The sequence below is a fragment of the Fictibacillus terranigra genome (genome assembly GCF_030412265.1).
Lineage (GTDB): Bacteria > Bacillota > Bacilli > Bacillales > Fictibacillaceae > Fictibacillus_C > Fictibacillus_C terrinigri.
Map to the genome: position 1 here is coordinate 1 of NZ_JAUHLN010000007.1, position 57671 is coordinate 57671.

At 40.2% G+C, this 57671-nt stretch carries 46 protein-coding genes, 2 tRNA genes and 2 pseudogenes (1 of these 50 running past the window's edge); 34 read left to right on the forward strand and 16 right to left on the reverse strand.

Translation table 11 applies throughout. From position 1 onward, the window contains the following. Positions 1 to 336: 336 nt before the first annotated feature. Positions 337 to 474, reverse strand: coding sequence for a hypothetical protein (locus QYF49_RS23085; RefSeq protein WP_290401946.1), 138 nt, complete (start codon positions 472 to 474; stop codon positions 337 to 339). Positions 475 to 599: 125 nt separating this feature from the next. On the opposite strand from QYF49_RS23085, the gene QYF49_RS25920 reads away from it, so the two are divergent. From QYF49_RS25920 to tsaD, 10 genes are all read left to right on the forward strand, one after another. Next, complete coding sequence (locus QYF49_RS25920) at positions 600 to 857, forward strand: PLP-dependent transferase (RefSeq protein WP_354005869.1); 258 nt, start codon at positions 600 to 602, stop codon at positions 855 to 857. Beyond that, positions 841 to 1566 carry a PLP-dependent transferase gene (locus QYF49_RS23090; protein WP_354005870.1) on the forward strand — a complete coding sequence of 242 codons (726 nt, stop codon included), beginning with the start codon at positions 841 to 843 and terminating at the stop codon, positions 1564 to 1566. The genes QYF49_RS25920 and QYF49_RS23090 overlap by 17 nt, the downstream gene beginning before the upstream one ends. Positions 1567 to 1667: 101 nt before the next feature. Then, positions 1668 to 3050 (forward strand): amino acid permease, encoded by a 1383-nt coding sequence (locus QYF49_RS23095; RefSeq protein WP_290401947.1) that lies wholly within the window; start codon positions 1668 to 1670, stop codon positions 3048 to 3050. Between the two features lie 130 nt (positions 3051 to 3180). Continuing rightward, positions 3181 to 3257, forward strand: a tRNA-Met gene (locus QYF49_RS23100). Between the two features lie 31 nt (positions 3258 to 3288). Next, positions 3289 to 3364 (forward strand) — tRNA-Asp (locus tag QYF49_RS23105). Between the two features lie 177 nt (positions 3365 to 3541). After that, positions 3542 to 4525 carry a thiamine-phosphate kinase gene (thiL, locus tag QYF49_RS23110; RefSeq protein ID WP_290401948.1) on the forward strand — a complete coding sequence of 328 codons (984 nt, stop codon included), beginning with the start codon at positions 3542 to 3544 and terminating at the stop codon, positions 4523 to 4525. 9 nt (positions 4526 to 4534) lie between these two features. Next, positions 4535 to 4990, forward strand: a complete 456-nt coding sequence (gene tsaE, locus QYF49_RS23115) for a tRNA (adenosine(37)-N6)-threonylcarbamoyltransferase complex ATPase subunit type 1 TsaE (protein WP_290401949.1) — start codon at positions 4535 to 4537, stop codon at positions 4988 to 4990. Beyond that, positions 4987 to 5679 (forward strand): tRNA (adenosine(37)-N6)-threonylcarbamoyltransferase complex dimerization subunit type 1 TsaB, encoded by a 693-nt coding sequence (gene tsaB, locus QYF49_RS23120; protein ID WP_290401950.1) that lies wholly within the window; start codon positions 4987 to 4989, stop codon positions 5677 to 5679. Before tsaE ends, tsaB begins: the two co-directional genes overlap by 4 nt. Before the next feature lie 10 nt (positions 5680 to 5689). Further along, on the forward strand, positions 5690 to 6139 hold the full coding sequence (gene rimI, locus QYF49_RS23125; RefSeq protein WP_290401951.1) for a ribosomal protein S18-alanine N-acetyltransferase: 450 nt from the start codon (positions 5690 to 5692) through the stop codon (positions 6137 to 6139). Continuing rightward, on the forward strand, positions 6139 to 7155 hold the full coding sequence (gene tsaD, locus QYF49_RS23130; RefSeq protein ID WP_290401952.1) for a tRNA (adenosine(37)-N6)-threonylcarbamoyltransferase complex transferase subunit TsaD: 1017 nt from the start codon (positions 6139 to 6141) through the stop codon (positions 7153 to 7155). The genes rimI and tsaD overlap by 1 nt, the downstream gene beginning before the upstream one ends. Positions 7156 to 7455: 300 nt before the next feature. On the opposite strand, the gene QYF49_RS23135 is transcribed toward tsaD, so the two are convergent. After that, positions 7456 to 9393 (reverse strand): ABC transporter ATP-binding protein, encoded by a 1938-nt coding sequence (locus QYF49_RS23135; protein WP_290401953.1) that lies wholly within the window; start codon positions 9391 to 9393, stop codon positions 7456 to 7458. 231 nt (positions 9394 to 9624) lie between these two features. Between QYF49_RS23135 and moaC the strand changes: the two genes are divergently transcribed. The 5 genes from moaC to solA are packed head-to-tail and all read left to right on the forward strand — an operon-like array spanning position 9625 to position 12970. After that, positions 9625 to 10113, forward strand: coding sequence for a cyclic pyranopterin monophosphate synthase MoaC (gene moaC, locus QYF49_RS23140; protein WP_290401954.1), 489 nt, complete (start codon positions 9625 to 9627; stop codon positions 10111 to 10113). A gap of 49 nt (positions 10114 to 10162) precedes the next feature. Next, complete coding sequence (locus QYF49_RS23145; protein WP_290401955.1) at positions 10163 to 10810, forward strand: redox-sensing transcriptional repressor Rex; 648 nt, start codon at positions 10163 to 10165, stop codon at positions 10808 to 10810. A 30-nt stretch (positions 10811 to 10840) separates the two neighbouring features. Continuing rightward, positions 10841 to 11023 carry a twin-arginine translocase TatA/TatE family subunit gene (locus QYF49_RS23150; protein ID WP_290401956.1) on the forward strand — a complete coding sequence of 61 codons (183 nt, stop codon included), beginning with the start codon at positions 10841 to 10843 and terminating at the stop codon, positions 11021 to 11023. Between the two features lie 17 nt (positions 11024 to 11040). Next, a complete protein-coding gene (tatC, locus tag QYF49_RS23155) occupies positions 11041 to 11811 on the forward strand; it encodes a twin-arginine translocase subunit TatC (RefSeq protein ID WP_290401957.1) in 771 nt (256 codons plus the stop codon). Positions 11812 to 11845: 34 nt separating this feature from the next. Then, a complete protein-coding gene (solA, locus tag QYF49_RS23160) occupies positions 11846 to 12970 on the forward strand; it encodes an N-methyl-L-tryptophan oxidase (RefSeq protein WP_290401958.1) in 1125 nt (374 codons plus the stop codon). 47 nt (positions 12971 to 13017) lie between these two features. Here the strand turns inward: solA and QYF49_RS23165 are convergent, their stop codons facing one another. Next, a complete protein-coding gene (locus tag QYF49_RS23165; RefSeq protein WP_290401959.1) occupies positions 13018 to 13218 on the reverse strand; it encodes a YdiK family protein in 201 nt (66 codons plus the stop codon). After that, positions 13218 to 13931, reverse strand: coding sequence for a CPBP family intramembrane glutamic endopeptidase (locus tag QYF49_RS23170; protein ID WP_290401960.1), 714 nt, complete (start codon positions 13929 to 13931; stop codon positions 13218 to 13220). Before QYF49_RS23170 ends, QYF49_RS23165 begins: the two co-directional genes overlap by 1 nt. Positions 13932 to 14179: 248 nt before the next feature. Between QYF49_RS23170 and groES the strand changes: the two genes are divergently transcribed. Further along, positions 14180 to 14464, forward strand: coding sequence for a co-chaperone GroES (gene groES / locus QYF49_RS23175; RefSeq protein ID WP_053356067.1), 285 nt, complete (start codon positions 14180 to 14182; stop codon positions 14462 to 14464). A gap of 137 nt (positions 14465 to 14601) precedes the next feature. Next, positions 14602 to 16242 (forward strand): chaperonin GroEL, encoded by a 1641-nt coding sequence (groL, locus tag QYF49_RS23180; RefSeq protein WP_290401961.1) that lies wholly within the window; start codon positions 14602 to 14604, stop codon positions 16240 to 16242. 231 nt (positions 16243 to 16473) lie between these two features. Here the strand turns inward: groL and QYF49_RS23185 are convergent, their stop codons facing one another. Further along, positions 16474 to 16716, reverse strand: a complete 243-nt coding sequence (locus QYF49_RS23185; RefSeq protein ID WP_290401962.1) for a tyrosine-type recombinase/integrase — start codon at positions 16714 to 16716, stop codon at positions 16474 to 16476. Next, positions 16674 to 16967 (reverse strand): annotated as a pseudogene (locus QYF49_RS23190) (site-specific integrase); the annotation flags it as partial. The pseudogene QYF49_RS23190 and the gene QYF49_RS23185, both read right to left, overlap by 43 nt. Positions 16968 to 17349: 382 nt before the next feature. Between QYF49_RS23190 and QYF49_RS23195 the strand changes: the two are divergent. From QYF49_RS23195 to QYF49_RS23210, 4 genes and pseudogenes are all read left to right on the forward strand, one after another. Beyond that, positions 17350 to 17761, forward strand: a pseudogene (locus QYF49_RS23195) (DEAD/DEAH box helicase family protein); the annotation flags it as partial. Between the two features lie 177 nt (positions 17762 to 17938). After that, positions 17939 to 19396: a hypothetical protein gene (locus tag QYF49_RS23200; protein WP_290401963.1), complete on the forward strand. Its 1458-nt coding sequence runs from the start codon at positions 17939 to 17941 to the stop codon at positions 19394 to 19396. Between the two features lie 5 nt (positions 19397 to 19401). After that, complete coding sequence (locus QYF49_RS23205; RefSeq protein ID WP_290401964.1) at positions 19402 to 20013, forward strand: ABC-three component system middle component 1; 612 nt, start codon at positions 19402 to 19404, stop codon at positions 20011 to 20013. After that, positions 20006 to 22606, forward strand: coding sequence for an AAA family ATPase (locus QYF49_RS23210; protein ID WP_290401965.1), 2601 nt, complete (start codon positions 20006 to 20008; stop codon positions 22604 to 22606). Before QYF49_RS23205 ends, QYF49_RS23210 begins: the two co-directional genes overlap by 8 nt. Positions 22607 to 22631: 25 nt before the next feature. Here the strand turns inward: QYF49_RS23210 and QYF49_RS23215 are convergent, their stop codons facing one another. Continuing rightward, positions 22632 to 22985 carry a hypothetical protein gene (locus QYF49_RS23215; RefSeq protein ID WP_290401966.1) on the reverse strand — a complete coding sequence of 118 codons (354 nt, stop codon included), beginning with the start codon at positions 22983 to 22985 and terminating at the stop codon, positions 22632 to 22634. A 1059-nt stretch (positions 22986 to 24044) separates the two neighbouring features. Between QYF49_RS23215 and QYF49_RS23220 the strand changes: the two genes are divergently transcribed. From QYF49_RS23220 to QYF49_RS25925, 7 genes are all read left to right on the forward strand, one after another. Then, on the forward strand, positions 24045 to 24641 hold the full coding sequence (locus tag QYF49_RS23220; RefSeq protein ID WP_290401967.1) for a BrxA family protein: 597 nt from the start codon (positions 24045 to 24047) through the stop codon (positions 24639 to 24641). Between the two features lie 2 nt (positions 24642 to 24643). Continuing rightward, positions 24644 to 25186, forward strand: a complete 543-nt coding sequence (locus QYF49_RS23225) for a BREX protein BrxB domain-containing protein (protein WP_290401968.1) — start codon at positions 24644 to 24646, stop codon at positions 25184 to 25186. 12 nt (positions 25187 to 25198) lie between these two features. Next, the gene (gene brxC, locus QYF49_RS23230) at positions 25199 to 28777 is read left to right on the forward strand and encodes a BREX system P-loop protein BrxC (protein WP_290401969.1); all 3579 of its coding nucleotides are present in this window, start codon (positions 25199 to 25201) and stop codon (positions 28775 to 28777) included. A gap of 47 nt (positions 28778 to 28824) precedes the next feature. Then, complete coding sequence (pglX, locus tag QYF49_RS23235; RefSeq protein ID WP_290401970.1) at positions 28825 to 32289, forward strand: BREX-1 system adenine-specific DNA-methyltransferase PglX; 3465 nt, start codon at positions 28825 to 28827, stop codon at positions 32287 to 32289. A gap of 89 nt (positions 32290 to 32378) precedes the next feature. Next, on the forward strand, positions 32379 to 34889 hold the full coding sequence (gene pglZ / locus QYF49_RS23240) for a BREX-1 system phosphatase PglZ type A (RefSeq protein WP_290401971.1): 2511 nt from the start codon (positions 32379 to 32381) through the stop codon (positions 34887 to 34889). Between the two features lie 125 nt (positions 34890 to 35014). Next, positions 35015 to 38188 carry a DEAD/DEAH box helicase gene (locus QYF49_RS23245; protein ID WP_290401972.1) on the forward strand — a complete coding sequence of 1058 codons (3174 nt, stop codon included), beginning with the start codon at positions 35015 to 35017 and terminating at the stop codon, positions 38186 to 38188. Positions 38189 to 38616: 428 nt separating this feature from the next. Next, positions 38617 to 38823: an HNH endonuclease gene (locus QYF49_RS25925; RefSeq protein ID WP_354005871.1), complete on the forward strand. Its 207-nt coding sequence runs from the start codon at positions 38617 to 38619 to the stop codon at positions 38821 to 38823. A 373-nt stretch (positions 38824 to 39196) separates the two neighbouring features. Here QYF49_RS25925 and QYF49_RS23250 read toward each other — a convergent pair whose 3' ends face one another. The 7 genes from QYF49_RS23250 to QYF49_RS23280 form a co-directional block, all read right to left on the reverse strand. Further along, on the reverse strand, positions 39197 to 39997 hold the full coding sequence (locus tag QYF49_RS23250; protein WP_290401973.1) for an SDR family NAD(P)-dependent oxidoreductase: 801 nt from the start codon (positions 39995 to 39997) through the stop codon (positions 39197 to 39199). A gap of 337 nt (positions 39998 to 40334) precedes the next feature. Further along, complete coding sequence (locus QYF49_RS23255; protein ID WP_290401974.1) at positions 40335 to 41360, reverse strand: LLM class flavin-dependent oxidoreductase; 1026 nt, start codon at positions 41358 to 41360, stop codon at positions 40335 to 40337. Positions 41361 to 41517: 157 nt separating this feature from the next. Further along, a complete protein-coding gene (locus QYF49_RS23260; RefSeq protein ID WP_290401975.1) occupies positions 41518 to 42525 on the reverse strand; it encodes an LLM class flavin-dependent oxidoreductase in 1008 nt (335 codons plus the stop codon). A 32-nt stretch (positions 42526 to 42557) separates the two neighbouring features. Continuing rightward, positions 42558 to 43511 carry a TIGR03571 family LLM class oxidoreductase gene (locus QYF49_RS23265; RefSeq protein ID WP_290401976.1) on the reverse strand — a complete coding sequence of 318 codons (954 nt, stop codon included), beginning with the start codon at positions 43509 to 43511 and terminating at the stop codon, positions 42558 to 42560. Between the two features lie 20 nt (positions 43512 to 43531). Then, a complete protein-coding gene (locus tag QYF49_RS23270) occupies positions 43532 to 43855 on the reverse strand; it encodes an ArsR/SmtB family transcription factor (protein WP_048678279.1) in 324 nt (107 codons plus the stop codon). 525 nt (positions 43856 to 44380) lie between these two features. After that, on the reverse strand, positions 44381 to 45553 hold the full coding sequence (locus QYF49_RS23275) for a DUF4317 domain-containing protein (RefSeq protein WP_290401977.1): 1173 nt from the start codon (positions 45551 to 45553) through the stop codon (positions 44381 to 44383). Between the two features lie 270 nt (positions 45554 to 45823). After that, positions 45824 to 46348, reverse strand: coding sequence for an ECF transporter S component (locus QYF49_RS23280; protein ID WP_290401978.1), 525 nt, complete (start codon positions 46346 to 46348; stop codon positions 45824 to 45826). Positions 46349 to 46636: 288 nt separating this feature from the next. Between QYF49_RS23280 and QYF49_RS23285 the strand changes: the two genes are divergently transcribed. The 3 genes from QYF49_RS23285 (at position 46637) to cstA (ending at position 51069) form a co-directional block, all read left to right on the forward strand. Further along, positions 46637 to 48400 (forward strand): sensor histidine kinase, encoded by a 1764-nt coding sequence (locus tag QYF49_RS23285; RefSeq protein WP_290402006.1) that lies wholly within the window; start codon positions 46637 to 46639, stop codon positions 48398 to 48400. Next, on the forward strand, positions 48393 to 49139 hold the full coding sequence (locus QYF49_RS23290; protein WP_290401979.1) for a LytR/AlgR family response regulator transcription factor: 747 nt from the start codon (positions 48393 to 48395) through the stop codon (positions 49137 to 49139). Before QYF49_RS23285 ends, QYF49_RS23290 begins: the two co-directional genes overlap by 8 nt. A 136-nt stretch (positions 49140 to 49275) precedes the next feature. Beyond that, positions 49276 to 51069, forward strand: coding sequence for a carbon starvation protein CstA (gene cstA / locus QYF49_RS23295; protein WP_290401980.1), 1794 nt, complete (start codon positions 49276 to 49278; stop codon positions 51067 to 51069). Between the two features lie 97 nt (positions 51070 to 51166). Here the strand turns inward: cstA and QYF49_RS23300 are convergent, their stop codons facing one another. After that, positions 51167 to 52063 carry a DMT family transporter gene (locus tag QYF49_RS23300; RefSeq protein ID WP_290401981.1) on the reverse strand — a complete coding sequence of 299 codons (897 nt, stop codon included), beginning with the start codon at positions 52061 to 52063 and terminating at the stop codon, positions 51167 to 51169. A 131-nt stretch (positions 52064 to 52194) separates the two neighbouring features. Beyond that, positions 52195 to 52329, reverse strand: a complete 135-nt coding sequence (locus QYF49_RS23305; RefSeq protein WP_290401982.1) for a hypothetical protein — start codon at positions 52327 to 52329, stop codon at positions 52195 to 52197. A 933-nt stretch (positions 52330 to 53262) separates the two neighbouring features. On the opposite strand from QYF49_RS23305, the gene QYF49_RS23310 reads away from it, so the two are divergent. The 3 genes in view from QYF49_RS23310 to QYF49_RS23320 are tightly spaced (at most 22 nt apart) and all read left to right on the forward strand, a layout consistent with a single transcriptional unit that may run on beyond the window. Further along, positions 53263 to 55221, forward strand: a complete 1959-nt coding sequence (locus QYF49_RS23310) for a putative thiazole-containing bacteriocin maturation protein (RefSeq protein ID WP_290401983.1) — start codon at positions 53263 to 53265, stop codon at positions 55219 to 55221. Further along, the gene (locus QYF49_RS23315; protein WP_290401984.1) at positions 55218 to 57161 is read left to right on the forward strand and encodes a TOMM precursor leader peptide-binding protein; all 1944 of its coding nucleotides are present in this window, start codon (positions 55218 to 55220) and stop codon (positions 57159 to 57161) included. The genes QYF49_RS23310 and QYF49_RS23315 overlap by 4 nt, the downstream gene beginning before the upstream one ends. 22 nt (positions 57162 to 57183) lie before the next feature. Further along, on the forward strand, positions 57184 to 57671 hold the beginning of the coding sequence (locus tag QYF49_RS23320; protein ID WP_290401985.1) for a SagB family peptide dehydrogenase. The gene runs 1090 nt beyond the window's last position; the window shows 488 of its 1578 coding nt (coding positions 1-488); the start codon lies at positions 57184 to 57186; the stop codon falls past the right edge of the window.

Genomic DNA, 57671 nt, shown 5'->3' on the forward strand with positions numbered 1-57671 from the left:
TCAGCGCCGATGGTAGTTGGGGGCTTCCCCCTGTAAGAGTAGGACGTTGCCAGGCACGAACGAAGCACTGTTGGAATCATTCCAGCGGTGCTTTTTTGTATGTTCCTTTATGAAAATGATCGTTTTTGCGAGTAAATCGTGTCGAACCGCAAGTAAAAGAGCCAAAATCGCAAGTAAATCGTGTCGAACCGCGAGTAACCGAACCGGTTCCGCAAGTAAACGCGGCAAAGTCGCACGTAAAGTGTCCATTCCCGCATGTAAACTCTTCAAAGTGGCATGTAAGCGGGCGAAACCCGCATATAAACAGGCTAAACCTGCATGTAACGATCAATTCGCTCAAGAACCCTCACCTAAAGCACCATAAATCGCCAGAATAAAGCCCGCCACAGGTGAAAAAGGAAAGGGAATCTGCTTTTTATCAACAAAACGCAGCAAAATAAAAGCCCCAGACCCACTGCCCGATGTCTTATCCAAAAACACTCATATCACTTACAGCAAGTTATGGTATGATAATGGAATTATAGTGAAGTGGTGATAGGGTGCGGGATAAAAAGTTTGATACACAAGCTGTTCATTTTAGTACACATCGGGAGTCGGAAGTGGCAAGCAAGGTACAGCCGATCTACCAGACGACCGCCTATTCATTTAAGGACCTGGAGGACATTGAAGGATATTACAGTGGAAACAAACCATTTTTGTATTCAAGGCTGGATAATCCGAACAATGATGATTTGGCAACGGGAGTAGAAAGGCTGGAAGGAGCCCCATCGGGAGCTGCAACGTCTTCCGGGCTTTCAGCGATCTTATGTGCCGTGCTTGCCGCTGCTCAGCAAGGTGATCATGGTTGTAGCCTGTGATGATCTATACGGCGGTACATATCATTTGTTTGGTTCAGAATTAAAGTCATTCGGCATCGATATGACTTTCGTTTCGTTTAGTGGACTGGTTGAGATGGCAAGGAAAAATAACGTCATCTCCATGATCGATAATACATTTGCCACGCCCTATCTGATTCAGCCGTATGTTCAGGGCGTAAACGTGGTTATACATAGTGCCACTAAATATATTGCGGGACACAGTGATGTAACCGCCGGGATCGTAGCAGGCGATCAAGATATGGTTCAGAGAGCAAAGGAAAAAATGGCGAACTTGGGATGCAACCTCGGTCCATTTGATGCATGGCTCGCGGGCAGTAGAATGGAGCGTCAAGTGAAAAATGCCGCAGCCCTCGCTCAATTTATGAAATCACAGCAGGCCATTAAAAAGGTTTATTATCCAGAGTCTGCAAGTACAAAGGGCAACGGGGCGATCGTGACGGTTGAACTTGATGAAAAAGCAAATATCGAGGCGTTTTTTCGACATTTATCTTGGGTCAAGCTTGTTGCAACCTTGGCAGGTGTCGAAACGAGTGCGTCCTATCCACTGGGAACCTCACACCGAAACATGCCGGACGAGCTTATAAAACAGCATGGGCTTACGAAACATGTAGTGAGGATTTCGGTTGGCATAGAAGACATCGAAGACATCCAAGATGCTTTTTCAGCTGCACTGAATCAATCAATGTAAGGCAATACATGGCAAATTATCAGATTTGTCGAATTTGTGAAAATGTGATAGAATTACCATGAAAGCGCTTTACAAAGAAAGCAAGGAGGATAATAAGATATATGAAGCAACAACAGGAATTACACCGTGGATTGGAATCAAGGCATATCACGTTAATGTCACTTGGTGCCGCAATTGGTGTCGGGTTATTTTTAGGTTCTGCTAATGCTATAAAGCTTGCTGGTCCTGCCATACTCGTTGCTTATACTATCGCGGGCGCCGTTATGTTCTTGATTATGAGAGCCCTTGGAGAAATGGCGATTCATAATCCTGTAGCGGGCTCATTCAGCCGATATGCAAAAGACCACCTAGGACCGCTTTCAGGATATATTACAGGCTGGAATTATTGGTTCTTATGGGTAGTTACTTGTATGGCCGAAATCACAGCAGTCGGAATCTATATGGAAAAATGGTTTCCGGACGTGCCGACCTGGTTTTGGGCACTGTCTGCATTGGTGATCATGGCTGCGGTCAACTTAATAACCGCAAAAGCCTATGGGGAATTCGAATTCTGGTTTGCGTTAATTAAAATCGTCGCTATTATCGTTTTGATTGTTACTGGTTTAGGAATTATTCTATTTGGTTTTGGAAATCATGGAATTGCGACAGGAATCAGCAACCTCTGGAATCATGAAGGCTTTGCGCCTCATGGCGTCAAAGGGATTTTAATGTCCATGCAAATGGTAATGTTCGCCTTCTTGGGCATTGAGATGATTGGTGTGACGGCCGGCGAGGTTAAGAACCCGAAGAAGGTTCTGGCACGTGCCATTGACACTGTGTTCTGGAGGATTTTATTATTCTACGTTGGAGCTCTTTTTGTTATCATGTCCATCTATCCATGGAATGAAATTGGCACGAATGGAAGCCCGTTTGTATTAACATTTGAGAAGATCGGCATTGCTCAAGCCGCAGGGATCATTAACTTTGTTGTTTTGACTGCAGCGCTGTCAAGCTGTAACAGCGGTATTTTCAGCACAGGACGCATGCTGTTTAACCTGGCTGAGCAGGAACAGGCGCCAGCGGGTATGAAGAAAATCAGCAGAAACGGTGTACCATCAAAAGCGATCCTCGTCTCTGCAGGAGCACTGTTGATTGGAGTCGTACTTAATTATCTATTCCCCGGTTCTGAAGTATTTGTCTGGATTACAAGTATCTCTACGTTTGGAGCGATCTGGACATGGGGAACCATTCTTCTGTCACAAATGAAATTCAGAAAAACATTATCACCGCAAGCACTGAAGGAACTGAAATACAAAACACCATTATTTCCATACGGTTCATACATTGCATTAGCTTTCCTGCTCATGGTAGTAGCAGTCATGGGATACTTTAAAGAAACACGAGTCGCTCTTATTGTCGGTCCGATCTGGATTTTAGGCCTTGTTGCATTTTATTATGGGAAAGGCCTTCATAAGAAGGATAAAACGGGCGAGAAGGTGGCATAATAACTTGCAGTTGCACGTCAGTAAAAATTTACTGGCGTGCAATTATTAAAAAAGGGTTGCGTGATTTCAGAATTCATGCTATATTAATTATTGTCGACTTAGACAAAAGTAAAAAGTCTTCTTATATCATCGCGGGGTGGAGCAGTCTGGTAGCTCGTTGGGCTCATAACCCAAAGGTCGCAGGTTCAAATCCTGTCCCCGCAACCAATTAAATTCTACTCCATGAGTGATAATAAATGGACCCGTGGTGTAGCGGTTAACATGCCTGCCTGTCACGCAGGAGATCGCCGGTTCGATCCCGGTCGGGTCCGCCATTACTTGCAAACGTAAACGAAACAATTTGTTTCGTGTTTTTTTATGTAAAAATAGGTTTTTTTCATGAAATAAGATAAACTAATAAAAGATACATAACCCTTAGGATCTTCCGATGCCTAAGGCTTTTTTGTAAAAAAAGCGATTTAAACGACCGTTTAAGCAGAAGGGTACATGCGATGAAGGATGAATTTGAGTGGATTAAAACGATAAGTCCGGCCAGCCATAAGCAATCTTCGCTTATTCTGGGAATTGGGGATGATGCGGCCCTCATTAAAGGTTCAGCGCTAGATCAGATCGTATGCCTGGATACCATGGTGGAGGGCGTTCATTTTACAAAAGCGACATTGACGCCTTTTCATATCGGCCATAAAGCGCTTGCTGCGAACATCAGTGATATTGCTGCGATGGGCGGTATACCTCTCTTTTATCTCGTTTCCATTTCAATTCCGGCTGGCTGGGATGAAGAGGAGCTCTCCCGGATTTACAAAGGGATGGCAGCACTCGCTGAAGAATATGAGATGGATCTGATCGGCGGTGATACCGTTTCGACGACCGGTCCTCTTGTTCTTTCTGTGACCGTATTGGGCCAGGTTGAACAAGGAAGAAAGCTTTTGAGAAGCAATGCAGAGCCCGATGATCTTGTCTTTGTATCCGGCCCGGTTGGAGATTCAGCGGCGGGATTGTCCCTTTTATTAGAAAGGTCCCATCAAGGGAAATTCAGTAAAGAGGAATCACTCCTTGTAAAAGAGCATCAGCTTCCTTTGCCTCATGTGGAAGCAGGGAGGATCTTGGCCAAGTCCGATCGACGCGTAGCGCTAAACGATATAAGTGATGGCGTGGCTAGTGAGGCCCATGAAATCGCAGAAGCCAGCGGTGTTTCGATCACGCTTTTTTATGACAAGCTTCCAAAGAGTGAAGCTATCAAGCACTATCCCGGCGAGATGCAAGACGAATGGATGCTGTTTGGCGGAGAAGATTATAAGCTGATCGGGACGATGTCTCCGGATGGGTTTCCTGAAGTGCAGGCGGCGTGCGAAAAAGCCGGATGCTGTTTAACGGTGATTGGACGGGTATCAAAAGGATCGCCTGGTGTTGTGCTGGACAGAGGGACTTCGGTTGAAAAACTGTCGAAAGCGGGATATAACCATTTTTCTGATTGAGGTGCAAGGATGGAACAACTTATAGTAACAACCGCCTCTCCTGAAGAAACAAGTGAGCTTGCAGAAAAGCTGGGAACCTTGCTTGGACCGGGAGATGTGCTTACACTTGAAGGAGATCTTGGCGCTGGAAAGACAACGTTCACCAAAGGACTTGCCAAGGGATTAGATGTAAAACGGGTGGTTAATTCACCGACGTTTACAATCATTAAGGAATATAAGGGGCGTTTGCCTTTTTATCATATGGATGTTTATCGGCTCGAAGACAGCGATGAGGATCTTGGATTTGAAGAATATTTTGAGGGTGAAGGCGTCACGGTGGTGGAATGGGCACAGTTCATTGATGACCGGCTGCCGGACGACCGATTGAACATTGAGATCCGCCGCACGGGAGATGAAAAAAGAGAATTGAAATTTCAGCCTGCAGGCGAACGATTTATTACGATATGTAAGGAGTTAGGGAAATGAAAGCCTTAGCCATAGATACATCGAATCTTGTCATGGGTATTGCTGTGGTTGATGGAGAGAAAGTGATCGGAGAGTATACGACAAACCTGAAAAAGAACCACTCCATTCGCGTGATGCCAGCCATTCATGACTTGATGAAGGAAATGAATATGAAGCCAGCAGAACTGGACCGAATTATTACTGCAAAGGGGCCAGGTTCCTATACTGGCGTGAGAATCGGGGTTACGATCGCAAAAACGATGGCCTGGACACTGAATAAGGACCTGTCTGGTGTATCCAGCCTTGAGGTTCTCGCTCAGAACGGAAAGTTCTTCAGCGGCTATGTCTGCCCATTGTTTGACGCCAGAAGAACCCAGCTTTATACCGGCTTATACGGCTTTGAAGAAGACCGGTTTCAAGCGGTAAAAGAAGACCGTCTTGTTTTGAGGAGCAATTGGCTGGACGAGCTGAAGCGTCTGGAGAAACGAATTCTGTTTTTGGGGAATGATTTAGACCTTCATAAGAAAAGTATACTGGAAGAACTCGGTGATCAGGCGGTGTTCGGAAGTGCTGCTGATCATAACCCGCGGCCGTCTGAACTGGCACGGATCGGCATAGAGAAAGAACCAGAATCTGTACATCATTTTGTTCCCAGCTACCTTCAGCTTGCTGAAGCCGAAGTGAATTGGCTGGCGGGACAGAAGAAGTAGGGGCAGAACAATGGAGGAGACGTACACTTTCAGGTTGGCTACAGTGAGTGATCTGCAGGATATCATTGAGATCGAACATGCGTCCTTTACACTGCCCTGGACGCATGAAGCGTTCTATAACGAAATTGTCCACAATCAGTTTGCCTACTATCTTTTACTGGAGGCGGATGGCAAGACGGTGGGGTATTGCGGTGTCTGGGTGATCATTGATGATGCACATATCACCAACGTGGCGATTCGTCCGGAATACAGGGGCAGGAAGCTTGGGGAAGCGATCATGAAGCAGGCGATGCGGCTGGCGAAACGATATGGATCGGCCAGACTGAGCCTTGAAGTCAGGGTCAGCAACTATGTGGCACAAAATTTATACCGCAAGCTCGGTTTTCAAGATGGCGGTATTCGAAAAAATTATTACAGCGATAATGGGGAAGACGCTTTAGTGATGTGGGTGATGCTTTGATGAAACAGGATGAAATGATACTGGCAATTGAAACGAGCTGTGATGAAACAGCGGTCGCACTCGTGAAAAATGGAACAGAAATTATGGCAAACGTGGTCGCTTCGCAAATTGAAAGCCATAAGCGCTTTGGTGGAGTCGTGCCTGAAGTGGCGTCCCGCCACCATGTCGAGCAGATTACAGTAGTGATGGAAGAAGCGCTTCAGATGGCAGGAGTGACGATGGATGATGTAACAGCTGTAGCGGTCACGGAAGGGCCAGGACTTGTTGGAGCGCTTCTGATCGGCGTAAATGCGGCAAAAGCTTTGGCGTTTGCCCATGGTCTTCCGCTTGTGCCGGTCCATCATATTGCCGGGCATATCTACGCCAACCGGCTGATCACGGAGATGAAGTTTCCGCTGCTCGCTCTCGTTGTGTCAGGAGGCCATACAGAGCTCGTTTTGATGAAAGAGCATGGTTCATTTGAAGTGATCGGCGAGACGAGAGATGATGCGGCGGGAGAGGCGTATGACAAAGTCGCGCGTACGTTAAATCTTCCGTATCCTGGAGGGCCGCACATTGACCGGCTTGCTCAGGATGGTGCGCCTGTCCTAAACCTGCCTCGTGCGTGGCTGGAAGCCGACTCCTATGACTTCAGCTTCAGCGGGTTAAAATCAGCGGTCATCAATACCGTCCACAATGCGGCTCAGCGCGGGGAAACCATTAAGCCGGAAGATCTGGCAGCAAGCTTTCAGGAATCTGTCATTGATGTGCTTGTGGAAAAAACGGCACGAGCTGCCCGTGAGTACGATGTGAAGCAAGTACTTCTTGCAGGCGGTGTCGCAGCGAATAAAGGGCTAAGAGCTGCACTGGAAGCGAAGTTCAGCGGTCTTCCACAAGAGCTCGCCATTCCTCCTCTGTACTTATGCACAGACAACGCGGCCATGATTGCGGCAGCGGGCAGTATTGCCTATCAAAAAGGAAAACGAGCGGATTGGGCGCTAAATGGCGTACCAGGCCTTGATCTGGAGGCTCAATAACGAAAGGAATCCCTTCTACATATGAGAAGGGATTTTTTATGTTTTGGGGTTTCAGATAAGATGTGGACAAAGTTATCCACAGATCATGGGATAATGTGAATAAATGAATAGAACACAATAAAATTGCTTTCCAGGCCTGTGCATAAAATTATGTGGATAACTTTTTATGAATCTGTGGATAATGTGCATAACTATGCTGATGAAGGAGTTATTACCTATAAAAGCTGTGAATAACCGTGTGGATACTGTGAATTATTGCAAAATAAAAACAACGGTGCCTGGCACCGCTGTCGGGGATTCTTATTGTTCTTCGAGCTGGAGCAGTTCCCATTCTTCCATGAGCTGTTCAACCTCTGCTTTAATCTTTTCGATTTCCTCATTATGTGTCTGCGTTTTTTCATAATCCTGGTAGACGGCGGGATCACAGAGGGCTTCTTCATGTACACCCTGGTCGCTTTCAAGCTTTTCCAAGAGAACCTCTATCTCTTCGATCCTTCGCTGACGCTTACGGTCTTCGCGTTTGGCTGCCTTGTCCTGTTTATACGCTCCGGCAGAAGCGGGTTCCTCTGCTTGAGGGGAGGAAGGGAGATTTTTGTTTTTCAGTTCCTCCCGCTCTCTCGTCTCGGTTTTTTTGGCAACATAATAGTCATAGTCACCGAGGTAGTTCGTGATTTTGGTGCGGGAAAGCTCAGCGACTTTGGTGGCGATCCGGTTGATGAAATAACGGTCATGGGAAACGAAAACGATGGTTCCTGGATAGTTGATGAGTGCCTGCTCCAAGACTTCCTTGCTGTCGAGATCCAAATGGTTCGTCGGCTCATCGAGCAGCAGCAGGTTGGCTTTTTGCATCATCAGCTTAGCCAGGGCAAGCCGGGCTTTTTGTCCGCCGCTCAGCTCATTGACATACTTCAGCACATCATCCCCGCTGAACAGAAAGCTGCCGAGGACCGTTCGAATTTCCTTTTCTGTTTTGTCCGGATACTCGTCCCACAATTCATTTAACAATGTTTTATTGGAGCTGAGGTTCGCCTGCTCCTGTTCATAGTGGCCGATCTTCACATTGGCTCCGTAAGCAATGCTTCCTTCAAGCAATGGCAGCTGTTTTAAGATCGCCTTTAACAGGGTCGATTTTCCGATGCCGTTTGGTCCGACAAGCGCCACACTGTCCTGGCGGGAGACATGATAATCAATGTTAGAGATGAGCGGGACGCCATCTTCATAGCCGGTAGCCACCTGTTCTAGCTTCAAGACGTCATTTCCGCTCTGGCGTTCGATATCGAACGAGAAGGCTGCGGACTTTTCATCACCAAGCGGCTTATCCATCACCTCCATCTTTTCAAGCTGCTTTCTTCGGCTCTGCGCTCGTTTGGTCGTAGAAGCCCGGACGAGGTTCTTTTGCACAAAGTCCTGCAGCTTCGCGATCTCCTCCTGCTGCTTCTCATAAGCTTTCATATCGAGTGCGAGCCGTTCCGCTTTTTGTTCCAGATACTGGGTATAATTACCTTTGAATTTGGAAGAGCGATGGCGGGAGATCTCATAGACTGTCGTCACGATCTTATCCAGGAAGTAGCGGTCATGCGAGACAAGCAGGATTGCGCCGGGATAGGACTGCAAATATTGCTCAAGCCATGAGAGTGTCTCAATGTCCAGATGGTTGGTCGGCTCATCCAGGATTAAAAGGTCAGGCTTGGTCAGCAGCAGTTTAGCGAGCGCCAGACGTGTTTTCTGGCCTCCGCTTAAGGTCTGCACGGGAGTCGACGGGTCAAACCCGCTGAACTGAAAGCCGTGAAGCACTGTGCGGATGTCCGATTCGTATTGATAGCCGCCCGCTTCCTTGAACTGGATCTGCAGTTCGTCATATTCCTTCAGCAGCCGGTTATAGGCTGTCTCATCCGCAATCAGCGCCGGGTCACCCATGCGGCTCTCCATGCTGCGCAGCTGATTTTCTTTTTTTCGGAGCGGTTCGAACACGCTGATCATCTCATCCCAGATGGACAGATTGGATTCAAGTCCTGTATCCTGTGCGAGATAGCCGACTCTGACACCTTTTGGCATGATCAGCTGGCCTGAGTCATATGACATGTCTCCTGTGATGATTTTCAAAAGTGTGGATTTGCCTGCCCCGTTTCTGCCGACAAGGGCAATTCTGTCACGGGTTTGGACTTCCAGCTTAATATTCGATAAAATAGGGTCAGCCCCAAATGATTTTGTTAAGTCATTCACTTGCAAAATAATCAATGTATAGTCACCTCAAATTCCTGTCGACGAAAAACAAGGTTCACAGACGTAAAGCGAAATGAAAAGATGCTGCAGTTCGCCTGTATTGCTGAATTCTGTCTACTCTTAGTGTAGCTTACATAAGCGAAGCGGAGCAACTAATCAATGTTCAACATTTCGTTAGAATTATCTTTCAATTCTGTATCCATTGATTTCAAAGATAGTGTATATTCTAGGAAGAAGGAGAAGGTTATGGCATCTTTCACGCATTTTAACGAACAAGGAAGAGCGAAAATGGTAGATATCTCCGAAAAGGATGCGACCGTTCGCACAGCAGCTGCCAAAAGCTCAATCGCTGTTAATCCTGAAATCTACACAAAAATAGCAGAAGGCTCGTTCCGTAAAGGGGATGTGCTTGCTGTTGCGCAGGTCGCAGGCATCATGGCCGCGAAAAAAACGTCCGACTGGATTCCCATGTGCCATCCTTTGTCCCTCACTGGCGTAGATATTACGTTCCATTGGGAAAAAGAAAATGAAGAACAGTACAGGCTGCATATAGAAGCAGCCGTGAAAACAAAAGGCAATACCGGGGTTGAAATGGAAGCATTAACCGCAGCGAGTGCCGCTGCATTAACCGTTTATGACATGTGCAAGGCCGTCGATAAAGGGATGATCATTGGACCAACCTTTCTGGAAAGTAAAACCGGTGGAAAAAACGGGGATTTTCAACGTACCACTTAAAAAATATGGTAAACTATAGATAAGCTTTCTGATAGTGGAGGGCTCTAAAATGAATCAGGAACAGATAAAAATACCGCAGGCAACTGCCAAGAGGCTTCCGCTTTATTACCGTTTTCTAAAAAACCTTTCCATTTCAGGAAAGCAGCGGGTATCTTCTGCAGAGCTTAGCGAAGCAGTAAAAGTAGACTCAGCAACGATCAGAAGGGATTTCTCCTACTTCGGGGCTCTCGGGAAAAAGGGCTACGGATATAACGTAAACTACCTTTTATCTTTTTTCCGGAAAACCCTGAACCAGGATGAAGTAACCAAGGTTGCTTTGATTGGCGTGGGGAATTTAGGGACTGCTTTCTTGCACTACAACTTTATTAAGAACAACAATACGGTCATCCAGGTCGCCTTTGATGTGGATCCGGCCAAGGTTGGAAAGGAAGTAGCAGGAGTTCCGATCCATTCCATCGACAACATAGTAGAGGAGCTGCAGGAAAGTGATGTAGAAGTCGCCATCCTGACCGTTCCCGTGGGCTCAGCCCAGTTTATTGCAGATCAGCTCGTTCAGGCCGGCATCAAAGGCATTTTGAACTTTACGCCCGCTCGGCTGACACTGCCGCCCGAAATCCGGGTGCATCATATTGATTTAGCCGTAGAATTGCAGTCTTTGATCTATTTTATGAAACATTACCCATCTGTTGATTTATAGATTTTAATTTGCGTAAAGGAGGTGTCTGGAATGATTGGAGCAGGGAGTGCGGTATTTATTGCCGCGGCTGCATTAGTCGTATTTGGACCGAAAAAGCTTCCGGAACTTGGTCGTGCAGCAGGAAAAACGCTAAGAGAGTTTAAGAATGCGACACAGGGACTCATGGATGATCATGACAACGATAAGAAAGAGAAAAACCACGAACCGAAGTAGCAGTTAGGATGAACAAGATGACAGAAAAAAACATGCCGGTCTACGGCCATTTGGGTGAATTAAGAAACCGTATCGTCATTACGGCTGTTTTCTTCTTTCTCTTTATGGTTGTAGGTCTCTTTTTTGCCAAGCCCGTCATTGTGTATTTGCAAAGTGACAATGTCGCAAAAGACATTCAGATGAACGCGTTTAATCTTACCGATCCGCTGAAGGTGTATATCGATTTTGCTTTTATCATTGCACTTTTGCTATCTCTTCCTGTGGCGCTGTATCAACTATGGGCCTTCGTCAGCCCCGGTCTTTATGAGAATGAAAGAAAAGTAACATTGTCGTACATTCCGATTTCTTTTATATTGTTTGCAGCCGGTTTAAGCTTTGCTTATTTTATTCTTTTTCCAATGACCGTTCATTTCATGTCGAACATCGCCAATTCGTTAGATGTGGAAGGGGAATATGGAATAAACGAATACTTTTCCTTTTTGTTCAGCTTAATATTGCCGTTCGGTCTGTTGTTCCAGTTTCCGGTCCTTGTCATGTTCTTAACAAGGCTGGGTCTTGTGACACCGTACATCTTAAGAAAGATTCGAAGATTTGCCTATTTCGGCATTTTGGTCGTCGCCGGAATCATCAGTCCACCGGAGCTGATTTCTCACCTGACGATCACGGTACCGCTCATCATTCTGTATGAGATTAGTATTTTGATCTCAGCAAACGCCTATCGCAAGCGGCTGAAAGCGGAAGAAGAAGCAAGGCTTGATCTGGAATTGGAAAAGACACACCTCGAATAGTGAGGTGTGTTTTTTTATAGGGAGGTAATCTGATATGCACTTTGATGTGATTGTCATTGGAGCTGGTTCGATGGGAATGGCTGCAGGAGCCTTTTTATCGAAGAGAGGAAAAAGAACTTTATTATTAGATTCATATGATCCACCACATCACAAAGGAAGCCATCACGGGGATACGAGAATGATAAGGTATGCGTACGCTGAGGGGGAAGAGTATGTTCCGTTCGTTCTGAAAGCGCGGGAATTGTGGAGGGATCTTGAAAAAGAGACAGACAGAGAGCTGTTTCTGCAAACCGGCGTCCTGAATGCGGGGATTCGCCAATCACAATTTGTACAAAACATCATCTCCAGTTCGAAGACTTATTCACTTCCTCTTGAAGTCATGTCACCGCAGGAAGTGAACGCGCGGTGGCCGGGAGTGACGCTGCCTGAAAACTACATCGGATGCTATGAACCGACTTCCGGTGTGCTGAAATGTGAGGATTGTATTGAAGCTTATCGTGAGCTTGCCGAAAAGTACGGAGCGGAGGTTCTAACCAATCAGAAGGTGATAGAGCTTTCCGTGCATGGAAAAAAGGTAACCGTTAAGACGGAGGGACAGACATTTACTTCAGATGCTCTGGTGGTTTCGGCAGGCGCCTGGTCTGGATCTTTGCTTGCCAAGCTGAAATTGAACCTTCCTCTTTCACCGGTGAGAAAAACCTTCGCCTGGTTTGATGCCCCTCAAGATCTGTATAACGATTCCTCTTGTCCATCTTTTGCGGTAGAAACAACACAAGGACTTTATTACGGCTTTCCAAGCATCAATGGTTCAGGATTAAAGGTGGGCCGCCATGATGGAGGAGAAAGAATTGATCCGGATGAGCCTGTCGCTCCTTTTGGCGAACACGAGGAGGATCAATCAGACCTTGCCGAGTTTTTGAGCGGTTATATGCCACAAGGAGGACCGTTGAAATACGGGAAAACCTGTATGTACACCATGACACCTGATGAAAAATTCATTATTGATCTGCATCCGGAACATTCCAATGTGGCGATTGCCGCAGGATTTTCAGGACACGGCTTTAAGTTCAGCAGTGTTGTAGGCGAGGTGTTAAGCGAATTAATCCTGGCCGGTAAGAGTGAACAAGATATTTCAACATTCTCCATCCGCCGATTTTAAAAAATTCATAAAAAAGCCGGTCCCTCTAAAGGAGACCGGTTGTTTTGTTATTTTTTATACTTTTTGATGTGGCGGTGCAGCCTGTAATACCTGATCGCATTGGCGAAATCAAAGGTAGCCACAAGCATGGTGATCAAGGTCCAGATCCCGGTGACGCCGTATTCATTGGAATAATGAATGGCGAGCCAGGTGAAAAGGACACCCATGACGGTATATAAACCGCTCATAAAAAATGGTGATGTTCTCATTAGAAAAGTCCCCCAATAATCATCTGCATTTTCTCCGCTTTATCCTGCAGTTCATTGATCTTATCAGCAAAAACCACTTGTACGAGCATGACGAGTGTATTCATGGAGACATGGGCGACAATGGGAACGAGCAAACGTTTTGTCCGTACATACAGGAATGCAAATACAAAGCCCATGGCTGTATAAACGAGCAAATGGGTGAAATCAAAGTGAACCGCTGCGAAAATCAAAGAGCTGATAAGAGCTGCGATCACAAAGTTAAACCGTTTATACAGACTGCCGAAAATAATTTTTCGGAATATGATCTCTTCCAGGATCGGGCCTGCAATGGAGGTCACGACCATGAAGTAAGGAGTTAGTTTCGCGATCTTAACGAGCATTTGAGTATTTTCAGACCCTGGCTTAATGCCAAGGAGATTTATTTCAATCAATCCTGCAACGATCTGCGCCCCATAAGCCATGAAGATTCCGATAATGGCCCAGCCGACAGCGGATGAACGGGATACGCGCCCCCCTCGTAAAGACGGGGCCTTCATGTCGGGGATGAGGAGAAGAAGAATGATTAACAGAGCTGTGAGAAAGCTGATGGTTCCCCAGAGTCCGGCCCAATGATCCCTTGGAACACCAAGAGAATTCAAGAGGGGATAGCCGACATAGCCTGACAGCTGCATCAGTACATAAGTGAGTACAATCCATAAGTAACGCTTGGTCAATGTATATAACTCCTTTAGTTAAGTTCGGTATGGTCATGTCTTCAGCATTCCCATGTATCTCCTTATTCTAACACAGATTGCTTGAAAACATGGCATGAGACCCCTTTCATAAATTTTTCGAAAATCTGTTAGGTCTGTACTTGCAAAGTGGAAAAAAATTATTTATTATAGGAAATGGAGTTAGCACTCAGTAAATTAGAGTGCTAATAAAATTAAACTTTCTATTTATTTTGAGGAGGGTGTTTCACTTGTTAAAGCCACTAGGTGATCGTATTGTGATTGAGCTTGTAGAAGGTGAAGAAAAAACTGCAAGCGGAATCGTTTTACCAGACTCTGCAAAGGAAAAGCCGCAAGAAGGCAAGGTTGTTGCAGTAGGTACAGGCCGCGTAACTGAGCAAGGAGAACGCGTAGCGCTAGAAGTCTCTGAAGGAGATTCTATCATCTTTTCAAAATACGCAGGAACAGAAGTGAAGTATCAAGGTAAAGAGTACCTTATTCTTCGTGAAACAGACGTATTGGCTGTCATCGGCTAATCGCAAACCTACAAATTGAATAGCTACTACATAACAGCTTTTTAAAAAGCTGAATCAACAGCTTTAAAAAAGGCTGATTCAGTAGCTTTAACGTAATTAATCAAAAAAACTTTAATCTTTATAGGAGGGTTTTACACATGGCTAAAGACATTAAGTTCAGTGAAGACGCTCGTCGCGCAATGCTTCGCGGTGTGGATGCACTAGCAAATGCAGTAAAAGTAACGCTTGGACCAAAAGGACGCAACGTGGTTCTTGAGAAGAAATTCGGTTCACCTCTTATTACTAACGATGGTGTAACGATCGCAAAAGAAATCGAGCTTGAAGATGCTTTCGAAAACATGGGTGCAAAGCTTGTTGCTGAAGTAGCAAGCAAAACAAACGATGTTGCCGGTGACGGAACTACAACAGCGACTGTTCTTGCTCAAGCAATGATCCGTGAAGGATTGAAAAACGTAACTTCCGGTGCGAACCCAATGGTTCTTCGCAAAGGAATCGAAAAAGCAACTGCAGTTGCCGTTCAAGAGCTTCAAAAGATCTCCAAGCCGATCGAAGGCAAAGAGTCTATCGCTCAAGTTGCTGCCATCTCATCAGCTGACGATGAAGTAGGCCAATTGATCGCTGAAGCTATGGAGCGCGTTGGAAACGACGGCGTTATCACAATTGAAGAATCTAAAGGATTCACTACTGAGCTTGAAGTGGTTGAAGGTATGCAGTTCGACCGTGGATACGCATCTCCATACATGGTAACCAACTCTGACAAGATGGAAGCGGTTCTTGAAAATCCTTACATCTTGATCACAGACAAGAAGATCACTAACATTCAGGAAATCCTTCCTGTATTAGAGCAAGTGGTTCAACAAGGCAAGCCATTGTTGCTTGTTGCTGAAGATGTTGAAGGTGAAGCTCTTGCTACATTAGTAGTAAACAAACTTCGCGGAACATTCAACGCTGTAGCTGTTAAAGCTCCAGGATTCGGTGACCGTCGTAAAGCTATGCTTGAAGACATCGCGATCCTTACTGGCGGTGAAGTCATCACTGAAGAACTAGGTCTTGACCTTAAGACGGCAAACATTGGACAGCTTGGAACAGCTTCTAAAGTGGTTGTTACTAAAGAAAACACAACCATCGTTGAAGGTGCTGGCGAGTCTGACAAAATTGCAGGCCGTGTAACTCAAATCCGTGCTCAATTGGAAGAAACAACTTCCGAGTTCGATAAAGAAAAACTTCAAGAGCGTTTGGCTAAGCTTGCTGGCGGCGTAGCGGTCATCAAAGTTGGTGCAGCTACTGAAACTGAGCTTAAAGAGCGTAAGCTTCGCATTGAAGATGCCCTTAACTCTACTCGTGCAGCAGTAGAAGAAGGAATCGTATCCGGTGGCGGTACTGCACTCGTAAACGTGGTTCGTGCCCTTTCTTCTCTTGAAGCAACTGGAGACGAAAAAACTGGTGTGAAACTTGTACTTCGTGCACTTGAAGAGCCAATTCGTCAAATCGCACACAACGCTGGTCTTGAAGGATCTGTTGTGGTTGAGCGCTTGAAAAACGAAGAGATCGGCATTGGTTTCAACGCAGCAACTGGCGAATGGGTAAACATGTTCGAAGCGGGTATCGTTGACCCAACTAAAGTAACTCGTTCTGCACTTCAAAACGCAGCATCCGTATCAGCTATGTTCCTAACAACAGAAGCTGTTATCGCTGACAAGCCAGAAGAAAACGCTGGCGGCGCAGGCATGCCTGACATGGGCGGCATGGGCATGGGCGGAATGGGCGGCATGATGTAATAAAGGTTTCAAAACCTTGTTATGTCAACGTCTAAAACGTTAAAACTCTTTTCTTGTCCTCGGATTTGTCCTCGTTATATAAAAACAAGGCAACCTATGACAGAAAAGCAACCTATAGGAGAAGGTCTTTCATCAGTTTATTAAACTGTTGGGAGGCCTTTTCTTCCATATTGGCGGTCATATGAGCATATATGTTCATTTGGTATTGATGTCTGTATGCCCTAACCTTTGCTAAATCTCCTTAATTCCTACACCTGCTTCAATTAATAAAGAGGTATGGGTGTGCCGGAATGAGTGAGGTGTAATGTTTTTATTAATTCCTGCTTTTTTTAACAGGCGCTTAAGCCTGGTTTCAACAATCTTTCTTAACTGTGGATGCCCGTCCTCCCGAGCAAAAATAAATCCGTTATCTTGGTAAACAACGCCGCTTTTTAATCTAATTTCACTTTGTTTAAGCCCATGCTTTTTAAACATGCTGACCAGCGACTCGTCATTTTTAATGGTGCTTTTATTTTTGGTGTTAATAGCTGATATTTTTCAACATGGTTGTTAGGGTTGTAAAGGGTTTTAGTGACTCGAATAGTCTTTTGCTTTTCATTGAAATCTCCCCATTTTAGAGCTAACATTTCACCTATCCGTAATCCTGTATAGGAAAGTACAGTGAAAACAAGGCTATCCATTTCAAGCCCATCCGTATATACAGATTTCAGGAATTTTGCAAGCTCTTCCTTTTCAAGATCATCCGGCCTCGTACGTTTTAATCAAGATTGGATAGCCGTATTGTCGTTGCATTTTAGCGAAAATAAAATCTTGGTTATATAAGCATCTCCTAACCGCTCGATTACCTCGTCTTGAACCTTTTTAGTCTTTTGTTTTCTTTTACCGGTTTCTGAGTCAATTACGATATCGACGGATGCCTACTTAGAGCCACAGGTGCAGTTTTTTTGCTAACGTCATCCCTCGAAAAGCGGGAAACCCCCGTTAAATAAAAGGCATTGAGGTCCGTCCCCTGATGCCTTCTATTGCTTCTCCTTATTTATATTCAACAATAGGTTTTATAACTTGAGAAATTAACTTTACCTTTTCAGGTGAACAACCTTGAATCATATGAAGCTAGGAAATGTAGCAGTTCATACAAATTCAGCAATCACTCGTGATGAGGCTGTTTTATCCTTCTACAATTTATTTCTTGGATTTATTATTGTTATTCAGATGAATACACAGCACAAGAATTTGACGAGTCCCTTCTCCTTACTGGTGAAGAAAAACGCGAACGACCAGAAAAACTACAAAACCTTTGCAATTAAGCTCAAAAGACAAACGTATCGAAGAAATGATGAAGGAAAATGAACATCTTCGTAAAGCGGTAACGGAAAAACGTGAGCAAAACACGTAAGAGTATAACTCTAAGGTGGATGAACTGAAAAGGTTTGAAACTCGTCAGAAATATAATGGCTCAGACTTGAAACTAGCTGGCTGGGAGTTCAACAAAGATATAGTAAGAGAATACCAAGTAGTCGTTAATGATTGAACATAAAATATGATTATTCTCCATCTAGTTTTTCGTTTTTGAAATTGAAAAATCAGCGCTATTTTTTTAGTATCTTTTAAGTCAAATCAACCTCCGAAAAAATTGTTTATTTTTGTAACATAATGTAAGATTTACTTATAGGTAGATAGATGGAGGGATGTGGCTTTGGTCAATTTAGAACAAACAATAAACGAATTACATGACTTAAATGCCGAAAGAGATGCTTTTAGTTCCATTAGCGGCTACTTTTTTCAATTCGAATTAACTTTGTTACATATTCTATATGATGGCAGTGAAAAAGATGCGTTTAGTGATAAAGAATGTAAAGCAACGTATAAGGTCGAAACCATAGAGGATTATGTTAAGTACTATAAGAAAGATGATAAAGGATATATCAGACTTGCTCAAATGAAGCACCATGTTTCTAAGACGACAAATTCGAAATATTATAGTGCTGTTCTTAGCTTGTATTATACATACTTAAATTTCATAGAAAAAAATGAAACAAATATAGAACTTAGGGCAACAATTTTCCATTACGACATGTCTCCTGTAAAGGATATTTATACTGTATTGACAAGTGCTATTGAGTCTGAAGATAAAAGTCTACAATCTATCATTACAAAGATAATAGATACCGGGTTAGATAGTGAAGTGAATAGATTAAGTTTTTCACAAATAACCAGTTTTGAAAAAACAGAAACTCATGCATCCATTTCACAAATACTTAAACAAGAATTATCAAATAGATATCAAAGTCTTCATCCCAATCATACTCCAGAACGCCTTTATGCTTCAGCCGTTAGTAAGCTTATTCAGGATAGCGGTAATGGTTTAGACCTTTCAATTGAAACCTTGAATAGTCTCTTCTTAGATGAAGTAGAAATTATGAAAGGCTTTTATCAGCTTAAAATCATTGATTATGTTAAGGGGATTATTGATAGCTGTATAAATGAAGTGGATATTAATTTTAGATACACGGAAGAAGTAAAAACAACTTATGCAGGAATCTATGTTGACTTCATTGCTCCATTTATTGAAGTGAAGTTTCAGCATCCTGAATTTAGATATTCTTTTTTACGAACTGTTACGCCAAAGGAATTTAGTAAAGCAATCGAATTGAATTCTTTATCGGAATATGAGTCTTTTTTGGAAGCAAGTGATGCTATAAAGCAGACACTATCTAATTTAGCGAAAATAATATTTAACTACCTAAGCAGTGGAGAAGAAATTCGTTTAGAAGACTGGTTTGAAATAACCGAAAAAGGATGGCTATTTGATTATCCTTCTGAAGAAAGAGGAAAGGGTGTATTAATTGGAAATTTTTATGGAGATATATTCTCTTCTTTGTATTATATGTTACCACGATTAAAAGATAGAGATCTCCGTCCAGATGTTTGGTATGTAAAACACGATGATGTAGATATAAACGCGTCCAATCAACTAAATTATGAAGTAGATATTACCTCTCCTTCAGAAGACTTACATAAGCATATTTATGCTCAACCTTTTGATGATCACTATCATATTCAATGTTTAGGATGTTTAACAGTATCAAATTTATCAGATTGTAAAAAAGTAAATAACATCTTTATAGATCAGTGCCGAGTGAAAGGAGTATAGGAAAAATGAAATTGAATACTGTTAAAGACTATTTACATGCTAATGGATATTCAGAGAAACCTTTTATGAAGAAGAGTGCAATTATTAACAGTGAAGGAAAAAGGGAGATATCAGAAATAAATATATTGCCTTTTAAGCATATATTTATTAGTCAAAGTCAGAAAGAGGTCTATATTTTAGAAGAAAAAGAATGTCTATTTACTTCTAATGAACTTGAAAAAATGGACAACTTGATACTCACATTCATTCAATTTTTATCAAATAAAGATGCTATTAAATATAATATAAATCTGGTTCTATTATGCCCATTTAATAAAAAGCAGGACCAAAAAGAACTTCAGAAAATGTTAGGATTTGAAAGAAATAAGTATACATGCAGAAAAATATTTTTAGATACTTCTAGCAAAGATTTTAGTGAGGAGATGGCAATATTACCCTCATTTCCTTTAGATGTTCATCTAGTATTAAAAAGTACTCAAATTGATAGTCTTTCCAATAAAATAAAAGAAGTCATGGATGATAATTTATATTCAGCTTTGTTAAAGGATGCTGAAGAACTTACCCTCAACCAGGTTCTTGTCGCGTTAAACAGCAAGGGGGAGGCACACAATGAGTAATGGATTTTTAATTAAAAAAATTTATATTAAGAATTTTAGAGGATATTCCGAAAAAACATTTGCTTTTTTTGAAGCTAAAAAAGAAAACCGAGGTTTAATTTTGCTTAGTGGCTCAAACGGATATGGAAAAACCTCTTTACTTGATGCAATTGAATGGTGTTTTACAGGTACGATTCATAGATTAAAAGAAGATTTTTATGCCAGAAAAGACAAGAAAAGTGCCAAATTGAAGAAGTGTCTCATTCGACATAATGGGCATCGTGAAGATGTAGTTGTGGAAATACACGTTATATATAGAGGAGAGGAATTAAATATAAAGAGGGTTTTTAAGAAAGAAGATGAAAGTCTTGCTTTTGAACCAGATAATAGCGATTTCTTAGTTAATGGAAAGAATCTAAATGCACAAAAAAACATTGATTATGTGTTAGATGAACCAATAGCTAAAGACTTTTACGAACGTTATACCTGTTCTTATGAAAAGAATTTAAGGGTGTATGAAAAAAGCAGGGAAAATATTTATGACATGTTTTCTTCTTTCTTTGGTGGGACAAAAGACATTGAGACCATTATTAATAATTTAGATGGGGATAAGAAAAATAAGAAAATCAAGGGTATTATTGATCAATTAGATTTTAAAATTAAAACAGAAAACGTACCAGATTACCAAAAGAAAAAAGAAAAGTATGAGGAAGCTGCTGAAGAACTTAATAACTTACTAAACGTAAAGCAAGGTAGTGATATGGACCAGTCTGACAGTTTATCATATCCAAATCATTTTTATTTTAAGGATGAAGTGGTTCCCGAGTCTATTATAGCTTCAGAAGCAAATTTAGAGGAAAAAGTTAAAGATTTAAAAAAACAAAGAGTTTATATCCAAAATATAAAAATAATAAAAAATAAATTTAGTGTGATTAACTTAGCTAATCAATATAAAGAAAATTTAGAAAAACAAAAAGAACATGATGACTTCATTCTAAGAATTTATCGTCCATTCCAAGAACTAAAACAGGAAATAATCAGTATCCAAGGTAAAACGACAGAAGTGATTGAAGATGAGAAGCAAGAATATCGTTCTTATCAAAGGGAGCTATTAAAGGCGTCGAAATCATCCATTGAAGGAATCAAGGTTCTAAAAGAGCTTAGTACTAAAATAAATGGAATTGATGATGAACAGATTAGAAAATTTCAGTCTGTTGATTTTTTATTAAAGGAATGTCATTCGTTTGAAGAAAAGTTAAAAGGTTTTAGTACTGCAGATGATGAATTAAATGCTTTAAGAGCTATTGTGGATCATAAACCAGGGTTTGAAATTCATAGAAATAAGGGATTTAAAGAATGCCCTTTATGCGGTAGTGAGGAAAACTTTGCTAATGAAAATGTCATTCTAACAAAGATTGCTAAAGATATTCTTGGAGAAATAGACACTAAAAGAAATGAACTTCAGTTAAAGATTAATGAGTGTCAAAAAGAGATAAATAGCATATTTCAATTTTTTTATCGTTACCTTAGCATCACCTTCACAAAAAAATTAGACGAATTAGATAATTCAACAAGAAATTTTGAGATGGCAAATGAATTTATAAAGTACTGTAATCTTTATCAATTAAATTTTCACCATGTTGATGAACATAAATTAAAACAAAAGAAAAGTGACTTGGAAAACAATCTGCTTAAAACCGAGGAATTCATAGCACTAGAAGAAAAAATAATGAACGATTTAGCAGATGAAAATGAAGAGCTTTTCGGAATGATGAGCAAACATGGTAGGAATCTGAAAAGAGAGGAATTTCAACTACTAGATACAAACGGGAAGATTTACGGTATTCAGTTGTTTTTAAAGGAATATCTAAAAGTAAAAGAGGCTTTCCCTGTTACGATGAACTTGGAAGAAATAAATCAAATGGATATTGAAAATAAAATTTTAATTCTTGATAATTGGATTTTACATATTGAAACTGATGAAGCATTAAAACTAAAACGGAAACAAGTACTTGCTTTAGAGCAAAGTTATAAAGAGAGCGAGGGAGTACGCCTTCAAAAAGAAAAGGAACTAGAAAAGTTAAAAGAAGTTCTTAAAGAATTAAAGCATTTAAGAAATCATTGGGACAAAAAAATGGTAGAAAGTATAAAAGAACCTCTTCAAAAAATATATAGGAGAATAAATCGACATACGAATATCCAAGATATAAACTTGTTGATTGAAGGTAAAACAACCCCAATGGCAAGTTTAAATGCAAATGTGAACGATGAGGAAGTTCCTGCTACAAATATATTAAGTGCTGGGCAACTTTCCGTCATGGCATTAGCGATTTTTCTTACCATTTCGATGGGACAAAAGGATAATGAGTTTAAATGTTTCTTTTTAGATGATCCAATACAGACAATGGATGATTTAAACATATTATCATTCATCGATTTGCTTCGTACAGAACTGGCTGAAACAAACAAAGACAATAGGTTTATCGACCAACTATTTTTTACAACTTGTGATGAAAATTTGGAAAGGCTCATTACACATAAAATGAATAGTTTTGGGGTTAATTACACTCATATCCATTTTAATGGTTATGGTGACTCTGCTGTACTAGTATAAAAGACGTGTCATTTTGACACGTTTTTTATGATGGTTGCACTGTTCTTCCTCTAAGGTGGATGGATATGAGACAAAATAATTCTGGCAAGGAGTTGCTGGTTAAATTCACCATCAAAGACTTTGAACCCTCTCTAATAACATTACATTGAAAATCCTCAATACCCATAATAATATGAGCTTGTTTATCTTCTCCCATTACTCGTTTAAACAGGTCTAAGGCATCTTCTAAGTTGGTGCTATATCTCCAATGTCCAAATGAGTATTGTTCATTGTACCAATCAGTCCCTCCATCTTTACAGAAACAGCTAAATCTTAGAATTTCCCTTGCAATAAATAAATCTTTTTCGTAGGTCGTCATAGATTCCCATATCTTCTTCATTTTATCCTCCCCATTATAAATATTATGTGGATAGCATAGCTTAGTTATTAACATTCCGAATATTCCTTATTCTCATGCATATGCAAGAAAAGTTAGTGAAAGGTCAGTTTGTTAGAAAAATTTTAATACTATATTTAATTTTGGGTGAAAAGACCTTTAAATAAATTAATGGAAGCTTCTTTTTTGATTTCATGGAGGTAAACATATTTCGTGATTTGACGTCGGTATGACCAAGAAGGTCCATAATTTGTCCGTGAGAGACACGGGCTTTGGCAAGAAGTGAAGTATGGGTTTGTCTTAAACCGTGTGGTGTTTAATCTTCGTTTAAGCCGACTACTATTTTTCATGCGGTCTCGAACTTTTTTAATCACGATAGGTTTGCCGTATTGTCGTTGCATTTTGGCAAAAATAAAATCTTGGTTATAATAAGCATCTACTAACCGCTCAATTACCTCTTCTTGTACCTTTTTAGTTCATTCAAAGCATCGATGACATCTTCATCAACAATGATTTTCCTTCGTGACTTTCTCGTCTTAGGAGTAACCAATTGATATTTCAGCGCGTTGTTGCTCGGATTGTAACACGTTTTCGTGATGCTGATGGTATGATTAACAAAATCAATATCCTCTACTTGAGAGCGATTAACTCCCCGGCTATGTATAGAAATTTCATATACCCATCAATTTAAGGCTAATATTCCCTGCTTAGAAGTTTTACATTTTTTAGAGTATAGGAACAGCTTTGTTTGATATAAATCAACGATTAGTATTGCAATGGGTTTTGTGAGTATTTTTGAAAAACATAATAATAAGTATTTCAAAAGTGAAAAAGATGACTATTGTTGGTTTCGCACAGTAGTCATCTTTTTGTTACCTTTAGTAGTTATCGAATGTGGTTTACCTTATCCATTTACGTATTAAAAGTAAGCTGACGGTCTTTGGTTCTTTAATGAACATACATACAGAAGCTCCATTAGATAATTTGAATAATAAATTAATTCATTTAAAATGGAAATTATAGATATAATTTACCTAGTGAAATTGAAACGAGGGAATTCTGATGGAATATTCAGCCGGTTTTACAAGCGAAGGATGGTTTCAACAGGAAATAGAATATGTTTTAGACCAACTTCACAAATGTTTTAGGCGTGAAGAAATAAAAAGCAAAGTAATTGAGGAAAATACGTTTTTATTAAGAAGTGAATCGACTATTAGTAAAAGGTTTCAAATGGTTTATCGCAGAGCAAAGACATTATATCCCACATTATCTAAATACTATTTTAATGGCACCAATTCTGATCAAAAAGCACTGTTATTATATAGCTTTCTTAAATGTTATCGATATGCCTACGAAAATTTCTTTGAATTGATTGTTTATCGTTATCAGCATAAGAATGGAACTTTACAGGTTTCAGATATGAGTTTTTACATGGAAGAAAAGGAACAACAATCAGAAAAAATCGCAAATTGGCATATAGCTACAAAAAAGAAAATCAACAGTACACTTCTATTAGTTTACAGAGAAAGTGGTATGATTGAATTAGTAGAAGATGAGTACAAAGTCTCTCCTTTACATGTGAGTCAAGCTCTTAAACAGTATGCTGAAGAACAGGACGTTTTGTTAAAAGCATTAATAACATTAAAGGCAGGTGGTTAAGAGTGACCATATATAAACGATTAGAACAATTGGAAGAACGTATAAATGAAGAAGGGTTTACGACACCAAAAGGGATTGGCAGTGAAATTCCACATTTTGTTTTTGATTATCCTGCTGAAGATGAATTAACAGTACGTACATATGTTGAAGGATTATTAAAGAGGGCAACATTAAATATAAAAGAAATCAATCTTTTTGAATTTCTTATTAGCTTGTTTAAAGATGATTTAGAAGAATTAATCACTATTGCTGAAGAAGAAGGCTATACAGAACTTTCCCAGGCCATTCAAACTGTTTTAGAAGATCAAGATTTGTTGGTGAACGCATTCATTGAAAAAACGGATAACGTGGAATTGATTTTTATAACAGGTGTAGGAACAGTACATCCATTTATTCGCTCGAGTCATTTACTTAAAAAATTATCGAACCATGCATTTAGAACACCGCTTATATTATTTTATCCGGGTTATTTTTCTGGAGTAGATTTACGTCTATTTAACAAATTCCGACATGAAGATGAATACCAAATTACAAGGATTTCATAAGGAGTAGGAACAATGATTATTCAAGAGATTTTTGAGAAGAAAATTGACCGACCAATTAATGGTGTTGTACAAGCAGGTCAAATTGATGAAGATACAATTCAAACCGAGTTAGAAGAATACGTTGTGACAGCAGAAATTTTAGAGAGCTTAAAAGGATTTTATGAAAATTATGAGAAGGCGTATTCAACACCAACGAAAAATGTGGGTGTGTGGATTTCTGGTTTCTTCGGTTCCGGTAAATCACATTTCCTTAAAATTTTATCTTACTTATTGGATGGTAAGAAAGTCGGGGAAAAAACGCCATTTGAATACTTTAAAGATAAAGTTTCTGATACCACACTTTTAGATACAATGTCTCGGATAGAATCAAAACCCTCAGATGCATTATTATTTAATGTTGGTTCTGAAGCAGGAGCTAGTGCAGCACGTGGTACGAAAGAAAGTATTATCGAAATTATCTTACGTATTTTTAATGAACATTTAGGTTATTCCAATACGCTATGGGTAGCGGATTTCGAACGACAACTAGCTAATGACCAAAAATATGATGCTTTTTGTTCGAAAATTGAAGAGTTGCATAACGAAAAATGGCAAGATTTCCGGACTAAATTCCGCTTGAGATATGCAAAAATTATTGCTGCACTTTGTGAAATTGGTTATGAACTAGAAACGGCGGATTTCCTAGTAAAATCAGCACAAAAGGAATTTTCAATTTCAGCGGTTCAGTTAGGTAAGCTTGTTGCACAATATTGTAAATCTAAAGGCTCCGACTATCGCTTAATCTTTTTAATTGATGAAGTTGGTCAATATATCGGTACAGATAATAACCTTATGCTTGATTTACAAAACGCTGTAGAAGAAATTGGTGCTGCTGCAATGGGACAAGCATGGATTGCCGTTACTTCTCAGGAAAAGATTAAAGACGTTTCTAATATGAATGCAGCCAATACAAAAGATTTTTCGAAAATTCAAGGGAGATTTGAAACACGGATAAATTTATCGAGTTCAGATACAGACGAAGTTTTAAAACGCCGTTTATTAGAAAAGACAGAAACGGCTTCGAAAACATTAGAGTCCATTTTTGAACCAAATGAGCAAATAATTCGTAATCGCCTTTCTTTTGATAAAGATCGAACACAATATCGCTCAGGCTATCGTTCAACTGATGAGTTTGTTGAAACATATCCATTTCTACCTTATCAAGTCGATTTATTGCAAGCTGTTTTAGAGAAAATTGGTATACATGGTGAAGGAAGTTCTTACGCTTCAAGAGGGGAACGTTCATTATTAAAAGCTTTCCAAGAAGCAGCGATTTATAATGGCCAAGAAGAGTTAGGCAATCTAGTAACGATGGCGGAGTTTTATTCAACTATTCGTCAACATTTAGAATCAGCTATCGTTCAGACAATTTCGAGAGCTGAAAACCGAGCAAAAAATTCGGAAGGTCTTGTTGAATATGATGTTGAAGTATTAAAAGTATTGTATTTGATTAAAGGTATAGACCACATTAAAGCAACATCAAATAATATTTCAACACTTCTTTTAGAAAGTATTCAGACTGAGAAAAATGAACTTATAATTAAAGAATCATTAAATCGTCTAGAGCAAACGATGTTTATTGAAAAGCACGCAGACGGTACGTATTCATTCTTATCAGATGAAGAACAAGAAATTAATAAAGAAATTCGTAACGTTGATGTTAATGCTATCAAAATTAAAGAAAGATTAGGCGATACATTTTTTGAGAAAATGTATCCAAACGCTAAATATAACTATCAAAAGGGAATGCTTTTTGATTACAATAAACGTTTTGATAATTATGCAAAAACAAATATGAAATATCCGTTAACAATGCAAGTCATTACGGGTGGGTTAACTACAACAGAAGCTGCTTTACAGGCTATAGAAGGACAAATGGTTATTTATTTAAATGAGGAATTAATTGCAGAAGCAGAAGAAGCCATTCGTATTTCTGAACAAATACGTCGTTATGTGAATTTAAAACGCAATCCAAGTACAACGCAGGCACAGCATCGTATTTATGATGCGAAAATGGACAGTATTGGTGACTATGAGGTAAAGGCAGAAGAATTATTACGAAAAGCTTGTGAAGAAGCAACAATCTTCATTCAAATGCAGGAGCGTACATTCCGAGGAAATTTTGAAAAGCAAGTAACAGACGCTTTTGATATGTTAATCCAAAGCACATACAAGTATTTAGAATACATTGATGAACCAATTCAAATGAAAACATTCAAAGAACAATGGAGAAACCTAGCTGAGAAAGGTATTTCAAATGATTTACTAGGTGAAACAGGTAATGCTAAAGCTTATAACGAAGTATTACGCCATTTAGATGAACTCATTCGTATGCATCAGAAACCATCGTTAAAGGACTTTATTGATAAATATAATCAGGTCCCTTATGGCTGGAGTGACTACGATACAATTGGCATTGTCCTAGCTTTAATGCAGTCCGGTAAAGTAAAGTTAATGATTGCAGATGAACACTTTACACCAACGAGTTCACCTCAATTTTATGATAAACTTGCTCGAACAACAGAGCGAGATAAAATACGTGTTATTCCCGAAATTGAAGTGGATCCAAAAGTTCGTCGTGATTTCATTGGATTATATAAAGATTTGTTTGGACGAATGGATATTGGGGATTCTTATCAAGAGTTTGCGAATGCAATTCAAACTGCAGTTAAGAATTATCTTATCCAACCATTAGAGGAAATTGATGACCGTCGAAAGAAAACTATATCTTCTGAGTTCGCTTATCCTGAAGGAGCAAAAATTAGTTCTTTAAAAATTGATATTCTCCGATTAACACAAATTCGGGAACCAGAACAACTTGTAAAGGCATTTATTGATGCCGAGGATGATTTATACGATTGGCAAGATGCGATTGAACAGTTAGTTGGTTTCTATTTAAAAGCACCAATTGAACGGTTTGATGAAGCAGTATCGTTTTTAAATCAAGCTCAAAATGATTTACGGTATTCTCAATCACAAAAGGTAAACCTGCTAAAGAAAAAAATAACCGACATTTTAACAAAAGCATCACCATATAGTGAAATTCCTCAATTACCTAGTTTAATTGAAAAGCTCGATCAAGCAATTCAAGAAGAAGTTACAGAACAAAAACAAGGTCTTGCAAGTCAAATTAAACAACTAGAGAAAAAGATAGATGATTTAAAAGATTATTATTCAAATAACGAAATCATTATGGAATTAATAACCGATAAAATGCAGAACTTCAAAATGCTGCAACAAGAAATTCTTAATAGTAGTAGCCTAATCACGATTCAAATGAATTTGACGAAACTACGTACAGTAACAGAAACAATTCAGGAAGAAGCAAAACGTAAAGAAAAAGAATTACTACAATTAAAACCGCCAGCACCAGACACACCTACTACGGTTATACGTGAAAAAGGAACAAAAATTATTTCTTCAATCGAGTTAAAAAACATGATTTCACATACAAACATCGAAACACAGTCTGACTTAGATGCTGTACTAGCAGAGTTACGGTCACAGTTATTAAAAGAACTAAAAGAAAATACATTAAAAATTGAATTATAGGCATTGGAAGGGGTTGTCCCTTCCTTTGTTGTAATGAGGTGGAAAAAGTGAACAAAACGGAATTGAAAAACTTTGCTATTCAATCACGTCGTCAATTAATTGATCAAGTAAAAACAAAAGCACTAATGTACGGTATTGATGAAAAGATTGATCTAGAAATTCAAGAACAATTTGGGCAATTAATGATTAATGATAAGCCATACCCCCTCTATATGAAACCAGCATTCACCTCATTAAAAAATCAGCTTAAACAAAAAGGTTTTAAGCAGTTAGTTGAGGAAGTTGCCTACACATGGTTTAACCGTATTATTGCCATTCGTTATATGGAAGTACATGATTACTTACCTGAAAAGGTAAGTGTGTTGTCAAGTAGTGTAGGACGAGTAGATCCTGATATTTTATTTGAATATGAAACAATGGATTTACCAATAAAACAAGAAGAGATTCGAGAATTATTACATGTAGGGGATACAGAAGGTGCATATCGCAAGTTATTTATTGCACAGTGTAATGCATTAAATAGTATTTTGCCATTCCTATTTGAACAAATTCAAGATTATACGGAGCTTTTACTACCAGACTTTTTACTTGATGCAGAATCAGTCATTAAGGTACTTGTTCAAAATGATGAATTAACGAATAGTTTTGATGAAATTGAAGTGATTGGTTGGTTGTATCAATATTATATCGCAGAAGAAAAGGGCCGAGTATTTGCTCAAAAAAGCAAATATAAAAAAGAAGAAATCCCATTTGCAACACAACTCTTTACACCAAAGTGGATCGTGCAGTATATGGTACAGAACTCACTTGGACGCTACTGGACTGAGGCACATCAAGAAGATGAAGATTTAATCAGTAATTGGAAATACTTCATTAAGCATGAAGAAGAGGATTTCCGCGAGAAAATTGCTCCGTATGTGAATAAAGAATTAAGAGTAGAGGATATTAAGCTGCTTGATCCTGCGATGGGTAGTGGACATATTTTAGTTTATGCCTTTGAAGTATTCTATCAAATTTATGAGAAGTGTGGTTACCCAGAACGTGATATTCCACGATTAATCATAGAGAACAATTTATATGGATTAGATATTGATGACCGTGCATATCAATTAGCAGCATTTGCAGTAGTAATGAAGGCCTCTTCTTATTCTCGTCGTTTTTTGCGTAGTGTTGAACGAGAAGGTATTAAGTTAAACTTGGCATCTATTCAAGAAACGAATCATATTTCAGATGATGTGATTGCGTATATTGCTCAAGAAGAAGAGGGAGAGCTATATAACCAAGTAAAATCCATCATTGATCAATATCATAATGCTAAAACATATGGTTCGTTAATTAATATCACAGAACGGGATATTTCATTTATTGAAGATCGATTAGAATATATTCAAAATAATCCCGTAGAAGATTTGTTTTACGGGGAACAGCATGATATTGCGAAAGAAATATTACCAGCATTAGTTAAACAAACAAAAATTATGAAAAATGAATACGATGTTCTTGTTATGAATCCTCCATATATGGGTTCTACTAATATGCCGAAGGATTTATCTCAATTTTTGAAAATAAACTTTGATGATTCAAAATCAGATTTATTTGCTACGTTTATACAAAAGTCATTTGAATATGTTAAACCATATGGTATGAATAGTATGGTAACTATGCAATCTTGGATGTTCCTATCTAGTTATGAGAACATTAGAAGAAAAATTATTACTGAAAAAACAATTATTAATATGGCTCATTTAGATAGTATGGTAATGGGCATTGCTTTTGGTACTGTAGCTACAGTTATTCGAAATTATTTAATATCTGGTTATAATGGCGTTTATTTTAAAGTTAATTATAATAATGAACAAATATATCCTTTTAAAGATTTAACTTTCATGAATGTTAATGCAACAAAATTCCTCGATATTCCTTCTGCACCGATTGCTTATTGGGCAGATGAAAGTATCTACCATGCATTTAAGAAAGGTGATTCTATTACGAATTATGCAGAAACATTTCAAGGTATAATTACTGGGGATAACGAAAAGTTCCTTAGATTATGGCATGAAATATCCGTTGATAAAATACCTTTCAATGTAAACGATATGGATTTAGTTAATTTAGAAAAGACGTATTGGATTCCTTATAATAAAGGTGGGTACTTCAAAAAATGGTATGGAATTCAAGATTATGTAGTAAATTGGAAGAACGGACCTGATGATAAAACTAGAGGTAAAAAACAATTCTCTAAGTATTATTTAAAAGAGTATGTTGCTTGGTCCTATACTGTTCATGATGCTATTGCTGTTCGCTATTATCCTACTGGTTTTTTATGGGATGTGCGGGGTTCGGGTTTAATGGATTTTACAGATATGAAATATTATTTACAAGCACTTATTTCTAGTAAGGTAGGGATAACTCTATTTCATGTATGTAATTCTACAATTAGCTTTCAAGTAGAGAACGTATTACAATTACCAATAATTTATGAAAGTACTTTAAAAGAAAAAATAGATTCTTTAGTTTTAGAATGTATTGAAATAACGAAAAAAGATTGGGATTCATATGAAATAGCTTGGGATTTCTTAAAACACCCCTTATTAAACTATGGAAAAGATTTATTAAATTCAATTTATAGAAAATGGTGCGAAGAAACTTCATCATTTATTAAGCAACTTAAAAATAATGAAGAAGAAATTAATAAAATTTTTATTAATATATATGGTATGAATAATATTCTGGATTCGTATGTAGATGATAAGGATATTACAATAATGCAGAGAGAAATATCAAAAGATGTTCGGGATTTTATTTCCTATTTTATAGGATGTATGATGGGACGTTATTCTCTTGATATAGAAGGTCTTTTATATGCAGGTGTAAATTGGAATGAAAACAACTATACTTCATTTGGACCAAATTCGAATGGAATCATTCATTTTACCGAATCACCATACTTTGAAAATGATATTATTCTTCGTCTTCGCGAGTTTCTTTCATTTGCATATTCACCAGATACAGTAGATGAAAACATCCAATGGCTAGCAGCAGCACTTGAAATGAAAAAAGATGAAGATGCAGAAGCTCGCTTGCGTCGTTATTTTTTAGATGAATTCTTTGTAGAACATTGTAAAATTTATCAAAAACGTCCCATTTATTGGTTGGTCGATTCTGGTAAACAAAAAGGGTTACGTACGTTGATCTATATGCATCGATACCAACCAGATACAATGGCGACGATTCGTTTTGAGCATTTGCAGGAAATTCAAGCCAAGTATCAAAATGAAATTAATGATTTGGAAAATCGATTAGTGAATCCAAACCTATCAGCTAGTGAGAAGAAAAAGCTAACAGCAGAAAAAACTTCTTTTGAAAAGAAAATGGATGAGTTACGAGGGTTTGATAAACGTTTAGCTGAGATAGCTAACGAAGAGATTGAAATTAGTCTAGACGATGGTGTGAAAGTGAACTATGAGAAGTTCTATCGTGGTGGCAAAGGTGTATTAGCGAAGATTAAATAAATCATGGCCTTCTTACTTTGGTAAGGAGGCTTGTTTAATATTAAGGTATAATTAAAATTATTAGCAAATATTCATAATGAGGTGACACAATGAATGTCATTGAACTGTTAAAAGAGCGAATAGAGGACGAGCTATATAAAAAAAATAAGCCGCGCACGGTTATTTTTTGGTATGACGAGCAAGGAGAATATTCTGTTTCTGATTTAGAAGAAACATTAGCAGAGCAACCGATTCATATCCGCCAATTAACACGCAATAATTTCTTTACTCTTAAATTAGAAATCGAGTTGGAAAAGAAAAGGGATTCTTTTTTATTATATGCTGATTTTGCAAAACCAGCGATAGAAGACAACTTTTTACTGGATACGGAGCTTTACGGTACAGAGTTTAAAGCTGATACGAATGCTTTACTTGCAGAGCAATTACAAGTAAGTGATGCTATTTTAAGACCTTTAATAAAGGAATATGGAGAGTTTTTTAAAAGTGCGGAGCGTAAAAATAAATTAAAGAAAGTAGTACCGCCAAATGCTAGTGAACGTGATATAGAGTATGCTATGTTAGCTGTTCTTACAGGCGCACCCATTGCAAATATGGAAGAGATTACTCGCCATTTATTGTTGCGTGGCTTACAAGAAGAAACAAATGAAGTATATAAAGCCATATCAAAACGGTTTAGCACGAATCGTATGTGGGAGCATATTTCGGAATACTTTGGTTTGCATTCAAGTGATTTGACATTGAAGTATTTAATGGAACATGTACTGTATGCGCATTTCAAACTTCATGCACAATTTGAAGAACAGTCATTACAAAAGAAATATGAAACAACACGCGGCAATGTATGTGCTTTATTTATTGATGACTGGCTACATACAAAAGAAAGCGAAGTAGAAGTCTTAGAAACATATATGAAGGAAATCGAACAAAGATTTTCGATTATTGATGTGTTACACGAACGTCCAATCGAGCAATTTGCTGATATTTCAACTTTCCCAATAATTGATCATTTATTGATAAATAGGTTAACAGTGGAATTTCTTCATCAAACATCCAATTTTGATACTTGGAAAGAAATTTTGAATAAGCGTTTAAAAATGCATTGGGCGAAACGAAATGAACGAATTGAACGCTTGTTAAATGTTTTGCTTGATGCAGTTGATTTGACGAAGTATAAAATGTTCTTGAAGCAATATGATACTCGTGAGCCTTTATACGTTCAATACACAAGTGAACTTTACTTAATTGATCAAGCATATAGACGCTTTATGACAGGATTTACGCAATTAGAAAATAAAGAAATGCTAGAAAAACTAGCTGAGCAATTAACAAATTGGTATGAAAATAAATATTTATTGAAAATTGCTCAAGAGACTAATTATCTTTTAGAAAATGCAGAAGTAGGAAAATTACCTAAACAGGCTAAGTTTTATAAAGAAGTTTTACAGCCGGTTCTTGAAAAAGAATCAACACGCGTATTTGTGATAATTTCAGATGCTGTACGATATGAGGTAGGAGCAGAATTAGTTTCTCGGTTAAATTTACGTTCTAATGGAGTTGCCTCTATCAGTCCGCTAGTTGCGAATATGCCAACGTATACACAATTAGGTATGGCATCTTTATTACCCCATAAAGTATTATCTTTTACTGAAAATGGAACAGTATTAGCAGATGACCAACCTACAAATGGATTAGCAAATCGTACTGAAATTCTACAAGCAGCTCATCCAGAAGCAATTGCCTATCGTTTAACAGATTTATTAGATTGGTCAAGAGCGACAGCAGATGAAAATTTAAAAGGAAAGCGTCTCGTATACTTATATCATGATGTAATCGATGCAGCAGGTGATTCTGCAAAATCCGAACGTGCTACTTATATAGCGGCAGAACGAGCAATAAAAGAATTATCAATTGCTGTTGATCGATTATCTAAATTGCAAGCAAAACGAATTTTTATAACAGCCGATCACGGATTCCTTTATCAGTATCCAAGAATTGAAAATGATATTAAAGTAGTGAGTGTTAAAGGTGAAATTATTGATTCGAATCGTCGCTTTGCTGTTGGTCATCATCTACTAGTAGATGATGGAGCTATTAATGTGCCAGATGATTTTTCAACATTAGAAGGTGTTGAAAAAGTAATTGCTAAAGGCGTAAACAGATTTATAGGCGGTGGAGGATTACAGTTTGTACACGGCGGTGCAACACCCCAAGAAGTAATAGTACCACTAATTGATTATCGTCGTACTTCACAAGCGGTTCTTGTTGAAATCAGTGTAGCCATGCCAAAACGTGTAATTACAGGTTTCCGTATCCAAGTGCCAATATATCAGGAACAAAGTATTTCACAAGAATATAAGGCACGAACAATTCGGGCTGCATTTTACCTAAATGGTGAGCGAATTTCAAATGAAATTGAATGGACATTTGATATGGTGGGAGAAAACCATGAGCGCACGGAGCAACTAACATTTAATCTTGTAGAAAGCTATTATCCAACAGGACAAACTTGTGAGCTGAGAATGCTAACAGTAGAAGATGACAAAGTCACACCATATCGCGAGACAGAATTTACGATTCATATGTATAATGCGCTTTACTAAAGAGAAGCTAGAGAACTGATTATTCCGTTCTCTAGCTTTTTTGTCTTATATTTCTCCTAACAGTATCTGGGAGTTTACTATATAATTTAAGCTAAGAGAACGTAAGTATTGAGAGGGATGTTATTTTGTTAAAGATAGGAGAAATTATCAAAGGATCTTTCTGGCCGGAAATTGTTGAAATTAAGCATTTTGAGGAAATTGACGATGGTTTATTTTTAGTTGAATCAATTGGGCGAAAAACAAATAAATATTATGAGCAGTATTTAGATAGGGCGCAACTAGCACAATTAGAAAACATGCAAGATGAGGAAAGTTCATTTAATTCTGAAAGACTGCAACACTATCTACAATACTACATCTTAAAGACAGAGGATAAATTTTCGAAGTCTCGTGCGCGAGGAAATAAAAAGATTATTCCCCTCCCACACCAAATTGAAGCAGTGTATAGCCGTATGTTACAGTCACCTCAAGTACGCTATTTATTAGCGGATGATCCGGGAGCAGGGAAAACGATAATGTCAGGAATGTTAATACGTGAGTTAACTGCAAGACAAGCTGCAGAGCGTATTTTAATTTTAGTTCCCCCTCTAGTATTAAAACAATGGCAGGAAGAGCTAAAAGATAAGTTTGGTGAAGAGTTTACGATTGTAAATCGAAGTTTATTAAATAGCTCAAGTGAAGTAAATCCGTTCGAATCACATGACAAAATAATTGCATCAATTTATTGGGCTTCACGTGAAGAAATTAAAGCATTTATTTTAAAAGCACAATTTGATTTAGTAATCGTTGATGAAGCTCATAAAATGGCTGCCTATACACATGGCGTCAAGAAACGTAAAGTAAATCGTACGAAAATTTACCAGCTTGGGGAGAGTTTACTACGTCATACAGAGCATTGCTTATTACTAACGGCTACACCCCATAAAGGAGATAAAGAAAATTTCCGACATTTAATGAGTTTGGTAGACCATGATATTTTTTCACGTTTAAATACAGGTGATTCTATATATGAAAAGAGTAATCCTTTCGTTATTCGTCGATTAAAGGAGACAATGAAAAATTTTGATGGTACTCCATTATTCCCGAAAAGAACGACAACGACAATTACATTTGATTTAAGCTATGGCGAACGTGAGCTTTATGAAGATGTAACTGCTTATGCACGCGAGCATTTTAATCGAGCAAAACAGAATAATAAACCAAACGTAGCATTTGCGATGATGATATTACAACGTCGCCTAAGTTCGTCTTTAGATGCTATTTATTTATCCCTAAAACGACGTAAAGAAAAGTTAGAAGAATTATTAGAGTCTGAGTTAACGGCCAATAAATCAATTGAGTCATTTGAATACGACGAACTTTCAATAGAAGAGCAGGAAGAAATAGAAACATTAGTTGAAGGGGAAACGGATGTTATTGATATAGAGGAACTAAAGCTAGAAATAGAGATTTTAGATGGTTTAGTTTATAAAGCAGAGATGCTCGTAAATCAAGATATTGAACGAAAATATTTAGAGCTTGAAAACACATTATTCAGTCCGGATGGATTGCTTTCTAAAGGAGAAAAAATCCTTATCTTTACGGAATCAAAAGATACTTTATATTACCTTGAACGAAAGCTCCTACAGCATGTCCCTGAAGTTACAAAAATCGTTGGGAACTTTTCGATGGATCAACGCCGTGAACAAGTAGAGCGATTCCGAAATGATGTACAAATCATGCTTGCTACAGATGCCGGAGGAGAATCTATCAACCTTCAATTCTGTAATCAAATGATTAACTATGATATTCCGTGGAATCCAAATCGTTTAGAACAGCGAATGGGGCGTATACATCGTATTGGACAAAAAAATGAAGTGTTCATCTTTAATCTTGTTGCGAAGAATACACGAGAAGGAGATGTACTGATACGTTTACTCAATAAGATGGAACAAATGCGCACAGATTTAGGACAAGATCAAGTCTATGATTTTATTGGTGAAGTACTAGAAGAAAATAATATCGATTTATCTCACTTAATGGAGGAAGCGATTAGCGGACGAGAAAATTTAGATGATCTGATTGCACAAATGGAAAAAACATTATCTGAAGAACATGAAAGATTATTAGATTTAGCAAAACAAGAACGCTTAGATGATTCCAGTTTTGATTTACCGGGTGCAAGACGTGCATATCAAGAAATTTCAATTAGCAGTATGCCATCGCGAGTCTATGGTGAGTTTGTAGTAAAACAGATTGAGGAAACACGTATTAAATTAAATATCTCAAATGATGGCAATACAGTTCGTATTGATCGATTCCCTAAAAATATTCGTGAACTAATTAAAAAGCGAAGATATTCTTTAAGAACTGATGAATCATTACGGTTTACATTAAGACCAGATAAACAAACTGAACAGTTATCTATATTGCAGAATGACCATCCATTAAAAAAATTAGCGATGGAATTAGCGAGTCAAGAGTTACAACAAGTGGCTTTACCAATTTGTACAGTAAAAACATATGTGAGTGAACCTCTAACATTAGAAATTAGCCGTATTAGCGTAGTTGATGGTACAGGCCGAGAGTTAGAACAAGAATTAATGTTATTAGCTAAAAGGGAAACTGGGGAGTTCATTCAAGTAGATCCGTATTTCCTATTCCAAAAGCAATTTGAATTAATCAATACAGTAGGTACAGAAGATAAATCTTTTAAAAAAGAGTCGATTCTTCAAGCGAAAAAGATACTTCAATCTGTCCAAATGAAACGCGATGATTATTTAAACCGAAAGAGTACTTATTTACGTCGTTCATTTGATGAACAAATGCAATCTTTACAGGAAAGAGTAACTATTTATCTAAGTGATAACTTAAATAATAAAAATATCGCATTAATTAACCAAACCTATACTCAAATTGAAGACTTAGAGGAACGTAGTAAGGATCGACTTGAAAACATTGAAAGAGAAAGAAGTATTCAGTTACAGTCCATTAAGCCAATTACACAACTACATGTACAACCAATTGTAAGTGTAGCACGTGTTATTCCAAAAGATCTCTTAGAAGTTGTAAAAGAGTATGAATATCAAAATGGACGATTAAACATCCGTGTTAAGAATGCATTTGGCTTAGTCGATTTCACGAGTGAAGAAGCAGAGGGTAATACACGATTTATTTTATTAACACCGTCTTTAGAGTTGCTTTCACAACAATTGGAATTAAATGATTACCAAGAATTAAATGGATCGGTATATGTTTATGTGGTAAATCAACATAATATCGTAGAAGAAGTGAAAATGGAACAAATCATTGGAATATAGTTAGGGAAAATCAGGGCCTGACGCTCAGTCGAGTAAAACGTTAATTCGATGAGGATCAGGCTTCTTTTTCTGGAAGGGTCTATGCCCATCTCACTATTCAAGCTGCGTTGAATGCATTTTGCAGATAATAAACAATGAAAACCTACCTCTATCCAAATATTGGAGATGAAACTGATAGTTGATTTAGAGGATGATCCTCCTTGATAAGTGCTAACATTTTGCTAACGTCTTCCCATAAAAAACGGTAAATCAACGTTAAAGATGTTACAGTAGGCAACATCCAAATCATTGATTTACCGCGCTTTTTGCACCTCTTGTTAACGATATTACACTCTCAAAGCTTACGGGCGGCATGATGTAATTTAGCTTTTAGAATCTTTATATATCAAGGTTTTAAAGGTGGAAACATCATTTTAGGTGCCGAAAAGGTGCCCGAACTTTTCCAAACAAAAAGTGGAAACCACTTTGAATTGAATAAAATGGAAGCAGACCATATTACCCCGTGGCATGAAGGTGGTAAAACCACTGCTGAGAATTGCCAATTGCTATGCATAGAAGTTGGAGAAAATCAGGAAAATAAAAAATGCCTATGGACATTCTTGTGCTTTAGCGAAACAGACGGTCAGGATATGTAGGATTATTTAAAAAATGACCACTCCTCTATAACAAGGAAGGGGTCATTATGTTTTAAAACAAAAATATAGACTTTTTGCTCAAAAGAAACAATGTTCTTTCGTAATGTACGGTGAACCGTACCATAAATAAGGGTAAACTCCTCTAAGCATGTTTACTAATTATCCCCAGGACTATTCAAAGAAAAAATCACATGCTGTTTTGGTGTTACAGAATATAAAAAGGGTGATACGAAGCGTCTTTACTATCTCGGGCTGATAAAGCTTCATACATATCAGAAGAAAACGGGCGGAATCACGTAATCTAAACAAAAAGCGGCTATCGAAAAAAGATAGCCCTTTTTGTTTGAATTTTTTTCTTAAGAATTAGCTTAATTTATATACTCGCAACCGAACCGCCATCAACTCGAAGGTTTACACCATTAATAAAGGAAGCCTGTTCGGAAGCAAGATAAACAACAGCAGACGCTGCTTCATCAACTGTTCCAGGCCGTTTTACTTCTACATGTGGACGGTTTTCCCTTAAAAATTGTTGAGTAGCTTCTTCATAGGTTATATTCAGCTGCTTCGCATTATCTTTTAACAGATTTTCCAGCATGGGTGTCATGATAAATGCTGGGGACACAGTATTCACCAGAATTCCCTGTGCGGCATACGCCTTTGATAAGCTCTTTGAAAAATTGATAATTGCTGCCTTTGAAGCATTATAATGAGGCATAAACGAATCAGGCTGAAGCCCTGATTCCGATGAAATATTAATGATGCGTCCAAATCCGGCTTTTTTCATAAAAGGAATAACTGCTTTGGTTACGCGGACAGTCCCAAATACATTCACATCAAATATATGCTGCCAGGCCTCTATATCCAATGTTTCAAAATCATCAAATCCACTGGCTATTCCTGCATTATTTACGAGTATATCGCATGATTTGAAGCGGTCGATCGCAGAGGAGACCAGATCTTCCACATCAGATTGTTTCGTTAAATCCGCCTGAACGGCAAGCACATTGCCTCCCAGCTTTTCAATTTCCGCTGCTGTTTCTTTTAGTGCTTCTTCACCACGGCCACAAATTACAACATTGGTGCCTTCCTTGGCAAACGCGACGGCAATTGCTTTTCCAATACCTTTACTGCCTCCTGTCACGAGTGCCGTTTTACCTTTTAATCCCAGGTTCACTTTACATCCAATCCTTTCTATGGGCGTCTATTGTTGATTATATATTAACAATATCTTCTAGTCATAAATAAATGAACGATGGCTGATTTTCAGCTCTAATACTCAATGAAAGCAGGGAAACCACTAAGAGGGTTTCCCTTTAAAAGTTCTTTATTTCAACTCCAGAACGGAAGGTAAATGGTTTAAAAGCAGCTTCATATTTTGGATTCATCTTTTTTTCTCGTTTTGTTTACATCAAGTTGGTTAAAGGGTTTGCTATTTAGCAAATGGATAACATAGACTGAAAAATTTATAGAGATACATTAAAAGCTTGCCATAAGGATCGGCCAGTTTTGACCTATTTTAGCTGAGTAATTTCTGCCAATATTTCATAGGAATGGAGGCGTGCCTTATGATCGTAAACCTGGGCGATTGCCATGATTTCATCAGCTTGACTTTCATCCAGAAACTTTTCCAGCTTTCCTTTCACGATTTGAGGACTGCCGACAATCGAAGTTCCTAATTGATTCTCAAGGGCAGCTATTTCATAGTCGCTCGCTATATCATTAATATTATCCACTGGCGGCGGCAATGGGACTTCCTTTCCGCGCATCAAATTCAAGAACTGCTGCTGCAGTGTTGTAGCGAGCCGCTCTGCTTCTTGATCTGTGTCGGCTGCAATGATGTTTAGCCCTACCATTGCATGCGGCTTGTCCAATACTTTAGAAGGCTTAAACGAACGGCGGTACAGCTGGATAGCCGGAAGTGTGTTATGCGGCGAGAAATGGCTCGCAAATGCAAACGGCAGTCCAAGCTCTCCTGCCAGCTGGGCACTGTATCCGCTTGAACCTAACAGCCAAATAGGTATGTTTAATCCCTCACCCGGAATTGCTTTAACATGACTATATCCTTGTGCAAGGGAAGGGTCAAAATAATTCCGGAGTTCAGCCAGCTGCTCAGGGAAATCTTCTCCTGAACTTCTCAAGTCACGTCTTAGTGCATGTGCGGTAAGCTGATCAGTGCCTGGTGCACGGCCCAAGCCAAGATCAATACGTCCTGGATATAACGATTCCAGAGTACCAAATTGCTCAGCAATAACAAGAGGTGCATGATTCGGCAGCATAATGCCGCCTGAACCTACCCGGATTTTTGATGTACCTGCTGCAACATGGGAAATCACTACCGATGTTGCAGAGCTGGCGATAAATGGCATATTATGATGCTCAGCGAGCCAATATCGGTTATACCCCAGCTTTTCAGCGAGCCGGGCCAGCTCCAAAGTATTGCGAAAAGAATCAGCCGGCGTACTTCCATCTGCAATAGGAGAGAGATCCAGGACCGAGAATGGAATATCCGTAATTTGTTTTATATCATTTTCAGGCATATGCTCATCTTCTTTCTTTAAAAATTTCGGTTCAAACCTATAAAAGAATTTACAGGTTGTTTTTCTTTGTCTTCTTTTACTGTTTCAATCTAAATCACATTAATTTAACTGATTTAATATCTGCATAAAATACATCTTTTATTAGACTAGACACTGTTTAAATTACCGCAGCCTGAGCCAAAATTTCATAAGAGCGCAGCCGTGCCTTATGATCAAAAATCTCTGTATGAGCCATGATTTCATCAGCATCAGTCTTTTCTATTAACTCATGGAGCTGCTGCTTCACACCTGCAAGGTCCCCGATGATGGAAGTGAAAAGCTGTTCTTCAACCGCCCTGCGTTCAGTATCGTTCCAAAGCTCGTCCATATTATCAACAGGGGGCAAAATTGGCGAAGGCTGTCCGCGGGTTAACAAAAGAAATTTTTGATACATCGAAGTGGCAAGCCTTTGTGCCTCCTGTTTCTCATCAGCAGCCACCACTTGAACAGCTAACAGTACATAAGGCTCCTTCAAAAATTGAGACGGACGAAAATAATCCCGGTACAGTTTTATGGCCTCCATCATGTTACCTGGAGCAAAATGTCCCGCGAAAGAGAATGGTAACCCAAGTATTCCAGCCAATTGTGCACTATATAACCCTGAACCTAATAGCCAGATTGGCACATTTGTTTTTTCGCCGGGAATGGCGTGAAAGCTAAATGAACCATTCTTAGTGGCTGTTCCTGTACCATAAAGATATGCGATAAGCTCCTCAAGCCGGGCATCAAATTCAGGTTCACCGGCAACCCGCTGCCGCAATACATTTGCTGTATATTGGTCGGTGCCAGGTGCCCGCCCCAATCCAAGGTCGATCCGGCCAGGGAAGAGGGTTTCTAATGTACCAAATTGCTCAGCCACGGAAAGAGGAGAATAATGGGAAAGCAGCATTGCGCCTGATCCAATACGCATTTTTTCCGTGACAGAGGCTACTCGTCCAATTACGATCGGGGATGCTGAACTCGCCATTCCTGCCCAATTATGATGTTCAGCAAGCCAAAACCGTTTATATCCCCACTGCTCTGTTTTCTTTGCTAGATCAAGCGTATTTTGAAGGGAAAGTTCGGCTGATCCTCCCTCGACAATTGGGGAGGGATCTAGTACTGAAAGTTCTATTTTCTTTGTCATAATTCTTCCTCCTTTATATACAATTTAATTTTTTAAAGCTGGCCTGTACCTTTATGGGTTGGAAAGGAGGGTAAAACAAATTCTCCAAGTTCCTGGATTACTTCCTCTGGAGGGCGCTTGGAAAAATACAGAACAAACGCCAAATGGTTGACCCCAATCGCTTGAAATTGATGAAGTAGATCAACTAAACGGTTTCTTCCCACGGAATAGCCTAAGGGTATGGGGACAGGCATTTCATCGGGATTTTCCGATAAATCGATGAACAAGCTTTGAGAGAAGGGTTTAAAATCTCCTTCAGTTAAAGCACGATAATCCTGGATAAGCTGCGCCTGTTGAATAATGCTTCTAGGGTATTGAAGCCACCCATCCCCATTCCTGGCTATCCAATGGATAGACTGATTGCTAAATCCAGTCACCATGGTCGGAATCGAAGATACAGGCTTTGGGATTAACCTCATATTTGTACCATCGATCAGCCCGGCCTGGCTGTGGATTGTCGGCTGATCCTCTTTTAACAGCCGGTCGAGAATTTCGAAATTTTCTTTAAATAACGGACCGCTTTCTTGCTTAGATATCCCTAAAGCTGTAAAGTCTTTTTCCCTGTCCCCTGAGGCAACTCCCATAATCAATCGACCTGGAAACAATTGATCGATTGATGCCGCTTCCTTGGCTACCCTGACGGGGTGGCGCAAAGGGAGAACTACACTTCCTGTCACTAAGGCAATGTGCTTCGTGTAGGCAGCAAGATACGTCAAATAAATCCATAAATCGTATTTTTGGCCGTTATCATCAATATTCAAATTCTGCATCGTAATATCACGGAGCCATAATGAAGCGAAGCCATATTCCTCAATTTTACGGGCAAGCTCCAGCTGATTCTCCATAATCGGATTTTTAGACATCCTGGCAGTCGGGAGGACAAATCCAAGTGTCATTTTGTCTTTCTGGTACATGCTGTTATAGGCACGATGATTTTGAAAACTCACTCTTGGTCCTCCTTAAAAGACTATATTTTTAAGCCTATATACTTTTCAAACTGTTTAATGGTCTCCTCATTGCGTCGATAATAAGTCCATTGTCCGATTCGTTTCATTTCCACCAGCCCGCTTTGCAATAGGATAGACAAATACTGGGAGGTAGTGGATTGTGATAGTCCTACTTTGCTGCGAATATCACTAACACAAACCCCGCCATCAAAGCCTTTTTCTTTGATGACATGGGCCTGCGGGGAAAAATTATTATCAGGTTCTTTCAACATTTGCAGAATATTTACTCTTATTTGATTTGACAGAGCCTTGAAAATTTCAACTGCCTGTTCGTCATTTATCATATTTGACTCCCGATTCAACGGTGCCCGCCCCTTTCTGATCTTATTAAAATCTATTTTGCTTGGAATGCGTATAAACTAATCGAACAAAAGGATATTGATAATTTGCGATATCTCTATATTATTTTCCTTTATACCCAAAATCAAATTTTATGCTTTAGACAGCGCTAGGAAACGGCTTTAAAGGAACTACACAAATTAGCTTAGAGAACAGGTGGCGGAGAGATGAGGATTATTTTGCCCATCTTTTAAATGGTCTGGGTTGGTATATAGCTTGGGAAAATCAAGACTTTAGAAGGGGATAGGTGAAGAAACTTCTGATGATGATGTTATAGATGACGATACAATTTCTATGGATTCTGTTACTGCCTAGATAGGATTTACGTGTTGTGCTGAGTTTGAAGCGCAGTATCTAGTTTTGGGCGGTTTATGTAATGTGTTGTAAGGTGCGCTTCAGCTTTCCCCCTTATCCAAAAGGGAAGTATCATTTACTATTTTTGGATAAGGGGTGTTTTGTCTATTACTTCCCTAGTTTTCATCAAAAGCTTCCGGAATCATCGTAAAGCCTTCGATGACCGTATCTTCTTCCACTTCGATCATCAGGTAGCGCTTGCCGCTGAGATGAACTTGTTTGACGTACTTCAAATCCTGTGGACTAATCGAAATGTTAGCTATTTTCGTGTTGATTTTAATCGATTTTGAAGTATATTTCGGTACGACGCTGCTTGCTTTTATCTCATATTTGTCATCATCAATCACATTTTTGAAGGCGGATTCTACCTTTTCCGCACTTATGTCTTCAATGCCGCTCATCTTTAATACCCGTTCGACGTCCTTGGAGTCTAATTTCGGGTGTTCTTCCTCTTCATTCTCTTCGATCATACGGTTAATTTCTTCATATACATTTGAGAGTGTGGAAGTATTTAATTGATCTCTTGTTACGTCTTTAATAATTTCTTCAAAAACGGTTTTATCATCCTTTGCAGTCATCGTCTCTTCGCCGTTTAAAACTTGGTCTATGAATTCATGATCAGGCTCATGGACTTTTCCCGCCGAATAGAGAATGTGGTTGACATCTGCTGCATTATCGGTAAAACAAGGAAACAGAAAGCCAGCGATTGGCGTATTGAGGTTGATAATGGGGTCAACAACAAAATTGTATTTGAACTGTTTTTCAACATAGTCAAAAAGCAGTTCTTTTTTTGGTTCTTGAGTATTATTGATACTGCACAGAATAAAGGGATGAGAGTATACGGTATCACGTTCACTTTCTTCAGAATCTCCATTTCGGCGTCTCGTTGGCTTAAAATATTCTCCACGAATGAATGTAATGACAATATCCATCTCATATTGCCGGTTTAAAAGCATTTTACCTACCATCTGAAGCATTCGCTCTTTCCAGTCTTCCACATCAGTGCTGAGTAATCCTTGATGCAGAATGAGCTGACTGTTATTGTCAGCATCCCTTTGAAATTTTAGTTCAAAGAGCTTCTCATCTAAATTTCCGCCAAGTAATTTTTTAAAGTTATTCATAAATAACTCCTGCTGGTCTGGGTCGAGCATTTCAAAAGGTTGATTCTGGTGATGATAAACCTCACTTGATTCCTTCATAATATAGACATTAAAAATTTGAGTGATTTTGAGTAAATCATTATCTTTTTTAAATTGTTTTCGAATCTGTGCTATATCTTTTTTGTTCATGCTTACATACACTCCTAAGTTGCCCTGATTTGTAAAGTTGAAGGCAGAAAGTCTCGCCGCCTTGAGTTTGAAGCAGCATTTATTCTAACATAAGTTGTTTTATTGCTAAGGCGAAGTTAAGTGTGACGAACAACTCCTGGTTTTGAACCTTCTGTATCGTTTACTGAACTGGATGGAAATCGTTTTACAAAAAACACCCCATAAAGCAGTCTTTTTTCAAAGTAACTGCTCTATAGGGTTCCTTCGCTGCGAAATGAGCAACTCCTATATCTATATAGCTCTTTGCTTTATGCGTGTTACAAGTGGTACTACAATTATACCGGCTATTACCACCTGCATAAAATTTCCGGGGATTGATCCGAAAGGCTGGATCCAGTTGCTGTAAAGGATAACTTCTGCAAAATAGTAGCCGATGATTTTAATGATAAGGGCTGCGGCGACTGCCATTGAGTTTACAGCCACTCTTTTGCCGGGTACCTTTTCGGATATGAGTCCGGCTAAAAAACCCATTGCTCCTACTATAAAGAATGTAAACGGTGCCCACACTGTCCATCCGGAGATCAAATCAAATAAGGCCATTCCGAAGGCGCCTGCAATGGCTCCTGTTTTTTTGCCGAAAACAAAAGCTGCAATAAATAGAGGAACGTTACCCAGATGGATTAATCCTCCGTTACCCATAATCGGGAGTTTTATATTAATGAACATGGTAGCTACAAGGGTCAATGCGATGAAAAGTGCATTGATGACTAATGCTTTTGTTTTCGTCGTTTCTATCGATGAGAATGATGTATTCACAAAATAACCTCTTTCGTTTTTAACGAATCATTTACTTGCCATACAGCAGAAGTATATTTCAGTCAGCTTCTTTTCTATTCGTTTTGGATTGGAATTCCCACTAATCTATTATAGCCGCCTCTCACGCTTTAGAAAATAGGGAAATGATATTTTACGTAAAGTGAGAACTAGTTATCATAAGGAAATAAACTCTTTTTAGGATGAAAGAGGTAAGTCTGCTAAAATGGACAAATACTAAATATAGCTTACAAACTCTTCAATTGTTTTTTCCAGGAGGAGGGGATTAAACTGTTTGAGCTGTTGCCCTTAATGCTTGAGCGGGCGGGCGTTCTCGTTATGGTGGCTTTTTTGCTTTCCAGAATGAGGTCGTTCCGTCAAATTGTTCACCAAGAGCATGATAAAAAAGAGAAAATGATTCTGATCGGCATATTTGGGGCTTTCGGAATCATTAGCAACTATACCGGTATAGAAATACACAATGGGACCATTATCTCTCAGACCTGGCAGGCGGATGTGGATTATGATGCGGCGATCGCGAACACCCGCATTATGGGGGTGGCGATCGGCGGTTTGCTGGGAGGACCTATTGTCGGTTTGGGTGTAGGATTAATTGCAGGTATACATCGTTTGACACTCGGCGGATTTACGGCTGAAGCATGTGCGGTCTCAACCATTTTGGCTGGATTTATTACGGGCCTTCTTGGGCGGCGTTATGGAATAATAGGAAGGAACCATTCACCCTGGGGAGCAGTAGCCATAGGAATCCTGATGGAAGGCATCCAAATGGGGGTTATATTGCTCATTGCGAGGCCGTATGAAGCGGCTTATCATCTGGTCGAGGTGATCGCGGTTCCCATGATTTCCATCAATGGACTCGGCACGCTGATCTTTATATTGATCATCCAGAGCATTTTAATGGAAGAAGAGCGTACGCGCGCGCTTCAAACCCACAATGCGCTTGAGATTGCCCAGCAAACACTTCCCTTCTTCCGCCAGGGTTTAACCCTTCATTCTTGCGGTGAGGCCGCGAACATTATTTTAGAAGGTACAAAAGCGGATGCTATTTCGATAACGAATAAGGATCAGGTGCTCGCTCATGCCGGTGCAGGCTCAGACCATCATAAACCCGGACAGCATATGGCAACCCAATTAACGAAAGAAGTGCTTGATCATGGAAAAATTTTGATTGCCAGGTCAACAGATGAAATCCGATGTTATCGTGAAAATTGCCCTTTGCAAGCGGCGATTGTTGTTCCTTTACAGGTTCATCAAGAAACGGTTGGAACGCTGAAGCTTTACTTTGTAAATCAAAATAAGCTGGATCAGGTGGAGTACGAGCTCGCGGAAGGCTTGAGCAGGCTTTTTTCTACACAGCTGGAGCTGGCAGAGGCAGAACAGCAGCGGAAATTATTGAAGGATGCAGAAATCAAAGCATTGCAGGCACAGGTTCACCCGCATTTTTTGTTTAATGCCATTAATACCATTTCAAGCCTGGTTCGGACGGACGCACAAAAAGCGAGGAAGCTCCTTATCAATTTAGGGGTATTCTTTCGCAGTAATCTGCAGGGTGCAAGGCATTTGCTGATTCCGCTGGAAAAAGAAATTGAACACGTTGAGGCTTATCTGTCGCTCGAGCAAGCTCGTTTTCCAGACAAGTACCAGGTGGATTTTGATATCCATCCAGCACTGAACAAGGTCCTCATTCCTCCGTTTACGCTTCAGCCTTTAGTGGAAAATGCGATTCGCCATGCGTTTTCGAATAGGAAACAAGGAAGAGTAACGGTGACAGCCTATACAGACAGCAACAAAATGATTTTGACAACGGAGGATAATGGTAAGGGAATTCCTGAGCCCCTGATGAAATCGCTTGGTACTGAAACGGTTCAATCCGAAGAAGGGACCGGGACAGCTGTATGGAACATTCGAAAGCGCATGAAAGAGATATACGGTCTGGAAGGTTCCTTCCAAATCGAAAGTGAACAAGATTCAGGTACAAAGGTTACCATGATCCTGCCTTTAACCCAAAACAAGTGGAGTGAGAGAAATGTTTAAGGCATTTATCGTTGATGATGAGCCGTTAGCCAGAGATGAACTGGCGTATCTGCTAAAAAGAAGCAAGCAAGTGGAAATTGTGGGAGAAGGTGACTCCATAGAAAATTCTTTGAGCCAAATTCACGGATTACAGATCGATGTGATTTTTTTGGATATTCAACTGGCGGATGAAAGCGGCTTGGATTTAGCAGAAAAAGTAATGGATCTCGAGCCGCGTCCGGAAATTGTGTTTGCAACGGCATATGATGAATACGCACTTAAGGCATTTGATCTGCAAGCCATAGATTATATTATGAAGCCATTTGATGAAACCAGAGTCCTGCAAACGGTAGAAAAATTGGAGAAAGTGATCAAGGGGAAAGCTAATGGGACCAGTTCATCACTGAATCAAGGGCTATCCATTGGTAAACGGAATGATAAGTTGGCGGTGACAGTTGATGAGCGGATCGTTTTGATTGCTGTCCATGAAATTGTATATATAGGGGCAATTGAAGGAAGAACGGTGATTGTGACGGATCAACAAAGATATCAGGTAAATGACCCGTTGATCACATTTGAGAGGAAGCTTCATCAGAAATCCATCATTCGAGTGCATCGTGGGTATTTAGTCAATTTGGATAAAATTGTGGAAATCCAGCCCTGGTTTCACTCCACCTATAACCTGATCATGAAGGATGGGGAGAAAATACCCGTAAGCCGTACCTTTACAAAGGATCTTAAAGAGCATTTTGGCTTTTAAACACTGTAAGCCAGCTGTGGGATTCTGTCATTCATCTCCTTATTTCTGCATTTTAAAATGAAAACCCAGTGTGAGCGTTTTCATTTAGTAAGATAAAGTTTACAGAAACTCAATGAAGGCAGAGGGGGAGAATGAATTGAATGCGGTTACAATTGTTATTGGATCCATTTGCATATTAATGATTGCTTATCGGTTATATGGAACATTTATGGTTGCAAAAGTCATGAAATTAAATGATGCTAAGCCAACCCCGGCACATGAATTAAACGATGGCAAGGATTATGTTCCAACGAATAAATGGGTGTCATTCGGACATCACTTTGCCGCGATTGCCGCTGCAGGACCGCTCGTAGGTCCAATATTAGCAGCTCAATTCGGATATCTGCCAGGGCTGCTCTGGCTCTTGATCGGTGCAGTACTGGGCGGAGCTGTCCATGATGTGGTTGTATTGTTTGCCTCCATGCGCAAAAAAGGGAAATCACTTTCGGAAGTAGCGAAAGATGAACTGGGTCCTGTAGCTGGCTTTTGTACAGGCCTAGCAATGCTATTTATCATTACGATTACGATGGCGGGGCTGTCCATGGTTGTTCTGCATGCGCTTGAAAACAATCCATGGGGTACATTTGCTGTCGGCATTACCATTCCCATCGCGATGGGAGTCGGTATCGTTTATAAAAAAACCGGCAATTTGAAATTCACTTCTACGGTCGGGTTTATTCTGCTCATGGTCGGTGTCTTTATGGGACCCCAGATTCAAGGGACCGTTCTTGGGGACTGGCTGACGCTTGATACAAAAGCGCTGGCGGTCATTTTGCCTATATATGCCTTCTTTGCCGCAGCGCTGCCGGTTTGGCTGCTGCTCGCACCAAGGGATTACTTAAGCAGTTTTATGAAAATCGGTGTATTCATTGCCTTGATTATCGGTGTCTTCATTATTAACCCATCGATTGAATTCCCGGCTTTTACAAAATTCATTGATGGCGGCGGTCCGATTTTAGCCGGCCCGGTCTGGCCATTTATCTCGATTACGATTGCCTGTGGAGCGATATCGGGATTCCACGCCTTTGTGGGCTCAGGTACGACACCTAAAATGCTTGATAAATGGTCGGATATTAAGGTCGTCGGATTTGGCGGAATGCTCGTTGAATGTCTGGTTGCCATTATGGCCTTAATTGCAGCGACAGCGCTTCACCCGGCTGACTATTTTGCGATCAACTCCACTCCTGAGGTATTTAAAACATTGGGGATGGATGTCGTTAATTTGCCTGAACTCAGCCGTGAAATCGGTCTGAATCTGGAAGGCAGAACAGGCGGTGCGGTAACGCTTGCAGTCGGGATGACGTACATCTTTACGGGAATTCCTTGGTTCGCCAAGCTCTCAGCCTACTTCTTTCAATTTGTGGTCATGTTTGAAGCAGTGTTTATTTTAACAGCGATCGATGCAGGGACTCGCGTGGCCCGTTACCTGATCCAGGATTTCTTTGGCGAATTTTATAAGCCGCTGAAGAAAACGGATTGGGTTCCTGGATCGATTATCGCCAGTGCGCTTGCCTGCTTCATGTGGGGATATCTTCTCTATTCAGGGGATATTGGCTCGATCTGGGCGCTGTTCGGGGTATCGAATCAGATGATGGCATCGATTGGATTAATTATTGGTGCCACGGTCATTTTAAAAATGGCCGACAAGAGAAGATATATGCTCACTTGTCTTGTTCCACTGGCCTATCTCTTTGTCACCGTCAATTATGCCGGTTACTGGATGGTCAAAAATGTTTATCTAAACCCGGATAACCCAGGCTACAACATGCTTAATGCCGTTCTGTCCGTAATAATGCTGATCCTCGGCGTCATCATTATGGTGGCCGCTGTGAAAAAATGGGCAGAGATGTGGAACTCTCCACGCAGACAGCTGGAAGCTAAATCTGCATAGATTCTAATGGCTTTTTGCCATAATGAAAACAAGGGAACACCTGATGTGTTCCCTTGTTTCTATTTGTTTTATGATCCTGTTGGAAAATACCGCACAGTTAAACACTTTTATTTACCATTTTTGATTTTAGCTTCATATTTACAAACAAAATACTAATGACGATAAATAACAGACCCACTACAAGATTAAGTGTAATATTTTCATTTAATAAGAAAGAACTGCAAAGAATTGCGATTAGCGGGATCAGGAAAGTGAATGATCCGACTTTGCTCGCCTCACCTGAACCGACGAGTGTAAAGAATGCCAGCCAGCCAAAGGCAATCACAAAGGTAGAGATGAATAACAGGTTTGCTATAAATGGCATTTCCCACCGGATATTTGACCAACTCTCAAATCCGGAGCCTGCACTTAATAAGAAAAGCCCCCCAATAATAAGCTGTACGGTAACCATCCAAATGGAATCAACACGATCACCTGTCTTTTTGACATAAACCGTGCCTAATCCCCAGCCTAATGCAGAGCCAAGAGCCAGGATAATGCCAAGAGCCGAAATATCACCTGTAAATCCGCTTGCACTTATAATCGCAACACCTGCGAAGCCAAGGATCAACCCAATCATTTTTAATCCATACATCGATTCGCCAAGCCAAATCCAACAGAAGATCCCAAGCAGCACGGGCTCAATGAAGACAATGGCCGAAAACAAACCTGCTGGTGCAAACCCGAGACCTACCGTTTGAAGACCGTAAAAAAGGATGATGTTAAAAAAAGCAGAAATGAAGTAAAAATGCCATGTTTCTTTAAAACGAAGGCTTTTATATCTTGGAAGTGCAAAAATAAGTAAAATAAGGCCGCCCAGAATCGTTCGGATTCCGGCAAACAATAATGGCGGTGTATAGTTAAGTGCGATCTTGGATAATGGCCAATTGATACCCCATACCATCACAAGAAATGTGAGCAGCAGGATGGTTTGCGGCCGCGAAAGCTGTTTCATAGTCGTTCCTCCTTGACATAAGTACCTTAACAATCATACGCCTTTAGAAATAGATAACAAGTTAAATGCTCTCTCGTTGTATTTGCAGGATAATAAAACGCCAAACCTTGGCTGATCAAGGTTTGGCGTTTTTATCTTTTAATCGTATTCAACGGCTGGATTTTAAATGCTTTGGTAAAGCCATATATGAAGAAGACCGTTAAAAAATAAGGCACGATGATAAAAAGAAGAAGCATCAGCAATAGACGGTTTCGAATGCTTTTCATAAAAGACCCCCCTTTCTCGGGCTAAGGACCAATGGATAATGGCTCTTATGTATAAACGTCTTCATACAACATGCAAACATATATTTCGTTTGTAAAAAATTTTTAAGCTAATAAAATCGCTCTGTCATGATTTTTCCTTGATATAAGCCAATTGTTTGGGATCGACAACCCAGCGGACATGTTAGCAGAACTAGTTTTTTAAAAATCATTTTATATTCACGGTTTTAGGATAACCCCTCTCTTAAATAAGTATTTTGTATGGAACCATAACCCATTTTATTTCATAGGCTGTTGAGAAAAGATGCGAAGATTTTAGAATTGGAGTAATTAATTTCTCTTATTTCTCGTTAACTACCCGCAAAAAACCTATTGAACAGTTGTTTAAATTAACAGGAGGAGGCTGTGCAAATGAATGATGATTTCCAGAAAGACATTCAAAATTTGAATGTTGGTGATTACAAGGCGGAAGAGGCTGTTCCTTGGGATGCACAAAATCATTACGAAATGGACCCTCGGCAGTGCGCTGGCTTTAGATGCTCCAGTTGTTTCAGATGCTCCAGCTGCTTTAACTGCATAAGCTGTTTCAACTGTGTGAGCTGCTTTAACTGTGTGAGCTGTTTTAACTGTTTTAGATGCTCAAACTGCGTTAGATGTTCCAACTGTCATAACTGCTCCAACTGCCATAACTGCTCGAACTGCCATAATTGCGGAGGACGTTGTTCTGGCGGCCATGGTGAATAACAGATAGTTTGTGGCTGCCTAAAGAAAAGCTTCGGGCAGATTCGTAAAGGGATCTCACCATTTGAGGTGAAGATCCCTTTGCTTTCCTTTTTTCTCTATAAGCTTAGACATAAGATACAAATTGCGGTGCATAGGATGGTAATGAAAGTAATGTCCAAATTCGAGACAATTCATTTGGTTAGGAGGACCGGAATGACAAACTTGGACCCATCTATGCGTCTGAAGGTGAAAAGGGATACGTATTTTCTTCCTGATCCAAAGGGTGGTGTGTATTTTCGAAACAATTTAATCTCGTTCCGTATGAAAGGCAGTGGAATCGATCAGTGGGTGGAGAAACTGATACCGATGTTCAATGGAGAGCACACCCTGGAGGATTTGACAGGCGGCTTGCCCGACCAATATCGGAACCGGATATTTGAAATCGCCGAAACACTTCATGAAAATGGCTTTATTCAGGACATAAGCCAAGATCGCCCGCATCAATTGACGGATGAGGTGCTAAAAAAATATGCATCGCAAATTGAATTTTTGGCAAGTTCCGTAGATTCGGGCGCTTACCGATTTCAAACGTACCGCCAGGCGAAAGTGTTGGCTGTGGGCTCCGGTCCTTTTTTGGTATCGCTTGTTTCAGCATTGATTGAATCCGGTCTGCCCAAGATCCATGTATTGATTACGGACTCAATGCCCACCAATCGCCGGCGTTTGGAGGAGCTTGTGGTACATGCCCGAAAAACGGACCCTGAGGTCGAACTAGACGAAGTCCCATTGAAGATGGAGGGGGTCCGTTCCTGGCGGAAAGCTGTAAAGCCTTTTGATTCGATTTTGTATGTGTCGCAGTCTGGCGATGTAGAGGAACTGCGCTTTCTTCATACCGTTTGCAGGGAGGAGAAGAAGGTTTTACTGCCAGCTATATGTGTGGAGCAGGCGGGCATGGCAGGTCCTTTGGTACATCCGGACTCTGATGGATGCTGGGAGTCTGCGTGGCGCCGTGTACATAAAGCGGCAATTACCAAAGATCAAGGGCTGAACGACATCTCCTTCACTGCAGGCGCTATGCTGGCGAATGTGATTGTGTTTGAATGGTTCAAACATGTGACAGGAGTGACCGAACCTTCACAGACGAATCAGCTCTTCTTTTTGGATCTGGAAACACTCGAAGGCAACTGGCATTGGTTCATGCCGCATCCACTGGTGACAGAGCGTGGTTCAGCTGAATGGATTCAAGATCTTGATCGTCGGCTTGAGAGGGGCTCCAGTGAAGATAAATCCAGTGAAATGCTTCTTTATTTAAATCAATTAACATCGATGGAAGCAGGAATTTTGCATATTTGGGAGGAGGGTGACTTGAAGCAGCTGCCGCTGGCCCAGTGCCGCGTTCAGGCTGTTGATCCATTGTCGGATGGGCCCGCTGAGCTGCTGCCGGAAATGATCTGTACAGGTATGACACATGAGGAAGCAAGGCGGGAAGCGGGTCTTGCCGGGATTGAAACGTATGTGGCACGAATGGCCGATCTGCTTCTTCCAGATCTGCTTTCACCGCAGGACAGAATGGTTGGATTTCATGATTTTGTGGGTATCGGAATTGGGGAAACGGTCGAGGAAGGCGTCTGCAGAGGCTTGCAAAAATGTTTAATGGAAGAGCTGGTCAAGCAACAAAGGAACAAGAAGATACCGGTCTTTCAAGTGCAGTTAGAAGTGATAGAAGATGAACGGTGCCAATTCTATTTGCAGTCATTGTCTGCGATGCAGGGAGCACCGGTAATCGGCTTAGGAAAAGATGTGTCGGGTTTTCCTGTAGTATGGGTTCATACTGCCGGCATTTGGTATGGCAGTGCAGGCTTGAATCTGACACTGGCATTGCGGAAAGTATTACAGCATGCACTGATAAAAGCCCAGAACCAGGCATCCGTCCCATCTGCGGAAGGAGTGCTGGAGGTTTCATCCCTGTTATTAAAAGAAAACGAGATTCTTAATCTTGCTTTTCCCGCATGTGAAGAGACTGTAAACTTAGAGGTTTTACAGTCAGCCATGCAGGTGTTAAAACAGAACCGCAAGAAGCTCCTCGTCTGTGAACTGGAGCTGGAGCAGTTTTCAAAAGACCACCTGGCAGGGGTGTTTGGTGTGGCGTTGCGGGAGGAGTCATCCAGATGAGCGCTGTCGTGGTGATTGTCGGAGAAGGGTTTTTGGCAAAGCGAGTAAGTGAAGAACTGTCCAGCCAATACGAGGTCGTTCGTCAGGCCGATGTCGAGGCTGGGGTAACAAAAGCGGCGAATTTAGCACTGGTCTTAAGCGACGCCTGGCTTCAGCCTATCCATGAGAAGGCTGAAGAGATGTTCCAGTCACTCGACATTCCTTGGCTTCGGGGCTTTGTTTCATTCGGTGAGGGAGTAATCGGGCCGTTCGTTCGGCCCCATGCGCCTGGCTGCTCGCGATGTGCGGATATGAGGCGCTTGATGGCTGGACGCGACCGCAAGGAGATGCGGGAGCTGCAAAAGAGGATGGCATCACAAGGGGGAATACCAACGGACACGTGGGCATCACGCACGGGACTTTTGCAGGTGGCTTATTTCATCGTGTCTGAAGCACAGAGGATATTGGAAGGGGGCAGACCGCTTTCGGAAGGACACCTGTTTTTCATCAGTCTGAAAACGTTGAAGAGCTCAAGTCACTTTTTTCTGCCCGACCCGTTGTGTCCCGTTTGCGGACAATTGCCTGATGATTCACCGGAGGCGGCGCGAATATCGCTGCAGCCAAGTCCAAAGGTCAGCCCCGACAGTTATCGCTGCCGGCCAATGGATGACCTGAAAAAAGTTCTTGCCAAGGATTACCTCGATTCCCGGACCGGTTTTCTGAACCGTAAAATGGTCGATCTCGTATCGCCGTTTGCAGATGCCAGTGTAAATCTGCCGCTGTTCACGGGGGACGAGGGAACTGCCGGGCGTACCCATTCATATGCGGTAAGCGAATTAACCGCGATTTTGGAGGGGGTTGAACGCCATTGTGGAATGTCACCACGCGGAAAAAAGACGGTGATTCATGACAGCTTCCGTAATCTGCAGGGGCAAGCACTCCATCCTGTTAAGGTAGGTGTATATTCGAAGGAACAGTATGGGAAGCGTGGTTTTCCGTTTAAACCGTTTAATCCTGATCAATCGATGAATTGGGTATGGGGTTATTCATTTTTGCAGGAGCGTCCGATTTTAGTTCCAGAGTTTCTCGCGTATTATGGTTTGGACTATGGGAAGGGCTTTGTCTATGAAAATTCGAATGGATGCGCGCTTGGCGGGACGCTGGAGGAGGCCATTTTCTATGGAATCCTGGAAGTGGTGGAACGCGATTCTTTCCTGATGACCTGGTACGCACAGCTGCAGATTCCGCGGCTTGATCCTTATTCCGCCAATGATCAAGAATTGGGGTTGATGGTCGACCGTATGCAAGCTGTGGCAGGGTTTGATCTGCATTTGTTTAATTCAACAACGGAAAACGGGATTCCAAGTGTGTGGGCGATCGCGAAAAACAGAAAACAAAAAGGCGTGAATATAATCTGTGCAGCCGGAGCTCATCCGGATCCGGTCCGGGCGACAAAAGGAGCGATTCACGAGTTGGCCGGCATGCTGATGTCGTTGGATGAAAAATTTGAGGCGAACCGTGAAAAGTATTTGAGAATGTTGGATGATTCGTCTTTGGTACGGCAGATGGAGGACCATTCCATGCTGTACAGTTTGCCGCAGGCAGAGGATCGGCTGCAATTTTTATTGGATGAAGCTCGGCCGTTACGAACTTATGAAGATCAATTCAAGCCGAAGACAACGCATGATGATTTAACCGATGATTTGCTGGATATTCTTCAAGTGTTTCGTGATTTGAACCTGGAAGTGATTGTGGTGGACCAGACGACACCGGAAATCAAACGAAACGGGCTGTCTTGCGTGAAAGTCCTTATTCCGGGAATGATTCCGATGACATTCGGACATCTTTTTACCCGTGTGACAGGGCTGGAAAGGGTGCTGAGGGTGCCGGTGGAGCTTGGGTATGCGAACCAGATGCTGACTGCTGAACAGCTCAATCCATATCCCCATCCGTTTCCATAAGTCGTGTTTAGGAGGGAAAGGGATGAGTCTAGATGAATTCCTGCACAATCTGCATTTTAATACTGAAAAGATAAGACCACCGGACTGGGAAGTGGATTGGGAAGATGCACCGCTTCCATATAAACTTTACCGCGGCTTGCCTGTATTTCCGTTGTCACTGGAAGTGCCGCTGACGCTTGAAGGACAGGAAACACCAGTGAAGCCGGACCTTCGCGGAATCGGCGATTTACTCTGGTACGTATACGGGATCACTCAATTAAGCCAGTCAGCCTCGAGCAGCGGTGCTGCCGCACCGGATGGCCTCATGCAGTCTTTTCGGCGGTTTGTTCCATCCGGTGGGGCATTGTATCCAAACGAGTTATACGTGTATTTGAAGGCAGAAGATTTGCCTCACGGTGTATACCATTATGATGCTGCACACCACCGCTTAATACTATTGCGGGAAGGTAATTACGATTCTTATTTGGCTCAGGCGCTAGGGAACCGATGTGACGTGTCTGCTTGTTTTGG

Coding starts and splice junctions, on each gene's coding strand:
- QYF49_RS23255 (WP_290401974.1), bottom strand. CDS start 41,360: ATGCCTGAAAATGATATAAAACAAATTACGGATATTCCATTCTCGGTC.
- QYF49_RS23090 (WP_354005870.1), top strand. CDS start 841: ATGGTTGTAGCCTGTGATGATCTATACGGCGGTACATATCATTTGTTT.
- groL (WP_290401961.1), top strand. CDS start 14,602: ATGGCTAAAGACATTAAGTTCAGTGAAGACGCTCGTCGCGCAATGCTT.
- moaC (WP_290401954.1), top strand. CDS start 9,625: ATGGCATCTTTCACGCATTTTAACGAACAAGGAAGAGCGAAAATGGTA.
- QYF49_RS23310 (WP_290401983.1), top strand. CDS start 53,263: ATGACAAACTTGGACCCATCTATGCGTCTGAAGGTGAAAAGGGATACG.
- QYF49_RS23290 (WP_290401979.1), top strand. CDS start 48,393: ATGTTTAAGGCATTTATCGTTGATGATGAGCCGTTAGCCAGAGATGAA.
- QYF49_RS23095 (WP_290401947.1), top strand. CDS start 1,668: ATGAAGCAACAACAGGAATTACACCGTGGATTGGAATCAAGGCATATC.
- QYF49_RS23270 (WP_048678279.1), bottom strand. CDS start 43,855: ATGATAAATGACGAACAGGCAGTTGAAATTTTCAAGGCTCTGTCAAAT.
- solA (WP_290401958.1), top strand. CDS start 11,846: ATGCACTTTGATGTGATTGTCATTGGAGCTGGTTCGATGGGAATGGCT.
- tsaE (WP_290401949.1), top strand. CDS start 4,535: ATGGAACAACTTATAGTAACAACCGCCTCTCCTGAAGAAACAAGTGAG.
- QYF49_RS23315 (WP_290401984.1), top strand. CDS start 55,218: ATGAGCGCTGTCGTGGTGATTGTCGGAGAAGGGTTTTTGGCAAAGCGA.
- QYF49_RS23305 (WP_290401982.1), bottom strand. CDS start 52,329: ATGAAAAGCATTCGAAACCGTCTATTGCTGATGCTTCTTCTTTTTATC.
- rimI (WP_290401951.1), top strand. CDS start 5,690: ATGGAGGAGACGTACACTTTCAGGTTGGCTACAGTGAGTGATCTGCAG.
- QYF49_RS23205 (WP_290401964.1), top strand. CDS start 19,402: ATGAAATTGAATACTGTTAAAGACTATTTACATGCTAATGGATATTCA.
- QYF49_RS23220 (WP_290401967.1), top strand. CDS start 24,045: ATGGAATATTCAGCCGGTTTTACAAGCGAAGGATGGTTTCAACAGGAA.
- QYF49_RS23165 (WP_290401959.1), bottom strand. CDS start 13,218: ATGAGAACATCACCATTTTTTATGAGCGGTTTATATACCGTCATGGGT.
- QYF49_RS23215 (WP_290401966.1), bottom strand. CDS start 22,985: ATGAAGAAGATATGGGAATCTATGACGACCTACGAAAAAGATTTATTT.
- QYF49_RS23145 (WP_290401955.1), top strand. CDS start 10,163: ATGAATCAGGAACAGATAAAAATACCGCAGGCAACTGCCAAGAGGCTT.
- thiL (WP_290401948.1), top strand. CDS start 3,542: ATGAAGGATGAATTTGAGTGGATTAAAACGATAAGTCCGGCCAGCCAT.
- tatC (WP_290401957.1), top strand. CDS start 11,041: ATGACAGAAAAAAACATGCCGGTCTACGGCCATTTGGGTGAATTAAGA.
- QYF49_RS23150 (WP_290401956.1), top strand. CDS start 10,841: ATGATTGGAGCAGGGAGTGCGGTATTTATTGCCGCGGCTGCATTAGTC.
- QYF49_RS23210 (WP_290401965.1), top strand. CDS start 20,006: ATGAGTAATGGATTTTTAATTAAAAAAATTTATATTAAGAATTTTAGA.
- QYF49_RS23185 (WP_290401962.1), bottom strand. CDS start 16,716: ATGTTTAAAAAGCATGGGCTTAAACAAAGTGAAATTAGATTAAAAAGC.
- QYF49_RS23260 (WP_290401975.1), bottom strand. CDS start 42,525: ATGACAAAGAAAATAGAACTTTCAGTACTAGATCCCTCCCCAATTGTC.
- tsaD (WP_290401952.1), top strand. CDS start 6,139: ATGAAACAGGATGAAATGATACTGGCAATTGAAACGAGCTGTGATGAA.
- brxC (WP_290401969.1), top strand. CDS start 25,199: ATGATTATTCAAGAGATTTTTGAGAAGAAAATTGACCGACCAATTAAT.
- QYF49_RS23300 (WP_290401981.1), bottom strand. CDS start 52,063: ATGAAACAGCTTTCGCGGCCGCAAACCATCCTGCTGCTCACATTTCTT.
- tsaB (WP_290401950.1), top strand. CDS start 4,987: ATGAAAGCCTTAGCCATAGATACATCGAATCTTGTCATGGGTATTGCT.
- pglZ (WP_290401971.1), top strand. CDS start 32,379: ATGAATGTCATTGAACTGTTAAAAGAGCGAATAGAGGACGAGCTATAT.
- QYF49_RS23275 (WP_290401977.1), bottom strand. CDS start 45,553: ATGAACAAAAAAGATATAGCACAGATTCGAAAACAATTTAAAAAAGAT.